Genomic DNA, 55,456 nt, shown 5'->3' with positions numbered 1-55,456 from the left:
ACGAGCAGGGTCACCGCGGCCAGCGCCAGCACGACGACCTGCCAGCCGACGTCACGCGCCGACAGCGGGCCGAGCTCGGCCAGGGCCGTGGAGACGTTGAGGAAGACCGCTGCGGTCACCCAGCCGGCGTACAGGCCGACCGCTGCGCGGCTGAGCAGCCGCAGCCACTCGGGCCCGCCCTGGGTGGCGACGGTGAGGACGGCGACGGTGGCGGCCACCGCCATCACGACCAGCACGGCGGCGGTGGCCAGGGTGCTGTCGACGCCCGCGACCGCGATCCACACCGCCCCGCCGACGTACAGCACCAGCTGGGAGACCTGGAGGCGCCGGGAGGTGTGCTCGGCCCCGGCGGCGAGCACCCCGACCGCCTGGGCGATCGCCAGGGCGTAGATGACGCCCCAGATCGAGAAGGCCCACCCGGCGGGGGTGATCAGCAGCTCCGGCCCCGAACCGGCGTCGGGGGAGGAGCCGGGCCCGTTGAGGGTGATCGCCGGCGCCACGACCTCGAGGACGGAGGCCGCCAGCACCGCCCAGGCCAACGGCCGGGTCCCCGGCGTGCGTGCGGTGGTCGGGGCGAGGGGGTGCTGCGCTGTGCCGGTCATGGTCTGACGGTAGGTGGCATCAAGCACTTGTCTCACCACCCGTTCGGTGGGGCTCGGCGTCGCGCAGGCCGTGCCCGGGAGGGCAGAAAACTTCGAACAAGTGTTCGACAAGCGGGCTTCGGCGTGGGAGAATGGTGGGCATGAGGCTGCTCCAGCACCCCACCAGCGCCCGGGCCCCCGGCCCGGGTGCTGGGGTGCCCGCCAGCCTCTCCCCTGCGCCTGAGGCGGGGCCTGTCGCGACGGCGGTCGCGACCGCGCGTGCGGCGATGGCCGCGGCACGCGACGGGGACCTGCGACGGCAGCCGGTCGAGGACCTCGCCGTGCTGGTCCAAGCGCTCTCGGCGCTCGAGGCGGAGGCGTCCGCGCTGCTGGGTGAGGTGCTCGGGGAGGCCGAACGACGCCAGGTCGCCGATGCCGAGGCCGCCACCGGCACCGACGCGTGGGCCGCCGCCCTGACCGGCCAGTCCCGTGAGGTCCTCGCCGGTGGCGCGCGGGTCGCGGAGCTGCTCCGCAGCAAGTACCACCACGCCCGTCAGGCGTACGCGACCGGGGCGATCACCACCCGCCAGGTCCGCATCATCGTCGCCGCCGCCGAACAAGCACCCCTCGAGACCACCCCCGAGCAGCTCGCCGCCGCCGAGGAGGTGCTGGTGAACAAGGCCACCGGCATCGGCACCCGCACCGGGCGCCCGATGAACCCCAAACGGCTCCGCCAAGCCGCCCGGCGGATGCTCGACGTCGTCGACCGCGACCTCGCCGACCAGCACGAAGCGATCATGCTCGGCCGCGAGTCACGGCGAGCCAAGCACGAGACCTACCTCGCGCTGCACGACAACGGCGACGGCACCTACTCCGGCAAGTTCACCATCCCCGAGCTCCACGGCTCCCTGCTCCGCACCGCCCTCGAGACCCTCTCCGCTCCCCGTCGCCTCAACAAAGCCAAAACCGGGCCCGAGGGAGAACAGGTCTCCGGCTACGACGAGTCCGCCCCCACCGGGCCGGACCACGGCCTGTCCGGCTGGGAGATCGCGGGCAACGCCCTGTGCGAGCTCATCGAGCACCTGCCCACCGACGGCTGGAACGGCGCCAACGCCCTCACGCTCCTGGTCACCATGACCGCCGAAGACCTGGCTCGTGACCTCGCCGCCACCGGTGACCTCGACCCGGCCACCTGGCCCGACTGGCACGGCCCCCACGAGACCGGCACCGCCCGCCTCGACACCGGCATCCGCACCGCCGCCGGGGACCTGCGCCGCCTGGCCTGCGAAGCGGGACTCGTCCCCGCCGTCCTCGGCGCCCCGCCCGGCACCAACGACTCAGTCCCGCTCGACCTCGGCCGCACCCGACGACTCCACACCCACCACCAACGAAAAGCGCTGTTCCTGCTCTACGACACCTGCGCCATCGGCACCTGCGAGAGACCCTTCGCCTGGACCGAGACCCACCACCTCACTCCTTGGGCCCACCACGGCGACACCGACCTGGACGACGCACTCCCCCTCTGCACCTGGCACCACCACCGAGCCCACGACCCCAGGTGGCACCTCACCCAGCACCCACTCCGAGGCTGGGAGCTGAAGGCACGCCGCAGCGCCCTGGTCTGAGCCGAGACGCAGAAGGCCCCCGCCGGTGAACCGGCGGGGGCCTCGTGCTGCAGGTCAGAGCCCTGCGGTGCTCGTGGGCAGGGGCGGGGTCGAACCGCCGACCTTCCACTTTTCAGGCGGACGCTCGTACCAACTGAGCTACCTGCCCGAGCGCGGTCACCTTACCGCAGCGCCGCGGGACGTCACGAATCGGCCTGCGCGCGAGCCGGGCGCACCTGCGCGGGTGGGGGCGCGGTGCTGTCGCGCACCACCAGCGAGGTCGCCATCACCGTGCGCGGGGCGGTGCTCGTCGAGGCCGCGCTCGTCGAGGCCGGGCTGGTCGAGCCGTCGGCGGCGCGGGCGGCGGTCACCTCGAGCAGCCTGGTGACCGCGAGCCGGCCCTTCTCGGTGACGTCCTGGGCGACCGTCGTGAGGGCGGGGCTCAGCGAGGCGGCCAGCGGCCCGTCGTCGAAGCCGACCACCGACACGTCGTCGGGCACCCGCAGACCCAGCGACTCGGCCGCCCGCAGCGCCTGCGCGGCGTACGCGTCGGAGTAGCAGAGGACCGCCGTGGGCCGGTCCGGGCTGCTGAGCAGGCGCACGGCAGCGGCGTAGGCCGCCTCGGGCGGCCGGAAGGGGGCGACCTCCTCGACCAACTCGACCTCGGTGGTGGCGAAGGCCTGGGCCCAGCCCCGGGCGCGCTCGAGGGAGGGTGGGCTGGCCGGGTCGAGGTTCAGGGTGCCGATGCGCCGGTGACCCAGGTCGAGCAGGTGCTGCGCGGCGGCTCGGGCCCCGGCCAGGTCGTCCACGTTGATGCTGGGCACCCCGGGCAGCGGGTCCTGGTCGATCGTCACCAGCGGCAGCTCGCGTTTGCGCAGCCACTCGACGTCGGGGGAGCCCGGTTCGCTGACGTAGACCAGCGCGCCGTCCATCGGCACGTCCCGGGCGGGGACCACGTCGCTGCCGACGCCGGCCACGATCAGCGTCAGGGCGAGCCCGTGGTCGGAGAGGGCGTCGGCGACCGCCACCAGGAACTGGGTGCCGACCGCGTCGCGCACGTTGTCGCCGAGCCGCCCGGTCACCAGCAGGCCCACGGTGCCGGTGCGGCCCCGGGCCAGTGCCCTCGCCGCCGGGTCGGGCCCGGCGTAGCCCTGCTTCTCGGCCACGGCCAGGATGCGGGTGCGCAGGTCGGCGCTGAGCTTCTCGGGGCGCGAGAAGGCGTTGGAGATCGTCATCCGGCTGACGCCGACCTCGTCGGCGATCGACTGGAGGGTGGCCCTGCCCATCGCTGACCCTCTCCTCGTCGTCGGTGCCGCACGTGCCTGCCGGTGGTGGCACCCAGCCTGCCAGCCGCCCCCACCGGTCGCGAGCCGACGCACGCGGGCGTCCGCGGCTCACGTTATGATCTGGCGCGTCCTGCCCCCATCGTCTAGCGGCCCAGGACCCCGCCCTTTCACGGCGGTAGCACGGGTTCGAATCCCGTTGGGGGTGCTGCTCGGCCCGTGCCGGACCCCCTCGTGGGGGGCGGCGCGAGCGCGATCCGGCCTCGAATTGGGTCCGGTCGCGGTCGTGGGTTAGAGTTCCGACGCTTCGCCGGTGAGGTTTGACCGGCACTAGCGATGGCCCCGTAGCGCAGTTGGTTAGCGCGCCGCCCTGTCACGGCGGAGGCCGCGGGTTCGAGTCCCGTCGGGGTCGCCAGCACGAAGCAGAGGAGCTCCGGACCGTCACGGTTCGGAGCTCTTCTGCATCTCGGGCACGATGGGGTCGTGCCCCTGGACCCGCTCGACCCGCTCGTCACCGACCCCGCGCGCTTCGACGCCCTGGTCGAGACGGCGCTCGACGAGATCCCCGAGGAGCTCGCCACGCTGGTGCGCAACCTGGTGGTGCTCGTCGAGGAGGAGCCGCCGCCCGAGGAGCCCGACGACCTGCTCGGCCTCTACGACGGGGTCGCGCTGACCCACCGCGACTCGTGGGGGCCCGCCGGGCTGCCCGACCGCATCTTCCTCTTCCGCGGTCCGCTGCTCGACTTCTGCGACACCCCCGAGCAGCTGGCCCACGAGGTGCGGGTCACCGTCGTCCACGAGGTCGCGCACCACTTCGGCATCGACGACGCCCGGCTGCACGACCTCGGCTACGCCTGAGGCCCCGCAGCCGCCGCCCTCACACCTGGGCGCCGACGACGAAGCCGAGCGCGCACAGGGCCAGCGAGCCGCCCAGCGTCACCATGACGTACGTCGCCGCGCGGCGCCCGCGGTCGTGGGCCTGCACCGCGAACGACGAGTAGGTGGTCAGCGCGCCGCAGAAGCCGGTGCCCAGCAGGGCCAGGGCGTGCCCGCGCAGCGCCAGGCCCACCAGCACCCCGAGCAGCAGCGACCCGGCCAGGTTCGCCAGCAGGGTGCCGCGCGGGAACCTCGCGGAGTCCAGGCGCACCCCCAGCCACCACCGCAGCGCCGCGCCCCCGGCGCCGCCCAGGGCCACCAGCAGCGGCGTCACCGCGCGGGCCCCGGCTCGACCCGGACCGGCGGCCAGCGCCGTCGCGCCAGCGCCGCGGCCCCCAGCGACGCCGCCAGCGTCAGCGCGACCAGCGCGGCGGCGCTGACCACCCGCCCCGCGTCGAGCAGCGAGCGGGTCTGCTCCGAGGCGGCGGACAGCGTGGTGAACCCGCCGAGCAGACCGGGGCCGAGGCCCACCAGCAGCAGCGGCCGGCGGCGTACGGCGGGCAGGGCCGGCAGGGCGGCGAGGGCGAACGACCCGGTGACGTTGACGACCAGCGTCGCCGCCACGAGCCAGTCGCCGCTCGGCACGCTCGCCCCGACCGACCAGCGCAGCACTGCGCCGACCGCACCGCCGAGGGCCACGGCGGCGAGCGCCGGGGCACCCGAGGCCGGGCCGGGCGGGGGGTGCGGGCTCACGCGCCGACCCTAGTGGCCGGTCGCGGGGCCGTCAGGCCGGTGGTGCCGCCTCAGCAGACGCCGCTGTGCCGGTCGGCGCCGACCCAGCGGGTGGGCTCGTCGCCCCGGGCCTGGCGGACGAACTCGCCGAGGTACCACTGCTGGAAGCGTCGCTGCTCCTCGGAGCGCGCCAGGGAGAGCAGGCGCTGCTCGCGGCAGAACTGGTCGGCCATGTCGAGCAGCTCGACGAACTTCTGCGTGGTGTCCGCGCTCGAGCGGGACACCACGACCTCGACGTCGGTGGTGCTCTCGCCCCGCTGCTCGGCCACCGCGATCTCCTCGGTGCCCACGGCCTGGCGCAGCTCGCGGTCGATGTCGCCGAAGAGGTCGGAGAGGTCCTTGGCGATCGGGTAGTCGGACTCGTGGGCCAGGGCCAGCAGCCGCACCTCGCGCCGCAGCTCGCTGAAGTGCCGCTCGAAGGCCTGGTAGAGCTCGACGGGGACGCCGGGGACGTGCACGGTGACGGGGTCGGCGGGCGCGGCGCCGGGCACCTCGTCGAGGCCGGTGATGACGCCCTGCACGCCGTCGTCGGTGGCGAACTGCGCAGCGGGGGCGAACCAGACCACCTTGCCGTCGGCCTCGATCTCGGCGCCCCAGGCGTCGGAGGAGCGGGCCACGATGCTCAGGCCCCGCCCGAAGGTCAGCAGCAGGTCGTCCTCGTCGCCGGGCTCGGCGGGGGTGGGCAGCACCGGCCGCTCGCGCGAGGCGTCGCGCACCTCGACCCGGGGGTGCTCCCGGGTGCCGCGCACGCGCACCCGGATCGGGCCCTCACCGTGCAGGAGCGCGTTGGTCACCAGCTCGGAGACGCCCAGCTCGGCGCACTCGGCGAGCTCGGGCCGGTCGATGTCGCGGCAGGTGTCGACGACCCAGCGCCTCGCGTCCTGGACGCTGCGAGGTCCTGCGCCCAGCAAGAGGGCGGGCCGGTTCAGCGGCACTGGCGAACTCCCACGGTGGACATCAGGACGGGCGGCATCAACTGCACTGGTGCCCGCATACCCCGGCGGGCTCGGGGGCAAACCGCGGGTCGTCGAATTTTCACCCGTCGTGACGGTGTGACGGACCATACGGATGGTGGGCGCCCGCCCCGAGGTTGAGACAGTGGTGGCCGGGGCATCGGCGACAATGGGTGCCCGAGGCACCCGTGCCGGCACCGATCCGCCGACCACGACGTACGACCACCCGGGGCGCCGGCCCCGGACACGAGAGGTGAGCACCCATGACCGCGACCCAGGACGCCACGCCCGAGGCCGCCCGACGCCACCGGGTGGTGGTCATCGGCTCCGGCTTCGGCGGGCTCTTCGGCACCAAGCACCTGCGGCGCTCCGACGTCGAGGTGACGATGATCGCCAAGACGACCCACCACCTCTTCCAGCCCCTGCTCTACCAGGTGGCGACCGGCATCCTCTCCGAGGGCGAGATCGCGCCCCCGACCCGCGAGGTGCTCAGCGGCCAGGACAACGCGACCGTGCTGCTCGGCGAGGTCACCGACATCGACCTGGAGGAGCGCCGCGTCAGCTTCCACGTGCTGGGGCGCGAGACCGTCGCCGAGTACGACTCGCTGATCGTCGCCGCCGGCGCGGGCCAGTCCTACTTCGGCAACGACCACTTCGCCGAGTTCGCTCCCGGCATGAAGAGCATCGACGACGCCCTCGAGCTGCGCGGCCGCATCTTCGGCGCCTTCGAGATGGCCGAGCTGGCCGCCCGCCGCGGCGAGGAGGTCGACCACCTGCTCACCTTCGTCGTCGTCGGCGCCGGGCCCACCGGCGTCGAGATGGCCGGGCAGATCGCCGAGCTCGCGCACCGCACCCTGCGCCGCGACTTCCGCCACATCAACACCCGCCAGGCCCGCGTGCTGCTCGTCGACGCGGCGCCCCAGGTGCTGCCGCCCTTCGGCGCCAAGCTGGGCGAGAAGACCAAGAAGGAGCTCGAGGACCTCGGCGTCGAGGTGATGCTCGGCGCCATGGTCACCGACGTCGACGAGCGCGGCCTCGAGATGTCGTACAAGGACGGGCGCACCGTCCGGGTCGAGGCGATCACCAAGATCTGGGCCGCCGGCGTGCAGGGCAGCCCGCTGGGCAAGACCCTCTCCGAGCAGACCGGGGCGCCCCTCGACCGGGCCGGACGCATCAGCGTCAACCCCGACCTGACCCTGCCCGGGCACCCCGAGGTGTTCGTCGTCGGCGACATGATCGCCCTCGACAACCTGCCCGGCGTGGCCCAGGTGGCCATCCAGGGCGCCAAGTACGCCGCCAAGGAGATCGACGGACGGCTCAAGGGCAAGCCCGCGCAGAAGCCCTTCAAGTACTTCGACAAGGGTTCGATGGCGACCATCAGCCGCTTCCGCGCGGTGGCGATGGTCGGCAAGCTGCGCCTGACCGGCTTCATCGCCTGGCTGATGTGGCTGGCGGTGCACCTCTTCTACATCACCGGCTTCAAGAACCGCGTCACGGCGGTGCTGCACTGGTTCGTCTCCTTCCTGGGTCGTGGGCGCTCCGAGCGCACCGCCACCGAGCAGCAGATCTTCGGGCGCAGCGCGCTCGCTCGGCTGCAACGCGGGGCCAGCGACCTGGTCTCCGAGCCGGGTGAGTACGACGACCTGCGCCGCAGCGCCGACTCCCAGCGGCGCGAGGAGCTGGAGGCCCAGGCCGCCGAGGAGGCCCGCCTCACCGACGCCGGAGAGCGCGGCACCAAGGTCGGCGACCGCGCCTGACCCCCTTCGTCGGTCGAGCAGGCGCGGTCACTCGAAGTAGCGCGGGGTCTGCTGGTCCGAGGCGTCCTGCTCGGCCAGGGCACGGCGGGCCCACCGCGGCAGGATGAAGACGCCCTCGGCCTCGACCGTGACGCCCTCGGGGCCCAGGATGTGCCCGCGCGCCCAGGTCTTGATCCCCTCGCTCCGCTCGATCCACGCCTCGGCGCGCAACGGGCCGAGCGGGGTGCCCTGGCGGTAGACGAGCGTCAGCGTGCCGGTCATCCCGGGCCGCCGTCCGGCTCCCGCGGCCTGGCCCAGCACCTGGTCGAGGATGAGCGCGGCGACGCCGCCGTGCACCAGCGTGGGCGGCCCCTCGTAGGCGGCGCCGAGGTGGAAGTCCGACCACACCCGGCCGCTGTCGCCCTCCTGCTCGACCACGAGCGGGGGCGCGACCGCGTTGCGCAGCCCCACCACGGCGTTGCCCCAGGCCCGGCCCTGTCCTCCCTCGCCCATGCGCACCCCGTAGGCCCCGTCGATCTGGCGGGCCCGCAGGCGGGCGGTGAGCGCCTCGACCTCCGCCTGGACCGCACGGACCTCGTCGTCGTCGACCTCGGTGCGGATGCCCGCGTCGACGAGTCCGCGCAGGGCGTCGGTGAACGGTCCGTAGAGAGCGCGCTGGCGCTCGCGCTCCTCGGTTGAGACGTCGTCCTTCGTGTATCCGACCACGAGGTCAGACTAGAACACGTTTCACCGATGCGGTCGGGCGTCGTCCGGTGGCGCCAGGTCGGGGCGGTGGTGGAGCAGGACCTCGGTGAAGGCGACCGGGTCGACCATCGAGGGGTCGACCACGAACGGGGCCATGGCGCGGCGGTGGAAGAGCACCTTCCAGCCTCGGGACCCGGGGCGGCCGCGCACCTCGATCGCCGTGTGCGGGTTGCCCAGGTCGAAGAGGTGCCGGCCGGCGGCGCTGCGGATCTCCAGGCGGCCCTGCTGGAACGTCATGTGCGTCGGGCTGGCGCTCGCGCGCACCGCCCAGATCACGGCGCTGAGCAGGGCCAGGACACCCGTGACGCCCAGGGCGGTCTCGGTCGGGTCGCCGTAGGCGACGTAGCCGGCCACCCCCGTGGCCGCCAGGCCCAGCAGGAGCAGCAGGCCGGTCGCCGCTCGTACGCCGCCGGGTGAGTGCAGCTCGGTGGGCAGCGGCGTGGCCGCCGGAGCGGGCAGGGGCGCCGGGCGTTCTGGGCGTGCGGGGCGCGCTGGTCGTGCCGGTGGGATCGGTGGGACCGGTGCCTCCGCGCGCGCCGGGGCGGGCTGCGCCGGCTGTCCGCCGGAGACGGCCCGGTCGAGCTGGGAGCGCAGCGACGACGCTGCCGCTCCGAGGTGGGCGAGACGGGCGGGGTGGCGCCGGGCAGCCGGGCGAGCCGGGGTCGGCGCGGCCTCGGGCTCCGGCTCACGCACCGGCGCGGGCTCCGGCTCGGGCTCGGGCTCGCGCACCGGCTCCGGCTCACGCACCGGCTCGGGCTCCGGCTCAGGCGTGGGCTCGGGCGCAGGCGTGGGCTCTGGCGCGGGCTCCGGCTTCGGTGGCGCGTCGGCCTCCTCCTCCGTGTCCGCGTCCGGCTCCGGCGCGACCTCCTCGGCGGGATCGAGAGCGGGATCGGCGTCGGTCGGGGCCGTCCCCCGACCGGGCCGGGTGCGGGCGCGCCACCCCCGGCGCTGCTCGGGCTGCTCGAGCGCGCGGCGCGCGGAGGCGGTGAGCACCGGCTCGAAGCCGTCGAGGTCGAGGCCCACCTCCGAGGCGACCTCGCGGGCGACCGGGGTCGCCTCCTCGACGGGCGCGGCAGGAGCGGGGGCAGGGACGGGATCAGGGATGGCAGCAGGCGGGGGAGCAGGGGCGGCTGGCCGGGCGGTCGGCCGCTCGCGCGGCTGGGTGCGCGCGATGCCGTACGTGCGGGGACGGGTCGCGGGGTCCTCGGCGGTGCGCTCGCGGTGCGCGAGCCACCGGTCGACGAGGTCGTCGCCCGGCTGCGCGTCCTGGTCCTCGGTGCTCATGGTGCTCCGATGGTCCCATCCGGGGCGGCTCGTGGGGCCGGAATCGGGGTGCGCTCAGCGCGGCGGCTCGGCGAGCGCCCGGCGCAGCGCCGGCAGCACCGCGTCGACGTCGCGCGGGGTGCGCAGCACCACCACCGACGTCCCCAGGTGGTTGAGCGACGGCCCGGCGCCGGGGGAGGGGTGGTCCAGCGCCTGCTCCAGGGCCGCGCCCAGCTCCTCGACGGCGCCGGCGTCGTCGACCGTGCCGCGCAGCCAGCGGCGCAGCACGTGGTTGTGAGCGGTCACCACCGCGGCCGCGACCAGCTCGGCGCGCAGGTCGCTGCCGGCCTCCTCGCCGGTCCACGAGCGCAGCGCGTCGCGGTAGACCCGGTGGTACTGCAGGGTGCTGGCCAGCTCGCGGTCGCGCAGCGTGGCCACGGTGCGGGTCAGCCGGTAGCGGGCCCGGGCCACGTCGCCCTCCTGCAGGTAGTGCTCCAGCACCAGCCGGGTCGCCTCGGCGATCCCGATCAGGGTGGCCGCGCCCGGCGCGGTCGCGGTCTCCAGCCGGCCCCGCACCCGCTCGATCAGGGCTGCGTGCTCGGGGAAGATCACGTCCTCCTTGGAGCCGAACGCCCGGAAGAACGTGGTGCGCCCGACCCCCGCGGCCTCGGCGATGTCGCCGACCGTCGTGGCGTCGTACCCGCGCTCCTCGAAGAGGGCGAAGGCGGCGGCTCGCAGCCGGTCGCGGACCTCGCCCGCGCCGGGCCGGCTCGACTGCCTGCTCGATTCGGGCACGGGACCTCCCAAGGTTGGTGAGACTCGATGCCGAGAGTACGGTACTGAGTACCGAAACCAACGGATGGAGCGCGCGTGACGAGTGTCGAGAACGTCGGAGTGGTCGGCTGTGGCCTGATGGGGGCCGGCATCGCGGAGGTCTCCGCGAGGGCCGGGCTCGACGTGGTCGTGGTCGAGTCGAGCCAGGCGGCCGCCGAGGCCGGCCGGGCCCGCCTGGAGGGGTCGCTGCGGCGCGCGGAGTCGCGCGGCAAGCTCGACTCCGCCGACGAGGTCCTGGCGCGCATCCGGGTCGAGACCGAGCTGGAGGCGCTCGCGGACCGCGGGCTGGTCGTCGAGGCGATCGTGGAGGACGAGGCGGTCAAGGTCGACCTCTTCAAGCGCCTCGACCAGGTCGTCAGCGCGCCCGACGCGATCCTGGCGAGCAACACCTCCTCGATCCCGATCATGAAGCTCGGCGTCGTGACCTCGCGGCCCCAGCAGGTGCTCGGCATCCACTTCTTCAACCCGGTCCCGGTGCTCAAGCTCGTCGAGCTGGTGCCGAGCCTGCTGACCTCGGAGGAGACCACCACGACCGCGCGCTCCTTCGTCGAGGACCTGCTCGGCAAGCGCTCGATCCTCTGCCAGGACCGCGCCGGCTTCGTCGTCAACGCGCTGCTGGTGCCCTTCATCCTCTCCGGAATCCGGATGATGGAGTCGGGCTTCGCCTCGGCCGAGGACATCGACCAGGGCCTGGTGCTCGGCGCCGCCCACCCGCAGGGCCCGCTGGCCCTCGCCGACCTGATCGGCCTCGACACGACCAAGGCCGTGGCCGAGTCGTTGTACGAGGAGTTCAAGGAGCCCCTCTACGCCCCGCCGCCGCTGCTGGCCCGGATGGTCGACGCCGGCCTCCTGGGCCGCAAGTCCGGCCGCGGCTTCTACACCTACGACAAGAAGTGAGTGCCCCCGTGAGCGAGACGACCGACCTCTACGCCCTGCCCGAGGAGCACCGCGCGATCCGTGGCGCCGTGCGCGACCTGGTCGAGGCCAAGGTGGCGCCGTACGCCGCCGCCGTCGACGAGGAGGCCCGCTTCCCGCACGAGGCGGCCGCCGCGCTGCAGGCCGCGGACTTCCACGCCCCGCACGTGCCGGAGGAGTTCGGCGGTGCCGGCGCCGACGCGCTGGCCACCGTGCTGGTCATCGAGGAGATCGCCCGCGCCTGCGTGTCGTCCTCGCTGATCCCGGCCGTCAACAAGCTCGGCTCGCTGCCGGTGCAGATCGCGGGCTCGCAGGAGCTGAAGGCGACGTACCTCGGCGCGCTCGCCCGCGGCGAGGGCGGGTTCTCCTACTGCCTCTCCGAGCCCGAGGCCGGCTCGGACGCGCTGTCGATGAAGACCCGCGCGGTGCGCGACGGCGACCACTGGGTGCTCAACGGCACCAAGCGCTGGATCACCAACGCCGGCGAGTCGGAGTACTACACCGTCATCGCCGTCACCGACCCCGAGAAGCGCTCCAAGGGCATCTCGGCCTTCGTGGTCGAGAAGTCCGACGAGGGCGTCTCCTTCGGTGCCCCCGAGAAGAAGCTCGGGATCAAGGGCTCCCCGACCCGGGAGGTCTACCTCGACAACGTGCGCATCCCCGCCGACCGGATGATCGGCGAGGAGGGCACCGGCTTCGAGACCGCGATGAAGACCCTCGACCACACCCGCGTCACCATCGCCGCGCAGGCCGTCGGCGTCGCGCAGGGCGCGCTCGACTACGCGCTGGAGTACGCCCAGGAGCGCCAGCAGTTCGGCAAGAACATCGCCGACTTCCAGGGCCTGCAGTTCATGCTCGCCGACATGGGCATGAAGGTGGAGGCCGCGCGCCAGATGACGTACGCCGCCGCCGGCCGCTCCGAGCGCGGCGACAGCGACCTGACCTTCTTCGGTGCCGCGGCCAAGTGCTTCGCCTCCGACGTGGCCATGGAGGTCACCGTCAACGCCGTCCAGGTGCTCGGCGGCTACGGCTTCACCCGCGACTACCCGGTCGAGCGGATGATGCGCGACGCCAAGATCACCCAGATCTACGAGGGCACCAACCAGGTGCAGCGGATCGTGATGGCGCGCCAGCTGCTGGCGGGGGTCCAGAGCGAGCTCTGACCGGTACCGCCTGCTGTGCGGCCGCGGGCCTGTCGTGGTGGCAGCGCCAGCGGTCCTCGCCGGGGCGCCTGGGTCGTCGGTGACCCAGCAACCGTCCGTCGCCGACACCTGGTTGCTGGCGCACCGCCCCGGCGGCGCGGGCGATGATTCGCCCGCGTCGCGCCGGTCCACCTCCACATGACCAACGCGAGGATGTACCCGTGCCTGTGGTTCGACGGCGTGGCCGAGCAGGCGGCCGAGCACTACGTGGGGATCTTCCCCGACAGCCGTGTCGACAAGGTGTGGCGCTCGCCCGCCGACACCCCTGCCGGGCCGGCAGGGCAGGTGCTGGTGGTCGACCTCACGATCGCCGGGCAGCGGGTCCAGGCGCTCAACGGCGGCCCCGAGTTCAGCTTCAGCGAGGCCGTCTCGCTGGTCTACGAGTGCGAGGACCAGGCCGAGGTCGACCGGCTGTGGGCGGCGCTGGGCGCCGACGGCGGTGAGCCCGGGCCGTGCGGCTGGATCAAGGACCGCTTCGGCCTCTCGTGGCAGGTCGTCCCGACGCGGCTCAACGAGCTGCTCGACGACCCCGACCCCGACCGGGCCCGGCGCACGATGGAGGCCATGCTCACGATGGGCAGGCTCGACGTCGCCGAGCTCGAGCGGGCGGCCGCCGGCGGCTGAGCGCCACCGGCGGGCCGCCGGGCTCAGGCGTCGACGACGACGGGGATGATCAGCGGGCTGCGGCGGAAGGTCTTGTGCGCCCACCGGCTGACGTCGCGGCTGATCATCTGCTCCAGCTGGTGGGCGTCGCCGATGCCCTCGGAGGCGGCCCGGGCCAGGGTCTTCTCGATGACCTGCACCGCCGGGTCGAAGGCCTTCGGCTCGTGCACGAAGCCGCGCACCAGGAAGTCCGGGCGGTCGGCCAGCTTGCCGGTGTCGGCGTCGACGATGGCCAGCACCGTCACCACGCCCTCCTCGGCCAGCGTGCGGCGGTCCTTGAGCGTGGCCTCGGTGGCCCCGCCGACCTGCTGGGCGTCGACGAAGACCAGCCCGGCGGGCACCTTGCCGGTCACCTTGGCGCGGCCCTTGACCAGGTCGACGACCACGCCGTCCTCGGCGAGCACGACGTTGGCGGCGTCCATGCCGGTGGAGATCGCCAGGTCGGCGTTGGCCCGCAGGTGGCGGTACTCGCCGTGCACCGGCATCACGTTGCGCGGCTTGATGATGTTGTAGCAGTAGACGAGCTCGCCGGCGCTCGCGTGGCCCGAGACGTGCACCTTGGCGTTGCCCTTGTGCACGACGTTGGCGCCCCAGCGGGTCAGCCCGTTGATGACGTTGGAGATGGCGTTCTCGTTGCCCGGGATGACCGAGCTGGCCATCAGGATCGTGTCGCCCTCGCCGACGCGGATCTTGTGGTCGCGCGAGGCCATCCGCGACAGCGCGGCCAGCGGCTCGCCCTGCGAGCCGGTGCAGATCAGGGTGGCCTTGTTGGCGGGCAGCCGCTCGAGCTGGTCGAGCGGCACGATCAGGCCCTCGGGCACCTTGAGGTAGCCCAGGTCGCCCGCGACGCCCATGTTGCGCACCATCGAGCGGCCCACGAAGGCGACCTTGCGCCCGTGCGCGTGGGCGGTGTCGAGCACCTGCTGGATGCGGTGCACGTGGCTGGCGAAGCTGGAGACGATCACGCGGCGCGGCGCGGTGCGGAAGACGTGCTCGATCGCCGGGGTCAGGTCGCGCTCGGAGGTCGTGAACCCGGGCACCTCGGCGTTGGTGGAGTCGGTCATGAACAGGTCGACCCCCTCCTCGCCGAGGCGCGCGAAGGCGCGCAGGTCGGTGATGCGCCGGTCGAGGGGGAACTGGTCCATCTTGAAGTCGCCGGTGTGCAGCACCATGCCGGCGCGGGTGCGGATGGCGACCGCGAGACCGTCGGGGATCGAGTGGTTGACCGCGACGAACTCGCAGTCGAAGGGCGCCAGGTCGATCCGGTCGCCCTCCTTGACCTCGCGCAGCACCGGGCGGATGCGGTGCTCCTTGAGCTTCTCCTTGATCAGCGCCAGCGTCAGGCGCGAGCCGATCAGCGGGATGTCGGGGCGCTCGCGCAGCAGGTAGGGCACGCCGCCGATGTGGTCCTCGTGGCCGTGGGTCAGCACCACGCCGACGATCTTGTCGAGGCGGTCCCGGATCCAGGTGAAGTCGGGCAGGATCACGTCGACGCCGGGCTGGTGCTCCTCGGGGAAGAGCACGCCGCAGTCGACGATCAGCAGCTTGCCGGCGTGCTCGAAGACCGCCATGTTGCGGCCGATCTCGCCGAGGCCGCCGAGCGCCACGATCCGCAGGGCACCGGAGGGAAGCTTGGGGGGCGCCTGCAGCTCGGGGTGGGGGTGGCTCACTCGGTGTCCTCACGTACGTCGGGAAATGCGGACGGTCGACCCCTCCGCCCCGTCAGGGTAGTGGTCGCGGGCCGCCACGTAGAGTCGACGGGTGGATGAAGCAGACCTCCGACCGCGCCGCACCTTCGCCGTCATCAGTCACCCCGACGCCGGCAAGTCGACGCTGACCGAGGCGCTGGCCCTGCACGCCGCCGTCATCTCCGAGGCCGGAGCGGTGCACGGCAAGGGCGGGCGCAAGGGCACCGTGTCCGACTGGATGGAGATGGAGAAGGCCCGCGGCATCTCGATCACCTCCGCCGCGCTGCAGTTCGCGTACGGCGACCACGTGGTCAACCTGGTCGACACCCCCGGCCACGCCGACTTCTCCGAGGACACCTACCGGGTGCTCTCGGCGGTCGACTCCGCGGTGATGCTGGTCGACGCCGCCAAGGGCCTCGAGCCGCAGACGCTCAAGCTCTTCCAGGTGTGCGCCCACCGGGGCATCCCGGTCATCACGGTCATCAACAAGTGGGACCGCCCGGGCCTCGACCCGCTCGAGCTGCTCGACTCGATCGAGAAGCAGATCGGTCTGCGCCCGACCCCGCTGACCTGGCCGGTCGGCGTCGCCGGCGACTTCCGCGGCGTCCTGGACCGGCGTACGGGCGGGTTCGTGCGCTACACCCGCACCGCCGGCGGCAGCACCCGCGCGCCCGAGGAGCACCTCGACGCCGCCGCGGCGGCCGCCGCCGAGCCGGAGCGCTGGGAGGAGGCGCAGGAGGGCCACGAGCTGCTCAGCGCCGACGGCGCCGACCACGACCAGGAGAGCTTCCTGGCCGGGCGCACCACGCCGGTGCTCTTCGCCTCGGCGCTGTCGAACTTCGGCGTCGCGCAGATCCTCGAGGTGCTGATCGAGCTCGCCCCGCCGCCGGGGCCCACCGTCGCGGTCGACGAGACCGAGCGCCAGCCCGACGACGACTTCAGCGCCTTCGTCTTCAAGGTGCAGTCGGGCATGGACACCGCCCACCGCGACCGCCTCGCCTACGCCCGCGTCTGCTCGGGCACCTTCGAGCGCGGCATGGTCGTCACCCACGCCACCACGGGGCGCCCCTTCACCACCAAGTACGCCCAGGCCGTCTTCGGCCGCGAGCGCACCTCGGTCGAGCGGGCCCGCCCCGGCGACATCATCGGCCTGGTCAACGCCTCGGCGCTGCGGGTCGGCGACACCATCCACGCCGGGCCGCCGGTGCGCTACCCGCCGATCGCCAGCTTCGCCCCCGAGTACTTCAGCACCGTCAGCGTCACCGACACCGGCCGCTGGAAGCAGTTCCGCAAGGGCATCGAGCAGCTCGACCAGGAGGGCGTGATCCAGGTGCTGCGCTCGGAGTTCCGGGGCGAGCACGCCCCCGTGCTGGCCGCCGTGGGGCCGATGCAGTTCGAGGTCGTCAGCGCCCGCATGGAGTCGGAGTACCGCGCCCCGGTGCGCCTGGAGAGCCTCGACTACTCGATCGCGCGCCGCGTCGACCCCGAGCAGCGCGACGAGGTGGCCGCCCTGCGCGGGGTCGAGGTGATGGAGCGCACCGACGGGGCGCTGCTGGCGCTCTTCTCCGACCGGTGGCGCCTCGAGGCGATCGAGCGGATGAACCCGCACCTCAACCTCGAGCCGCTGGTGGCCGGGCGGGGCTGAGGCCTACCTGGCGGCGGGCACGCCGACCAGCTCCGGGCCGGCGGGGGAGCAGCAGCCGCCCCCGCCCGGGGCGCCCCCGGCGTCCTGGGCGTCGTACGTCGGCGCCGCGCCGCACACGCCGGTTTCCGGCAGCACCAGCTCGACCCGGTCGGCGGCCTCCTGGTCGCCGGCGATCTCGGCGACCACCGAGCGGACCTGCTCGCAGCCGGTCATGGTCAGGAACGACGGGGCACGCCCGAAGGACTTCATCCCGACGATGTAGAGGCCCTGCTCGGGCTGGCGCAGCACCGAGGCGCCGTGCGGCGAGACCGAGCCGCAGGAGTGGTGCTCCGGGTGGATCTCGGGGGCCAGCAGCCGTGGCGCGCCCAGCTCAAGGTCGAGGTCGAGGTGCACCTCGCTGAGCCAGGAGTGGTCGGGCCGGAAGCCGGTCACCGCCACCACCTCGTCGACGTCGCCGACCTCGCGGCCGTCGAGCGAGGTCAGCACGAGGCGCCCGGTGCGCTCGTCGCGCCGCACCGCGCTGGTGCGGAACCCGGTCACGGTCTCCACCCGCCCGGACTCCGCGACCGCGCGGGCGTGGTCGCCCAGCGCGCCCCGGGCCTCGAGCTCGTCGGCGTCGCCGCCGCCGAAGGCGTGGCCCACGTCGCCGCGGCGCAGCAGCCAGGTGATCCGGGTGGCCGGCTCCTGCTCGGCCAGGCGGCCCAGCGCCACCAGCGCGTTCTGGGCCGAGGCGCCGGCGCCGGCGACCACTACGTGGCGACCGGCGAGCCGGGCGCGCACCGCAGGGTCGTCGACGTCGGGGACGGCGTACGTCACGTGCTCGGCGTGCTCGCGCTCGCCGGGCGCGGGGTAGCCGTCGGTGCCCAGCGGGCCGGGCCGCCCCCAGGTGCCGGAGGCGTCGACGACGGCGGCCGCCGTGAGCACCTCGTGCCCGCCGGGGGACTCCACGTGCACCGCGAACGGCACCCGGTCGCGCTCGCCGGCGACGAGCAGGTCGCGGCCCCGGCGCGCCACCCCGGTGACACGGTGGCCGGTGCGGACCTCGACCCCGGCGGCGACCAGGGCCGCCGCGAGCGGACGCAGGTAGCCCTCGACCCACTCGGCGCCGGTCGGCGGTGCGGCGTCGGCCGGCCGGGTCCACCCGGTCGGCGCGAGCAGCCGTGCCGCGGCGTCGTCGACCAGCTCCGACCACGGCGAGAACAGCCGCACGTGGCCCCACTCGGCCACCGCCGCGCCCGCCGCCGCCCCGGCCTCGAGCACCACGACGGGGAGGCCGCGCTCGTGGGCGTGGGCGGCGGCGGCCAGGCCGACCGGTCCGGCGCCGACGACCACCAGGGGCTCGGCGGTGGTGGGCTGCAGGTGCGGGGTGGGCATGGGTGCTCCTCGGGAACGATCGATGGCGGTCGATGGAGACTGTATCGACAGATGTCGATATGTTCAACCATCGATCTGGATCGATCGACGGCTAGCCTGGGCGCATGACGCTCCTCGACGCGACCACCGCGACGACGTACGCCGAGTGGTTCGCGACGCTGGCCGACCCGACCCGGGTGCGGCTGCTGCACGCGGTCGCCTCGGCCCCCGCCGGCGCGCTGCGGGTCGGCGACCTGGCCGGTGCCCTGGGCATCAGCCAGGCCACCTGCTCCCACCACGTGCGCCGGCTGGCCGAGCTCGGCTTCGTCGTGGTCGACAAGGTCGGCACCGCCAGCCTGGTCTCGGTCAACGCGGCCTGCTGCACCGGGCTCCCGCACGCCGCCGACGTGGTGATGGGCACCCTGGCCGCGCGGCCGTGCTGCCCCGAGGACCTGCCCGGTGACGTGCGCACCCGGGCGATGACCGAGGACGACCTGCCACGGGTGCAGGAGATCTACGCCGAGGGCATCGCGGGGCGCCAGGCCACCTTCGAGACCGAGGTGCCCGCGCTCGACGCGCTGCGCGAGCGCTGGCTGCCGGGGCACCGCTGGGTCGCGGAGCTGGTCGGGGACGACCCGCACGACGACGTTGAGCCGGGCCGGGTGGTCGGCTGGACCGGGGTCTCGCCGGTCTCGGCGCGCGCCTGCTACGCCGGCGTCGGCGAGACCACCGTCTACGTCGCCGCCGACGCCGGCGGGCGCGGCGTGGGCCGCGCGCTGCTGCACCGCCAGGTCACCGAGGCCGACGCGGGCGGGCTGTGGACGCTGCAGGCGGTCGTCTTCCCCGAGAACCGCGCCAGCCTCGCGCTGCACCGCAGCGCCGGCTACCAGGTGCTCGCCGTGCGCTCGCGCATCGCGCGCCTCGACGGGCGGTGGCGCGACACGGTGCTGCTCGAGCGACGCCGGGCCGACGACCCCGACGAGCCCCACGAGCCTGCCGACGGGCCCACCGACGCCTGAGCGACCGCCCGGGCGGGTGGGGGAGCGGCTGGTTGGGTGGGACCCATGTCGACATCTGCGCTCCCCACCGGTGCCGAGCACGTCCAGCAGGTCGCACCGGTCGCCGCCGGCGCCCCCGAGGTGGCCGTCGTCGGCGCCGGCATCGTCGGCCTCAGCACCGCCTACGCCCTGCTGGAGCGCGGCGTCGAGGTGCGGGTCTACGAGCACGGCGAGCCCGGCAACGGCCAGTCCGGCGGGGTGTCGCGGATCTTCCGGCACGCCCACGACGACCCGCGGCTGGTGGCGGCCGCGCGCGCCAGCCGCGCGGCCTACCGCGAGTGGGGCGAGCGGCTGGGCGTCGAGATGGTCTCGCCCGACGGGGCGGTGGCGATCGGCCCGGCCGTCGACGACCACCTCCCGCTGCTGCAGGAGGCCGGCGTCGCCGCCCGACGCCTCGACGCCGACGAGCTGGCCCGCCGGGTGCCGCTGCTGACCGGCTTCGACGGCCCGGCGATGTGCGACGAGGAGGGCGGGTCGATCCGCACCACCGCGACGGTCGCGGCGCTCAGCGCCGCCCTGGGCGACCGGGTGGTGCGCGACGAGGTGCTGTCGGTGCGACCCCTCGGCGGCGGGCCCGCCGGGCAGCGGGTCGAGGTCCGCAGCGGCGGCCGCACCGACACCTACCGGCGGGTCGTCGTCTGCGCCGGGCGCGGCACCCCCGCCCTGGCCCGCACCCTGGGCCTCTCGCTGCCGGTGACCCAGGCGGCGCACGTGCGGCTGACCTTCGCGGTGCGCGGCGAGGCGCCCGCGGTGCTCTCGACGCTGCAGGACTCCAGCGGCGTCTTCGGCGAGACCGGCGTGTACGCCGCCGCTGCGCCCGGCAACGCGTCGTACGGCGTGGGGCTGAGCCAGACCACCCCGGCCCGCGACGACGCCAGCCTGCCGGTGCCGGGCGGGCTCGACGAGCTCGCGACCCGGGCCCGCGACTACGTCGCCCGGGCCCTGCCGGGCCTCGACCCCGACCCCGTCGACGTGCGGCACTGCTGGGTGACCACGCTGCCGTGGAGCGACGACGCGATGGCGGTGTGGGAGGCCGACGGGGTGCTGCTGCCGGTGGGCCACAACCTCTACAAGCAGGCGCCCGGGCTCGGGCGGCGCCTGGCCGCCGCGGCGGACGGGGAGGGGCTGGAGGACTGGCTGCGCCCGGAGGCCCGGCTCGGACTCCCGGGATGAGCGGGCGGTCTGCGAGGCTGGGGCCATGACCTCGTGGCGTGACGACGTGAGCAAGACCGTGCTCGGCGAGATGGACGGGCTGCTCGACACCGCCCTGCGGTCCGCGAAGGACCGCCTCGACGCCGACGACGTGCTGGTCCCCTTCGTGCAGGTCGTCGAGGACGACGGCACCGAGAGCGCCCGCCTGGTCGAGATCGTCGAGGACGTGCGCCCCGACCAGCTGCTCGAGGAGCTCTTCGAGAAGCTGCGCGCCGAGCGTGACCAGGTGCGCTGCGTCGCGGTCGTCTTCGACGCCATCGTCGGCGGCGCCCGCGCGGTGCAGGTGCTGCTCGAGCACCGCAGCCCGAAGACGCCGGCGCTGGTGCTCGCCGTGCCCTACAAGGCCCAGAAGCGCCGCCACCAGCTCGGCGAGGTGCGGGCCGCGGAGGGCGAGCGGCGGATCTGGCCCTGACGACCCTGACCCCACTGCTGGGCCCGCGCTACCGGGGTGCCACCGCCGGCTCGGTCGCCCTGGTCTTCCTGGCCGCCTTCGAGGCGCTGGCGGTCGCGACGGTGATGCCGAGCGTCACCCGCGACCTCGACGGGCGGGCCTGGTTCTCGGTCGCGTTCTCAGCGACCCTGGCCGCCAGCGTCGTGGGCATGGTCGCGGTGGGCCAGTGGTCCGACCGCCGCGGGGCGGTGCGCCCGCTGCTGGTCTCGGTCGCGCTCTTCGGGCTCGGCCTGCTGGCCGCGGGCCTGGCCCCGACGATGCTGCTGCTGGTCGTCGGCCGGTTCCTGCAGGGCCTGGGCCTCGGCGGGATGGTGGTCGCGCTCTACGTGCTGGTCGCGCAGGTCTTCGACCCCGTCGACCGGCCCCGCATCCTGGGGCTCTTCGCCGCCGCCTGGGTGCTGCCGGGGCTGGTCGGCCCGTTCCTGGCCGGCGTCGTGGCCGACACCCTCGGCTGGCGCTGGGTCTTCCTGGGCGTCGTGGTGATCGCCGTGGCCGCGCTGGCGCTGCTGGTGCCGACGCTGCGGGCCGTCGAACCGCCCGAGGCCGCGCCCGCGCGCCGCGGCGGCGGCGTACGACGCCTCGGGCTGGCGGTCGCGGTCGCGGCGGCCGTGGTGGCGCTCAACCTGACCGGTGCCCTGCCCGGGCCCGCCCGCGCCGGCGTGGCCGCGGTCGCGGTCGGCCTCGCGCTGGTGGCGGTGCGGCCGCTGCTGCCGCGCGGCACCCTGCGCGCCGGGCGCGGCGTACCGGCCGTCATCGCGCAGCGTGGCCTGGTCGGCGGCACGTTCTTCGCCGCCGAGGCCTACCTGCCCTTCCTGCTCCAGGAGCAGTACGCCGCCGCCACCTGGGTCAGCGGCCTGGTGCTGACCGTCGCCACGCTGGGCTGGGCCGGGGCCTCGCACGTGCAGGGGCGCCTGGGCGAGCGGCTGCCCGACGAGGCGGCGCTGCGCCTGGGCGCCGCGGTGCTGGCCGCCGGCATCGTGGTGGTGCTGGTGGTCGCGGCGCTGGCGCTGCCCGGCGTCCTGGTCGGCGCCGGCTGGCTGGTCGCGGCCGCGGGCATGGGCCTGATGTACCCGCGGATCACCTCCACCGTCCTGGCCCGCACCGCGGTGCACGAGCGCGGCACCGCCTCCTCGGCGGTCACGATCAGCGACTCGGTGGGCGCGGCCGTCGCGGTCGCCGTCGCGGGACTGGTCTTCACCGCCGTCGGCACCGCCGCCGACCGGTCGGCCTTCATGGCGGTGCTGGCGCTCTCGGCCGGGCTCGCCGCGGTGTCGGTCGCGGTCTCGCGGCGGGCCTAGACTCCCCGCCGTGGCCGCACACATGCAGATCGGCGAGGTCGCCGCGCTCACCGGGCTGAGCCTGCGCACGCTGCGCTACTACGAGGAGGTCGGGCTGGTCGCGCCGTCGGCGCGCTCGGCCGGCGGCTTCCGGCTCTACACCGCCCTCGACGTGGACCGCTTCGAGCTCATCAAGCGGATGAAGCCGCTGGACTTCTCCCTCGAGGACATGCGCGGGCTGCTCGGGGTCGTCGACGCGCTCGACGCGGACCCCGACGAGGACGAGCGGGCCCGGCTGCTGGGCGAGCTGGAGTCGCTGCGGACCGCCGCCGAGCAGCGGGTCGACGCCCTGCGCACCCGGCTGGCCTGGGCCGAGGAGTTCGCCGCGGGGCTCGACGAGCGGGTGCGCGCCCACCGCGAGCGGTGAGCCGTCTCACCGCCCGAGCGCTGGTCGCGGATGCCCACTCTCCCGTCACGTCAGGGTAGAGTCGCCGCGTCGGTCGACGCGTCACGCACGCCCACGGGCCGCCACCGCTCGCCCGTCGAGCACCCACCGACCTCCCCGCGGCCAGTCGCAGCGCAGCTCCCGGCCGTCGTACCGCCACCACCGCCCAGGAGTCCTGAGTGAGCAACGACCCGTCCGACCAGTCCTCGCTGCTGCAGCCGTCCGTGGCGCTGCCGCCGGCCGAGACGCACACCGTGCGCGGCGCCCTGCGCCGCCCCTCCGTCCTGCGCCGCGAGGTCGTGGCCGGCCTGGTGGTGGCGCTCGCGCTGATCCCCGAGGCGATCTCGTTCTCGATCATCGCCGGCGTCGACCCGCGCCTGGGTCTCTTCGCCTCGTTCACGATGGCCGTCTCGATCGCCTTCCTCGGCGGTCGTCCCGCGATGATCTCGGCCGCGACCGGCGCCATCGCGCTGGTGATCGCGCCGGTGGCGCGCGACTACGGCGTGGACTACCTGATCGCCACCGTGATCCTCGGTGGCGCCATCCAGATCGTGCTCGGCGTGCTCGGCGTGGCCAGGATGATGCGCTTCATCCCGCGCTCGGTGATGGTCGGCTTCGTCAACGCCCTGGCGATCCTCATCGCGATGGCCCAGATCCCCTACCTGGTCGACGTGCCGTGGCTGGTCTACCCGCTGGTGGCCTTCGGCGTCGCGGTCATCGTGCTGCTGCCGCGCGTGACCACCGCGGTGCCCTCGCCGCTGGTCGTCATCGTCGCCGTCACCGCCGCCGCGCTGGCCGCCGGCTGGGCGCTGCCCGACGTGGGCGACGAGGGCGAGCTGCCCGAGACGCTGCCCGCGCTGCTGGTCCCCGACGTGCCCTTCACCCTGACCACCCTGGAGATCATCGCGCCGTACGCGCTGGCGATGGCGCTGGTGGGCCTGCTCGAGTCGCTGCTGACCGCCAAGCTGGTCGACGACATCACCGACACCCACTCCCCGAAGACCCGCGAGGCCTGGGGCCAGGGCGCGGCCAACATGATCACCGGCTTCTTCGGCGGCATGGGCGGCTGCGCCATGATCGGCCAGACGATGATCAACGTGAAGGCCTCGGGGGCCCGCACCCGGATCTCCACCTTCTCCGCCGGTGTGCTGCTGCTGGTGCTGGTCGTCGGCTTCGGCGACCTGGTCGCGCAGATCCCGATGGCCGCCCTGGTCGCGGTGATGATCATGGTCGCCGTCGGCACCTTCGACTGGCACTCGATCTCGCCGCGCACGCTGCGCCGGATGCCCAAGAGCGAGACCACCGTGATGGTCTCGACCGTCGTGGTCACCGTGACCACCCACAACCTGGCCATTGGCGTCGGGGTCGGCGTGCTGGTCGCGATGACCCTCTTCGCCCGCCGGGTGGCCCACCTGGCCACCGTGGAGCGCGAGCTGGTCGAGGTCGGGGGGCGCCCGCAGGCGCGCTACACCGTCACCGGCGAGCTGTTCTTCGCCTCCTCCAACGACCTCTACACCCAGTTCGAGTACGCCGACGACCCCGAGCACGTGGTCATCGACATGGCGGCCTCGCACGTGTGGGACGCCTCGACCGTCGCCGCGCTCGACTCGATCACCTACAAGTACGAGCGCAAGGGCAAGACCGTGGAGATCCACGGGCTCAACGAGCAGTCGCTGCACATGCACGGCCGGCTGAGCGGCAACCTCGCCGCGCACTGACGTGCACCCGGTGCTGCGGCGAGGCCGCGACCGCTCGGTCGCGCTGGTGCGGGTGCTCGGCCACGAGGTCGCCAAGGACCGGGTGGCCGGGCTGGCCGCCGAGATCGCGTTCTTCGCGGTCCTGAGCATCTTCCCGGCGCTGCTGATCGCGGCCGGGCTGCTGTCCTACCTCGAGGCGCTGGTGGGTGCCGAGGTCGCCGCGCGCACCGAGGCCCGCGTCACCGACGCGCTGGCGCTGGTGCTCACCGACCGCGGGGCGCCGGTGCTCGACTCGGTGCAGGCCGTCTTCTCCGGCGAGTACGGCGGCCTGCTCACCGTCGCCTCGCTCGGTGCGCTCGTCACGCTCTCGGGCGCCTGGGCGGTCGTCGTCCAGGCGCTCAACCTGGCCTACGACAGCGAGGAGCACCGCCCCTGGCTGCGCCGCCGGCTGCTGGGCCTGGGGCTGGGGCTGATGACGGTCGTGGTCGTGGTGGTCGCCCTGGCCGTCGTCGTGGTCGGCCCGCTGCTGGGCCGCGGCTCCGACGTCGCCGACGTCGTGGGGCTGGGCGGCGCCTTCGAGGCCTTCTGGGACCTGGCCCGCCTGCCGCTGCTGTTCCTGGTGCTGGTCGGCTGGCTGGCGCTGGTCTTCCACCTCGCGCCCAACCGGCGTACGCCCTGGCGCGCGGCGCTGCCCGGCGCCGTGGCCACCACCCTGCTGTGGCTGGGCGCCAGCGCCGCCTTCGGCCTCTACCTGCGCACCCTCGGCGAGGGCAACCCGCTCCTGGGCGTCTTCGGCGGCGGGGTCGTGGTGCTGACCTGGATGTACCTGCTCGCCCTGGCCCTGCTCCTCGGCGGCGAGCTCAACGCGCTGCTCCACGACGGCAAGCACCGCCCCCGTGAAGTTTCATCGGGTACCCGATGAACCTGGTGCCGCCTGGCTGAACCTTCAGCCAGGTGCCGCGAGCTCCATCGGGTACCCGATGAAACTCCCGCGGGGCGGCTCAGACGTAGCGCTCGAGGATGGTGGACTCGGCGAGGCGGGAGAGGCCCTCGCGGACGCTGCGGGCGCGCAGCTCGCCGACGCCCTCGACGGCCTGCAGGTCGTCGATGCCGGCGGAGAGCAGCTTCTGCAGGGTGCCGAAGTGGTCGACGAGGCGGTCCACGACGGTGGGGGGCAGGCGCGGGACCTTGGCCAGCAGGCGGTAGCCGCGGGGGGCGACGGCGCCGTCGAGGTGCTCGCCGTTGCCCAGGCCCAGGACCTTGGCGGTGGCGGCAGGGTCGACCAGGGCGGTGGGGGAGAGTGCCTCGAGCTGCTGGAGCAGCTCCTCGGGCGTCGAGGCCTTGCGCCCGGCGGGCAGGTAGTCGCGCACCACCAGCTCGCGCTCGGTGTCGACACCGGTGATGAGCTCCTCCAGCTGCAGCGACAGCAGCCGGCCGTCGGTGCCGAGCTCGAGCACGTAGTCCTCGATCTCGCGGGCGATGCGGGTGACCATCTCGAGGCGCTGGGCCACCACGGCCACGTCGCGCACGGTGACCAGGTCCTCGATCTCGAGGGCCGACAGGGTGCTGGAGACCTCGTCGAGGCGCAGCTTGTAGCGCTCCAGGGTCGCCAGCGCCTGGTTGGCGCGCGAGAGGATCTGGCCGACGTCCTCGAGCACGTGGCGCGTGGAGCCGACGTACGCCGCGATGATCTGCATCGACTGCGACACCGAGATCACCGGGAAGCCGGTCTGGCGGGCCACCCGGTCGGCGGTGCGGTGCCGGGTGCCGGTCTCCTCGGAGGGGATCGTGTGGTCGGGCATCAGGTGCACCGCGGCGCGCACGATGCGGGTCAGGCCCGCGTCGACGATGATCGCGCCGTCCATCTTGGCCAGCTCGCGCAGGCCGGTGGCGGTGAAGGGCACGTCGAGGTCGAAGCCGCCGGTGCTGATCTCGTCGACCCGCTCGTCCTGGCCGATCACGATGAGGGCACCGGTACGCCCGCGCAGGATGCGCTCGAGACCGTCGCGCAGCGAGGTGCCCGGCGCGATCGAGGCCAGCGTCTCGCGCAGGCGCAGCAGGTCGTCCGAGCGTTCGGCGGGCACGCGTTCCTCCAGGGGGGAGCGGGGCGGTGATTCCACCCCTACCCGGCGAGTCTAGAGCGGTGCGCCGGGGTGCGCGTCATCATTCCGGCCGGGGTCGCTCGCCGGTGGCTCAGCCCGGCCGGTCGGTCAGGCGCAGCACCTCGAGGGCGCTGGCGATGCCCGGCACCTCGAGGACCCGCATGCCCTCGATCTCGCGGGGCGCGCCCACCCCCTGGCCGCGGCGCCCGGGCTCGGTGGGCACCACCGCGTGGCGGAAGCCCAGCCGCGCCGCCTCGGCGACGCGCTGGGGCAGGTCGCGCACCCGGCGCAGCTCGCCGGCCAGGCCGAGCTCGCCGATCGCCACCACGCCGGTGGGCGGGGCGATGCCCAGGTGGGAGGAGACGAGCGCGATCGCCACCGCCAGGTCGCTGGCCGGCTCGTGCAGCCGCGCCCCGCCGACGGTGGAGGCGAAGACGTCCTGGGCGGAGAGCCGCAGCCCGCAGTGCCGCTCGAGCACGGCGAGCACCATCGCGACCCGGGAGCCGTCGAGCCCCGAGGTCGTACGCCGCGGCCGGTCGAGCGGCGAGGTGGTCACCAGGCCCTGCACCTCGGCCAGCATGGGGCGGCGGCCCTCCATGGTGACGGCCACGCAGGTGCCGGGCACCCGGCCGTGGTGCTGCTCGACGAACAGCCCGGTCGGGTCGGCCACGGCGCTGATGCCGTCGGGCCCGAGGTCGAAGCAGCCGACCTCGTCCACCGGCCCGAAGCGGTTCTTCATGGCGCGCACCATGCGGAAGCGGGAGTTGCGGTCGCCCTCGAAGTGCAGGACCACGTCGACGAGGTGCTCGAGGACCCGCGGCCCGGCGATCGCGCCGTCCTTGGTGACGTGGCCGACCAGCACGGTGGTGATCCCGCGGGTCTTGGCGACCCGGATCAGCGCGGCGGCGACCTCCTTGACCTGGGTGACGCCGCCGGGGACCCCGTCGACGCCGGAGGCGCCGATGGTCTGCACCGAGTCGACGACGATGAGCTCGGGGCGGGTCTCCTCGATGTGGGTCAGCACCGCGCCGAGGTCGGTCTCGGCGGCCAGGTAGAGCTCGTCGTGCACCCCACCGGTGCGGTCGGCGCGCAGGCGCACCTGGGAGGCCGACTCCTCCCCGGTGACGTAGAGGGTGCGGCGCTGGTAGCGCGCGGTCTGGGCGGCCACCTCGAGCAGCAGGGTGCTCTTGCCGACGCCGGGCTCGCCGGCCAGCAGGATCGCGGCGCCGGGCACCAGCCCGCCGCCCAGCACCCGGTCGAGCTCGGGCACCCCGCTGGTGCGGAAGCCGGCCTCCTCGACCGAGACCTGCCCGATCGGCACCGCCTTGGTGGTGACCGGGGAGGCGGCGGTGCGCAGCGCGGGCGCGGCGGCGGCCTCGGCGACCGAGCCCCACGCCTGGCACTCGCCGCAGCGGCCCACCCACTTGCCGGTCTCCCAGCCGCACTCGGAGCAGCGGTAGGTGGGCCGGGCGGCACGTGCGGGGGACTTCGCCATGGGGCGCACGCTAGGCCAGGGCACCGACAGCGCCGGGCGCCCGTCGTGGTTACAGTGCTCCTGTCGGACTTGGAACGATCAAGAAGTCGCACGAGGGGGTGGCCGTGTCCCGCACCAGCGCTCGTACGTCGGCGCTGCCGCCCACCCTGGCCGACGTCGCCGAGCGCGCCGGGGTCTCGCGGCAGACCGTCTCCAACGCGGTCAACAATCCCGACCTGCTGCGCGCCGACACCCTGCTGCGGGTCCAGCAGGCCATCGCCGACCTCGGCTACCTGCCCAACCGCGCAGCCCGCAACCTGCGCACCCGGGCCTCCCACCTGATCGGCCTGCGCATCCAGGCCGTCCAGGAGGGCACCGCCAACGCCACGATGGACCGCTTCGTGCACTCGCTGGTCGAGACCTCGCGCGAGGCCGGCTACCACGTGCTGCTCTTCACCGGCGACCCCACCGACCCGCTCTCGGGCTACGACGACCTGCTGCGCTCGACCGCGGTCGACGCCTTCGTCGTCACCGACACCTACCTCGGCAACCCGCAGGCCGAGTGGCTCGACAGCCGGCGGGCCCCGTTCGTCGCCTTCGGCCGCCCGTGGGAGAACCCCGAGTCCACCCACGCCTGGGTCGACGTCGACGGCGCGGCGGGCTGCGAGAGCGCCGCCCGCCACCTGCTCGACAAGGGCCACGAGCGGATCGCCTGGATCGGCTGGCGCAAGGACTCCCGCATCGGCGAGGACCGCCGCGCCGGCTGGCACCGCGCGATGAAGCAGGCCGGGCTGCCGACCTCGGGCCTGGCCTCCCGGGTCGAGGACACCGTGGCCAGCGGTGCCGAGGCCAGCGAGGTGCTGCTCGACGAGGCCGCGCCGACCGCGTTCGTGTGCGCCTCCGACACCCTGGCGATGGGGGTGCTGCAGACCCTCGACCTGCGCGGGCTGCGGGTCGGTGACGACGTCGCCGTCGTGGGCTTCGACGACTCCCAGGTCGCCCAGGTGGTGCGCCCCGGGCTCAGCTCGGTGCGCCAGCCGCTCGAGGACGTCGCGATCGAGGTCGTCACCGCGCTCGAGGGCCTGCTCGGCCGCCCCCGGGTGGCCCAGCAGGGGGTGCTGCTCACCCCGTCGCTGGTGGTCCGCGACTCCTCCGGACCCGACCGCCGCTGAGCGAGGGCTGTCGGCGGCCTGTGCCACCGTGGCGCCATGACCGGGTGGCGGATGGGCTGGGGCGACGACGAGAGCGGCGACCGGGGTGACGCGTCCTCAGGCGTCGACCTCGAGCCGCGACCGGTCCCGCCCGGCGCGGTCCGGCTGGTGCGCGTCGTCCTGCAGGGCTTCCACGCCCTGCCCGCCGACCCGCTGCTGGTGATGTGGGACGACCACCGCTGCGCGGTGCGGCTCCCCGACGGCCGGCTGCGCTGGTACGCCGACCCCGAGCGGCAGGCCCACCCCCGCGACCGCTCGATCGTGGTCGAGGAGAGCGGCGTCTTCCCCCGCGGCAACCGCGCCATGGACGCACTCGTCGTGCGGTCCCTGCTCGACCTGGTGGAACGGGTGAACGCCGACGAGGTCGTCGCGGTCGACCACGACGGGCTGGTCCGCCTCCGTGGCGAGCACGACGACAGCAGCGCCGAGGTCGTGACCTGCCCGGGGACCGGGGTCGTGCTGCGGGCCTCCGGCCGGCAGGGGCGGGCCGCCCCGTGGCGCTTGGAGGTCCTCGACAACCGGCTGGTCGAGGGGCACCCCGAGCTGCTCGAGCCCGTCGACGTCAGCCCGATGCCCCGCTGAGCGTCCGGCTCAGAAGCGGCGCCACCACACGTCGACGGCGTACTCCACCTCGGTGCCGCCACCGGCGGCCCGGTGCTCGGCCAGCGCCTGCTCGGCCGCGGGGCCGGGCAGCTCGATGCGCACCACCGCCTCGAGGTCGGCAGGGGAGTCGAAGGACCAGCGGGTCAGCACCGGCTCGCGCCGCCAGCCGTGCGCGGCCCAGAACTCCCGCTTCACCTCGGGCGCGGGGTGCTCGGGGAAGCCGCGGGCGAACCACGCCCCGAAGGTCGAGCGGCTCGCGTCGTTGTCGATCACGTACGCCGCCGCCCCGGGGCGGGCGACCCGGGCGAGCTCGGCCAGACCGGGCTCGCAGCCGGGGCCGAAGAAGTAGGCCCAGCGCGCGTGCACCACGTCGATGCTCGCGTCGGGCAGCGGCAGGGCCTGCGCGGTGCCGCCGAGCACCGTGACCCCCGCCGTCCGGCGGGTGCGCCGCGTGGCGATGGCGCGCAGGTCGGGGTGCGGCTCGACCCCGGTCACCGACGCGGCGGTGCGGGCGAGGCGACCCAGGTGGAAGCCGGTGCCGCAGCCGAGGTCGAGCACGTCGCGCCCGGCCCAGCCGCCGAGCCGCTCGATGGCGGCCTCGACCAGCCCGTCGGGGTCGAAGGCGTGGTTCTCGACCTCGTAGGTGTCGGTGTGGTGCCAGATGTTGGGGCTCGGGCGGGTGCCCTCGGGCAGCCCGGGGTGCGCCGGGGGCCCAGGGGTCGTGCTCAGAGCCGGACCAGGCCGCCGGGGGTCTGGATCTGCACGGCGATCACGCCGGGGGTGCCGTGCGGGGCGACCCACTCGACCTTGACGTCCTCGAGAGGCGCCTCGACCGGCTCGCCGAGCCACTCGCTGACCCGCAGCGGGTCACCGGCGATCTCGAGGCAGGCCAGCGCGTAGGAGTCGTCGGCGCCGTGGCTGGGGTGCAGCTCGGCGGGCACCTCCCACTGCAGGAAGAACGGCAGCTGCGGGTCGGCCATCAGCCCGTTGATGCCGATCTGCTTCCAGCGCAGCTCGGTGCCGTCGGGGCGGTGCCGGCTGCCCTGCGCGGCCTCGCGGCCCAGGCGCTGCTCGGCGACCGAGATGTCGTCGACCGCGACGGCCCAGCCCAGCCAGCCGCCGCCGAGCGCCGAGCGGGCGCGCACGGCCTGGCCGAAGGGGGCCTTGTCGGAGGCGGGGTGGTCGAGGACCTCGACGATCTCGAGGTAGGTGTCGCCCGCGAGCGGCAGCACCATGTTGCGGGTGCCGAAGCGGGGGTGGATGCCGCCGTCGGTGAAGTCGCGGCCCAGCAGCCCGCCGATGCGCTGCGCGGTGCTGGCGAGTCCGTCGGGTCCGGCGGCGTAGGAGAGGTGGTCCAGGCGCATACCCACGATTGTGAACTCCGCAAAGACGTGCCTCGACGGCGGGGTCGGTTCTCTCGACGTCGAGAGTCCGGTGCCGCCCGGGGTCAGCGCGGGTCGGCGGGGTGCAGCGCCAGCGCCGAGCGGGAGCGCAGGTGGGCCTCGCAGTGGCGCACCAGCTCGTCGTACGCCGCCGCGCCCATCAGCTCGCGCAGCTCGGCCTCGTTGGTGACGTAGACCGGCTCGATGGACACGTGGGCCTCGGTGTTGCCCGAGCAGTACCAGTCGAGGTCGTGGCCGCCGGGGCCCCAGCCGCGGCGGTCGTACTCGCCGATGCTGACCTCGGTGTACTCGGTGCCGTCGGTGCGCTCGACCTCGCGGAAGGTGCGGCGGATCGGCAGCTGCCAGCACACGTCGGGCTTGGTCTCGAGCGGGTGCAGGTCGAGGTCGAGGGCCAGGCCGTGCAGCGCGCACCCGGCGCCGCCGGGGCCGGCCTCGGGGTCCTCGGGCGCGAAGCCGGGACGGTTCTGGAAGATGCAGGCCTGCTGGCCGTCGACCTCGGTGACCCGGGTCTTGCGGGCGCCCTCGTCGTCGAGCTCGACCCAGTCGTCGCGGCCCACCGCGCGCCCGGGGTGCTGCTGCCACTGGTGCGGGGAGAGCTGCTCGACGAAGCCGGCCACCCGCTCCTCGTCGGCGTCGTCGGCGAAGTGGGCGCCGAGCGTGCAGCACCCCACGTCGGGGGCGTCGGCGAAGATGCCGGGGCAGCCCTGGCCGAAGATGCAGGTGTAGGAGGACGTCAGCCAGGTGAGGTCGCAGCGCAGCACCTCGTCGTGGTCGTCGGGGTTGACGAACTCGACCCAGGCGCGGGGGAAGACGAGGTCCACTTCGGGCACCGGCACACCCTACGTTCCCGGGCGGGCCGGGGGAGTACGTTGGTCCCATGCGGCTGGGCGTCCTCGACATCGGCTCGAACACCGGGCACCTGCTGGTGGTCGACGCCCACGGTGGCGCGGCGCCGCTGCCGGCGTACTCCTACAAGGAGCCGCTGCGCCTGGCCGAGCACCTCGTGGTCGAGGGGCCCGACGAGGGCGCGGTCTCCGAGGCGGGTGTCGAGGCGCTGACCGCCTTCACCGCCCAGGCCCTCGCCGTGGCCGAGGACAAGGGCTGCGAGGACATGCTGGCCTTCGCGACCTCCGCGGTGCGCGACTCGGCCAACGCCGACGAGGTGCTCGACCACGTCCACGCGAGCACCGGGGTGCGGATCGCGGTGCTCTCGGGCGAGGACGAGGCGCGCCTGACCTTCCTGGCCGTACGCCGCTGGTTCGGCTGGTCGGCCGGCCGGCTGGCCGTCTTCGACATCGGCGGCGGCTCCCTCGAGATCGCCGGCGGGCCCGACGAGGCGCCCGACGTGGCCTGGTCGCTGCCGCTGGGTGCGGCGCGCCTGGCCCGGGCCCACTTCGGGGACGGGGCGCCCGACGAGGAGGCGATCCGCGAGCTGCGCCGCCGCATCCGCGCCGAGATCGCCCGCGACGCCGGCCACCTGCTGCGGGCCGGCTCGCCCGACACCGCCGCCGCCACCTCCAAGACCTTCCGGTCCCTGGCCCGCATCTGCGGGGCCGCCTCCTCCTCCGAGGGGCCGCTGGTGCCGCGCGCGCTGCCGCTCGAGGCGCTCGCGGAGTGGATCCCCAAGCTGGTCGCGATGGACCACGACGAGCTGGCCTCGCTGCCGGGCGTGTCGGCCAGCCGCGCCCACCAGGTGGTGCCCGGCGCGCTGGTGGCCGAGGCCTGCATGGACATCTTCGACCTCGACGAGCTCGAGATCTGCCCGTGGGCGCTGCGTGAGGGCGTCATCCTCGAGCGGCTCGACCAGCTCAGCGTCCTGGGCTGAGCCGTGAGCAGCGCCCGCACCCGCATCGGCCTGTCCACCTCCTCGGTCTACCCCGAGTCGACCGCCCACGGCTTCGCCTACGCCGCCCAGCTGGGCTACGACGCCGTCGAGGTGATGGTCGGCATCGACGCGCTGAGCCAGCAGACCGCGGCGGTCCGGCAGCTCTCCGAGCACCACGAGATGCCGGTCTGCGCGGTGCACGCCCCGTGCCTGCTCTTCACCCAGCGGGTCTGGGGCACCGAGCCCTGGGGCAAGCTCGAGCGCTCCGCCGAGATGGCGCACGCCGTGGGGGCGCGCACCGTCGTGGTGCACCCGCCGTTCCGCTGGCAGAAGGAGTACGCCCGCGGCTTCGTCGACGGCATCGCCGCCCTGGAGGAGTCGACGGGGCTGGCGTTCGCGGTCGAGAACATGTACCCCTGGCGGGCCCAGGTGACCTCGCGCGCCGGCGCCGGCATGGAGATGTACCTGCCGGGTTGGGACCCCTCCGCCGAGACCTACGCCTCCACCACCATCGACCTCTCGCACGCCGCGATCGCCGAGGACGACCCGGTCGAGATGGCCCGGCGGCTCGGCGACCGGCTGCGCCACGTGCACCTCACCGACGGCACCGGCTCGCCCAAGGACGAGCACCTGGTGCCCGGCCGCGGCGGCATGGACGCCGCGGGCTTCCTGCGCCACCTCGCCGGCAACGGCTTCGACGGCGACATCGTGCTAGAGATCAACACCCGCCGCTGCGACACCCGCGAGGAGCGCGAGGCCGACCTGCGCGAGTCCCTGGAGTTCGCCCGTGAGCACTTCGCGGTCCCTGCCCTCTGAGCCGCCGGTCGCGGAGGTCGCCGGCCTCGTCGTACGACGAGGTGGGCGCGCGGTGCTGCAGGGCCTCGACCTGCGGGTGGGCCACGGGGTCACCGGCCTCCTGGGCCCCTCGGGCAGCGGGAAGTCGACGCTGATGCGCGCCCTGGTCGGCAGCCAGCTCGTCAGCGCCGGCACCGTCACGGTGCTCGGCCACCCGGCCGGGAGCCCGGCGGTGCGCGGCCGCGTCGGCTACGCCACCCAGTCGGCGGGGGTCTACGACGACCTCAGCGTCGCCGAGAACCTCGGCTTCTTCGCCCGGGTGCTGGGCGTCGGCGGCACCGAGGTCGAGCGGGTGCTCGAGGTCGTCGACCTGGCCGAGCAGCGCGACGCGGTGGTCGGACGGCTCAGCGGCGGGCAGCGGGGCCGGGTCGGGCTGGCGGTGGCGCTGCTGGGCAGCCCCGAGCTGCTGGTGCTCGACGAGCCGACGGTGGGCCTGGACCCGGTGCTGCGGGCCCGGCTGTGGGGCCGCTTCCACGAGCTGGCGGCGGCGGGCGCGGCGGTGCTCGTCTCGAGCCACGTGATGGACGAGGCCGAGCGCTGCGACCGGCTGCTGCTGGTGCGCGAGGGGCGCCTGCTCGCCGAGGACACCCCGGCGGGCCTGCGCGAGCGCACCGGGGCCGGCACCGTCGAGGACGCCTTCCTGGCGCTGGTGGAGGAGGGGCGGTGAGGGCGCGCGTCACGGTCGCGGTCGCGGCCCGGGTGCTGACCCAGCTGCGCCGCGACCACCGCACGATGGCGATGCTGCTCCTGCTGCCGACCCTGCTCGTGGTGCTGCTGTGGTGGATGTTCTCCGACGTCGACCCCGAGGTCTTCGACCGCGTCGGGCCGGCGCTGCTGGCGATCTTCCCCTTCACCGTGATGTTCCTGGTCACCAGCGTCACCACGCTGCGCGAGCGCACCGGCGGCACCCTGGAGCGGCTGATGGTGGCGCCCACCGCCCGCCTCGACCTGCTCGGCGGCTACGCCCTGGCCTTCGGGCTGGTCGCGGTGGTGCAGTCGCTGGTCACGGTGCTGGTCAGCGCCGGCCCGCTCGGACTGGAGATCGCCGGCCCGGTGTGGATGCTGGTGCTCGTCGCGGTCGTCGACGCCCTGCTCGGCACCTCGCTCGGGCTGTTCGTCAGCGCCTTCGCCCGCAGCGAGTTCCAGGCCGTGCAGTTCATGCCGGCCGTGGTGATCCCCCAGCTGCTGCTCTGCGGGCTCTTCGTGCCCCGCGACGCGCTGCCGCCGGTGCTCGCCACCGTCTCCGACGTGCTGCCGCTGTCCTACGCCGTGGACGCGATGAGCACCCTGTCGACCTCGAGCGGCACCGGCGCGGCGTGGCGCGACCTGGCGGTGGTCGCCGGGTTCGCCGTGGCGGCCGTGCTGCTCGGGGCGGCGACGCTGCGGCGTCGTACCGCCTGAGACGGGGGCTGGGGCGCCGACGTAGCCTGCTGCCCATGGCCCTTCTCCGGCAGCCGCTGCTCCTGCTCGCCCGCAGCCAGCAGGTCAAGAACCTCGTCAGCACCCTGCCGGTCTCGGCCGGCATCGTTCGCGGCTACGTGCCGGGGGAGGCCACCGCCGACGCGGTGCGCGCCGCCGGCGAGCTCGCCGCCGACGGGCTGGCCTCGACCCTCGACTTCCTCGGCGAGGACACCGAGGACCGCGCGCAGGCCGACGCCACGGTGGCGGCGTACCTCGACGTGCTCGGCGCGCTGGGCTCCGAGGGCCTGGCCGGCGGCAGCGAGGTCTCGCTCAAGCTGAGCGCGATCGGCCAGTTCCTCCCCGCCGACGTCGCGCCCGAGGGCGGGCACCGCGTGGCGCTGGAGAACGCGCGCACCATCTGCCGCGCCGCGCGCAACGCCGGCACCACGGTCACCCTCGACATGGAGGACTACACCACCACCGACTCGACGCTGGCGATCCTGCGCGAGCTGCGCAAGGACTTCCCCGAGACCGGCGCGGTGCTGCAGTCCTACCTGCACCGCACCGAGGACGACTGCCGCCAGCTGGCCTACGAGGGCTCGCGGGTGCGGCTGTGCAAGGGCGCCTACGCGCAGCCCGAGTCGGTCGCCTACCAGGACCCGCTCGAGGTCGACCGCTCGTACGTGCGCTGCCTCAAGGTGCTGATGGAGGGCCAGGGCTACCCCATGGTCGCCACCCACGACCCGCGCCTCGTCGAGATCGCGACCTCGCTGGCCGGCCGCTCCGCGCGGCCCCAGGGCAGCTACGAGTTCCAGATGCTCTACGGCGTGCGGCCCGACGAGCAGCGCCGGCTCGCGGCCAGCGGCGAGACGGTGCGGGTCTACGTGCCCTACGGCCAGGAGTGGTACGGCTACCTGATGCGCCGCCTGGCCGAGCGCCCGCAGAACCTGGCCTTCTTCGCGCGGTCGCTGGTCTCCAAGAAGTGACTCCTCCCCGCGCCGGGGGCCGCGGGCTGGGAGGATGGGCGCCATGACCTCTCAGACCGCGATCATCGGTGCCGGCGTGATGGGTGAGGCCCTGCTCTCGGGCCTGGTGCGGGCGGGGCGCCGCGTCGACCGGCTGATGGTCGGCGAGAAGCGCGCCGAGCGCGCCCACGAGCTCGAGGAGCGCTACGGCGTCGCCGTGCTCGACAACCGCAGCGCCGCCGAGAAGGCCGACACCGTGGCACTGGTCGTCAAGCCGCAGGACATGGGCGACCTGCTCGACGAGATCGCCCCGGTGCTGCGGCCCGGCGTCCTGGTCGTCAGCCTCGCCGCCGGCATCACCACCGCCTTCATCGAGGCGCGGGTCCCCGAGGGCGTCGCGGTGGTGCGGGTGATGCCCAACACCCCCGCGCTCGTCGACGAGGGGATGACCGCGATCTCGCCGGGCTCGCACTGCACCGAGGCCGACCTCGCCGAGGTCGAGACCCTGATGTCGTCGGTCGGCAAGGTGCTGCGCATCCCCGAGCGCCAGCAGGACGCCGTCACGGCGATCAGCGGCTCCGGGCCGGCGTACATCTTCTTCGTCGTGGAGTCGATGATCGAGGCCGGCGTCCACCTCGGGCTGCCCCGCAGCACCGCCACCGACCTGGTGATCCAGACCCTCGTGGGCAGCGGCCGGATGCTGCAGGAGACCGGCACCCACCCCACGGTGCTGCGCGAGCAGGTCACCTCCCCGGGCGGCACCACCGCCTCGGCCCTGCGCGAGCTCGAGGTGCACCGGGTCCGCGCCGCGTTCCTGGCCGCCATGGAGGCCGCCCGCGACCGCTCCCGCGCCCTGGCCCAGGGCAGCTGACCGGCTGCTGGCTGCCCTGCATGAGTCCCCGGCCGACCGGGTACTCATGCACTTGTCAGGTGTTGCAACACCCACCAAGTGCAGGAGTCACCGGCTGACCGGTGACTCATGCAGCCGCCCCTGGACAGGTGGTGGTGGGGCCGACTGGGGTGCTGGCAGGGTGGAGGCATGACTGACACCGCGGCGCAGCCGCACGTCCGGTTCTGGTTCGACCCCGTGTGCCCCTTCGCCTGGATGACCAGCAAGTGGGTCCGGATGGTCGCCGAGCAGCGCGAGCACGAGGTGGAGTGGCGCTTCATCTCGCTGCGCCTGCTGAACTCCCACATCGACTACGACTCCCACTTCCCCGCGGAGTACGAGGCCGGCCACACCTCGGGGCTGCGCCTGCTGCGGGTCTGCGCGCGGGCGCGCGACGAGCACGGCCCCGACGCGGTGGCGCGGCTCTACCCCGCGATCACCTCGCGGATCTTCGACGTCGACCCCGCGACCTCCAGCGGCGGGATGCCCGACGGCGAGCGGGCCCAGGAGCTGCTGCACGCCGCCCTCGAGGAGGCCGGGCTGCCGGCCGAGCTCGCCACGGCCTTCGACGACGAGTCGTACGACGCGCAGCTGCAGGCCGAGACCGACGAGGCGCTCGCGCTGACCGGCAAGGACGTCGGCACCCCCATCCTGCACATCGCCCCGCCCGAGGGGGCCGCGTTCTTCGGTCCCGTGATCAGCCGCCTGCCCGGCGAGGAGGAGGCGGGTGCGCTGTGGGACCACGTGGTCGGGCTGGCCACCTTCCCCGGCTTCGCCGAGCTCAAGCGCAGCCTGCGCGAGCTGCCCCAGCTGCGCGCCCTCGGCGTCGACGAGGACGAGGCCGGCGTCCAGGAGGACTGGCACGGCGGCTCGCGCCGCCAGAAGAAGTAGCACCCGCCCCGCCCGCACCCGCCTCGAGGAGACCCGTGAAGACCCTGCGCACCCCCGACGACCGCTTCGCCGACCTGCCCGACTTCCCGTGGCACCCGTCGTACGCCGAGCTCACCGACCCCGACGGCGGCGACGAGCCGGTGCGGATGGCCTACCTCGACGTCGGCCCCGAGGAGGGCTTCGACGACGCCCCGGTCGCGCTGCTCCTGCACGGCGAGCCGACCTGGTCCTACCTCTACCGCCACGTGGTCGGGGTGCTGGCCTCGGCCGGGGTGCGCTGCATCGTCCCCGACCTGATCGGCTTCGGTCGGTCCGACAAGCCCACCCGCACCGAGGACCACAGCTACGCCCGCCACGTCGAGTGGGTGCGCGAGCTGGTCGTCGACGACCTCGACCTGCGCGACGTGACGCTGGTCGGGCAGGACTGGGGCGGGCTGATCGGGCTGCGCCTGGTCGCCGAGCACCCCGACCGGTTCGCCCGCGTCGTGGCCGCCAACACCGGCATGCCGACCGGTGACTTCGACATGCCGGAGATCTGGTGGCAGTTCCGCCGCGCGGTCGAGAACGCCCCCACCCTCGACGTGGGCCGCTTCGTGGAGTCCGGGTGCGTGCGCGGGATGAGCGCGCAGGTGCGCGCGGCGTACGACGCGCCGTTCCCCAGCCAGGACCTCGTCGCCGGCCCGCGGGCGATGCCCGGGCTCGTGCCGACCAGCACCGACGACCCGGCCACCGAGGCCAACCGGGCCGCCTGGGAGGTGCTGGGGCGCTGGGAGAAGCCGTTCCTGGTCGCCTTCTCCGACTCCGACCCGATCACCGGGGCGATGGGGCCGCTGATGAAGAAGCTGGTGCCCGGCACCCGCGAGGTCGAGCACCCGGTGATTGAGCGCGCCGGCCACTTCCTGCAGGAGGACGCCGGCGCCGAGCTCGGCCACGCCGTGGCCGACTTCATCGCCGCGACCTGAGCCGGGCCCCGGCCCGGGTCACAGCCCCATCGCTGCCTCGGCCGCCGCGAGCACCGGGGCGGTGACCCGGCGGCAGCGTGCCTCCCCGTCGGCGTACGCCGCCTCGAGGGGGCCGGGGTCGGCGGCCAGCTCGGCGTGGCGGCGCTGCAGCGGCTCGAGGACGCCGACGACGGCGTCGGTGACGGCGCGCTTGAGCGCGCCGTAGGTGCTGATGCCGTCGGCGGAGCCGCCGCAGGCCGCCAGCACCTCGAGCAGGTTGGTGACCCCGGGCTTGGTGTCGCGGTCGGCGCGCACCGCGTCGGGCCCGGTCTCGGCATCGGTGACGGCGCGGGCCACCTTGCGGCGCACGACGTCCGGCGGGTCCAGCAGGGCGACGACCCCGGACAGCTCGGTGCTCGACTTGCTCATCTTCTCGGTGGGGCGCTGCAGGTCCATCACCCGTGCCCCCGTCGGCGCCACGACGACCTCGGGCACCGTGAAGACCTCGCCGTAGGTGCGGTTGAAGCGCAGGGCGAGGTCGCGTGCGAGCTCGACGTGCTGGCGCTGGTCGTCGCCCACCGGCACCTGGGCGGGCCGGTAGAGCAGGATGTCGGCGGCCATCAGCACCGGGTAGGTGAGCAGTGCGGCCCTGCTGGACCCGTTGGCCCGACGCCGCTGCTTGAACTGGATCATCCGGCCCAGCTCGCCGCTGGAGGCGACGCACTCGAGCAGGAACGCCAGCTGGCGGTGCGCGGGCACCCGGCTCTGCACGAACAGGGTGCTGCGCTCGAGACCGACCGCGAGCAGCAGCCGCGCGAGGTCGCTGCTGCGCTCGCGCAGCAGCCGCGGGTCGTGGCCGTCGGTCATCGCGTGCAGGTCGGAGACCCCGACGAAGCAGTCGTGGGCGTCCTGGCCGGCGACGAGCGGCCGCATCGCGCCCAGCAGGTTGCCGAGGGTCGGGGTCCCGGACGGGGTGAGCAGCGAGAGCCGCCGCGCGGTGGAGGTCGTGGCGATGGTGGCCGTGGTCGTGCTGGTGGTGGTCGTGGACATGTCTGCTCCTGGAGGTGGGTGTGCCCACGCGCGGTGCAGGTCCGGAGATGACGAACGGCCGCCCGTGGGCGGCCGTGGGATGAGGGTGTGCTCGATCGGTGGTCCGCCGTCAGGCGGCCCACCACTGCGACGAGGTCGTGGAGGTGATCAGCACGTGAGCACGGTAGCGCCTGCGCGTGTCCGACGTCACCCGGGCGGTAGCGTCGCGGTCGTGCTCGCCTGTTCCGGACCCTCCAGCGTCGTCTTCGACGCCCGCCTCACGGAGTACGACTTCGGCGCGGGCCACCCCATGTCACCGGTGCGCGTGGACCTGACCATGCGCCTGGCCCAGGGGCTCGGCGTGGTGGGCGGCCCGCAGGGGTTGCGGACCGTGCCGGCGCCGGTCGCGGACGACGACCTGCTGGCCACCGTGCACGAGGCGTCGCTGCTCGAGGCCGTGCAGGACGCCGGTCGCCACGTCCGGCCGCGCCTCGACGTCGGGCTGGGCACCGAGGACAACCCGGTCTTCGCCGGCATGCACGAGGCCGGCGCCCACGTGGTGGGCGCCACGGTCGAGGCCTGTCGCCAGGTCTGGAGCGGGGAGTCGCTGCACTCGGCCAACATCACCGGCGGGCTGCACCACGCCATGCCCGACCGGGTCAGCGGGTTCTGCGTCTACAACGACATCGCGGTCGGCATCCGCTGGCTGCTCGACCAGGGCGTGGAGCGGGTGGCCTACGTCGACATCGACGTCCACCACGGCGACGGCGTCGAGAAGATCTTCTGGGACGACCCGCGGGTGCTGACGGTCTCCCTGCACGAGACCGGCCAGATCCTCTTCCCGGGCACCGGGTCGGCGCAGGACCTGGGCGGACCCGGCGCCGAGGGCAGCGCCGTCAACGTCGCGCTTCCTCCCGGCACCTCCGACTCCGGGTGGCTGCGCGCCTTCCACGCCATCGTGCCCCCGCTGCTGCGGGAGTTCTCCCCGCAGGTCCTGGTCACCCAGCACGGGTGCGACTCCCACGCCGACGACCCGCTGGCCCACCTGATGCTCTCGGTCGACGGTCAGCGGATGGCCCACCACGCCCTGCACGACCTGGCCCACGAGGTGGCCGACGGCCGGTGGGTCGCGCTGGGCGGCGGCGGCTACGAGCTGGTCTCGGTGGTGCCGCGCTCGTGGACCCACCTCCTGGCAGCCGTGCGCGGCACGCCGCTCGACCCGGACACCGCCACCCCCGACGCCTGGCGCGAGCACGTGCAGCGGCTCCTGGGCCAGGTGGCGCCGCGGCGGATGACCGACGGCGTCACCCCCACCTACCAGGACTGGTCCGAGGGCTACGACCCCGACACCTGGCTCGACCGCGCGGTGCAGGCCACCCGGGTGGCCGCCTTCCCCCTGCACGGGCTGGACCCGCAGGCCTGGTGAGGCCAGCGTGGCGTGCCCCATCTGGGTGACATGCAAGCCGACACGCCGACAAAACTCAGGTCACTTCAGGTTTCCTCTTCCCCACGAGTCACTCCAGGCCCTATTCTCACCACTGCGTGGCCGTGGAGTCGCCGGCGGGGAAGCCGGCGGACGTGCCGCCCAGGAAGTCGGTGCAAGCTCATGGTGACCAGCTCCTCCGGAGACATCTCCGAGGCCAAGTTCCTGACCGTTGCCGAGGTGGCCGCGATGATGCGGGTCTCGAAGATGACGGTCTACCGCCTCGTGCACAACGGAGAGCTGCCCGCCGTCCGGGTCGGCCGCTCGTTCCGCGTGCGCGAGGAGGACGCGAACGAGTACATCCGCAAGTCCTTCTACGACGCCGGCTGAGCCACCGCACGCGCCCCGCGCCCGCTCCGCGGGCCGCCGGGGAGGACGCGATTCTCCGAGCCCGGCACCGGCCCAGTAGGCTGTCGGCGTCCTTCGCGCCTCTGCGCGGGACCACCAGCTGGGAAAGGAACAACCTGTGGGTTCGGTCATCAAGAAGCGGCGCAAGCGCATGGCCAAGAAGAAGCACCGCAAGCTGCTGAAGAAGACGCGCGTCCAGCGTCGCAAGCTCGGCAAGTAGTCGCGGGCCACCGCGCGGGCCACGGGTCCGCGCCGGTGGCGCACCACCTCCTACGTCGTCGGTAGTTCTCGAGGGAATCGGGCGCGAGCATGGGCAAGGTCGTCCTGGTCACCGGGGTCTCACGTGACCTCGGGCGCCGTTTCGCGCGCTCCCTCGCCGCCGACCCCGCCGTCTCGCGGGTGATCGGCGTCGACGTCGTGCCGCCCCGCGGCGACATCGGCGAGGTCTCCTTCGTGCGGGCCGACATCCGCACCCCGGTGATCGCCAAGGTGATCGCCAAGGAGGACGTCGACACCGTCGTCCACATGAGCGTCATCGCCACCCCCGGCAGCGCCGGGGGTCGGGGCACGATGAAGGAGCTCAACGTCATCGGGACGATGCAGCTGCTGGCGGCCTGCCAGCGCGCGCCCGGCGTGCGCGACCTCGTCGTGAAGTCGACGACCACCGTCTACGGCGCCAGCTCGCGCGACCCCGCGATGTTCACCGAGGAGATGGAGCCGCGCCGCGCCCCGCGCGCCGGCTACGCCAAGGACGTCGCCGAGGTCGAGGCCTACGTGCGCGGCTTCGCACGTCGCCGCGGCGACGTGCGGGTCACCCTGCTGCGCTGCGCCAACGTGGTGGGTCCCCACGTCGAGAGCCCGCTGACCTCCTACCTGCGCCTGCCGGTGGTGCCCACGGTCGCCGGCTACGACCCGCGGCTGCAGCTGCTGCACGAGGACGACCTCTTCGCCGTCCTCCAGCACGCCGTGACCCACGAGGTCGCCGGCACCTTCAACGTCGCCGGCGACGGGGTGCTGATGCTCTCGCAGGCCCTGCGCCGCCTGCGCCGCCCGACCCTGGCGCTGCCCGGCTTCGCCGTCGGCTCGCTCGGCTCGGCCCTGCGCTCGGCCCGGGTCGCCGACTTCTCGCCCGAGCAGGTCGCCTTCCTGACCTACGGCCGCGGCGTCGACACCACCCGGATGCGCAGCGAGCTGGGCTTCCACCCCGCCCGCTCCACCGCCGAGGCGCTCACCGACTTCGGCGCGACGCTGCCGCGCACCGGCGGGCGGGCCGAGCGGCTGCTCGACGGGCTGGCCTCGGCCTTCCCCGACCCCGGCGCGGCCGACGCGAGCCGGGTCGAGCCCCTGCAGGCGATCGACGGCGACGACGTACGACGAGCACCGGGAGGCCAGCACCATGGGTGACGCCGAGATCATCCCCATCGGCACCCGCGGCCGTCCCGGGCGCGGCACGGGCAAGCAGCCGTCGTCGGCGGCCCGCGGCCTGGCCGGCCCCGGCGCCCGCCCCGCGAAGCCCGGGGCGGCGCCCGAGCAGCCCCCCGAGGTGCCGACGGCGGCCGAGGAGCCCCAGGGCCGCGACGACCGGTCCGAGCAGCAGCCCGTGGAGCCGGCGGCGGCCGAGCAGGTCACGCCGCCCCGACCGGCGACCACCACCGAGGAGCGCCACCCCTCGGCGGGCATCCCCGTCGGCGACTGGCTCTCGGCCTTCCAGCACGCCGCCCGCGAGCTCTTCGGCGAGGAGTGGGAGGGCCAGCTGGCCCGGTTCCTGGCGTTCCTGCGCCGTCGGGTGACCGGCGACTACGTGGTCGACGAGTACGGCTTCGACGCCGAGGTCACCCAGCGCTTCTTCATGGCCGCCCTGCGCCCGATCGCGCAGAAGTGGTTCCGCATCGAGGTCCGCGGCATCGAGAACATCCCGGCCGAGGGCGGCGCCCTGGTGGTCTCGAACCACTCCGGCACGGTGCCGCTCGACGGCCTGATGACGATGGTGTCCATCCACGACCACGCCGACCGGTTCCTGCGTCCGCTGGGTGCCGACCTGGTCTTCCGGCTGCCGCTGGTCAACGCGCTGGCCCGCAAGGGCGGCGCCACCCTGGCCTGCTCGGAGGACGCCGAGCGGATGCTGCGCGGGGGCGAGCTCGTGGGCGTGTGGCCCGAGGGCTTCAAGGGCATCGGCAAGCCGTACGCCGAGCGGTACAAGCTGCAGCGCTTCGGGCGCGGCGGCTTCGTCTCGGCCGCGCTGCGCACCGGGGTGCCGATCGTGCCGCTGTCGGTCGTGGGTGCCGAGGAGATCTACCCGCTGGTCGGCAACGTGCCCTCGCTGGCGCGGCTGCTGGGGGTGCCCTACATCCCCATCACCCCGCTCTTCCCGCTGCTGGGGCCGCTGGGCCTGGTGCCGCTGCCCTCGAAGTGGCTGCTGGAGTTCGGCGAGCCGGTGCGCACCGACGAGTTCGAGGACGGCGCCGCCGACGACCCGATGCTGGTCTTCAACGTCACCGACCAGGTGCGCGAGACGATCCAGCAGACGCTCTACTCGCTGCTGCGCCAGCGCGAGTCCGTCTTCCGCTGAGCCGGGGTCCCGGAAGTCCCGGAGGTCCCGGGCTCCCCGGGAACCGGAGCAGGCCCCGGAGCAGGCCTCGGGGGTGCCCCGGGGGACCGGTCAGGGCAGGAGCGGGTCGGTGATGCCCTCGACGAGGCCGTTGACCCCGTCGACGATGTCCTCGACCGGGCCGCTGAGCGCACCCGACCCGCCGTTGCCGCCGGCGCCGCCCGTGGGCGTCCCGGTGCCGGGCACGTTGTCGGTGATCGGGCCCAGCGGGCCCTGGTTGGAACCGGTGGTGCCGCCCTGCTGGGAGCCGTTGCCGGCGCCCGGCGCGGGGCTCGGGGGCGGCGTCGGCAGGGCGACGGTGCCCGGGGTGCTGGTCGAGGGGGCGCTGCCGGAGCCGTTGGCGCCGTTGGCGCCCTTGCCGGGCTGGCGCCCGCCCTTGCCCGGGTCGCGCTGCGAGCCGGCCGCCTCGGGGGCGGGGGTGGGCGTCACCAGGTCGCCCAGCAGCGCCTCGGCGGCGTTGACCAGGAAGGCCGGCACCTGGCCGATGGTGGTGCCGGGGCAGGTGGGGCACAGCTGCTGGGTCGTCTGGTCGATCTCGGCGAGCAGGGTGCCGGCCGTGACCAGCACCTCCTGGGCGGTGGCCGGCAGGACCGCGGAGAGGTCCTCGAGGGCGCCCATGCTCTCGACGGTGAACTGCTGCAGCTCCACGATCGAGGTCTCGTCGCCGGTCTCGGCGTAGTCGCCGATCAGCACCTGGCTGGCCTCGGAGGTCTGGTCGGTGAAGGCGATCAGGGTGTTCTCGATGGCGACGAGGTCCTGGCCCTGCTCGTCGCGCGAGAGGGCGTCGACCTCGGCCAGGCGACCGGCCGCGTGGGAGAGCAGGCTCTCGCCGCGACGCTCGTCGCTGGTGCTGACGCCGGTCGAGATGTTCTCCATCGCCCGCTTGAGCGGGTAGAGGACGTCGCCGGGCAGCGCCGACTGGGAGGCGACCGCCATGGTGCTCGAGGCGCCCACGATGGCCAGGCCGCCGACGGCGGCGGCCAGGCGCCGGTCGCGGCGGGTGCGCTGGGGGGCCACGGTCAGGCGGGCCGCGGTCGCCGGGGACGCGGCGGTCGCCGGTCGCAGCTCGGTGGCGGCGGCGGTCATCAGCCGCTCGCGCAGGTCGGCCACGAACTCGGGGCGGGCCTGGGGCTGCGGGCTGGTGCGCAGTGCGCCCACGACGTCGAGCAGGGCGTCGAACCGCGCGTCATCGACCGGTCGACCCGCAGCGCGGGCCTCGACCAGTGCGTCGAACTCCTCGGCGCGTCGTCGCGCCGCGAACACGGGGCTCATCGGTGGCGTCCTTCTCCGGAGTCGGGGTGGGTCGGCGAGTCGCCGTGGTGACGTCTCGACACCACGCTCAACGACCGGTCGCGACGGTTGGTTACGGGCTGTGACGCAGGCGTCACCGGGCTCGTCACCGCAACCCCTCCGGCATCAGCTTGGCCAGGTTGCGCACCCCGCGCAGCTGCAGCTGCTTGATGGCGCCGTCGCTGCGACCCAGGACCGCGGCGGTCTCGGCGATGCTCATGCCCTGGAGGAAGCGCATCACCAGGCAGTCGCGCTGCTCGTCGGGCAGCTCGGTCAGCGCCTGGAGCAGGATCTCGTTGGTCAGCCCGGCCAGCACGAGGGCCTCGGGGCCCTCGGTGGCGTCGTCGTGCTGGCCCATGTCCTCGGTGGTCATCTCGAGGCGGGTGCGCCCGGCCTTGAAGTGGTCGGTGGCCAGGTTGCGGGCGATGGTCATCAGCCAGGCGCCGAAGTCCTTGCCCTGCCAGCGGAACCCCTGCATCGAGCGCAGCGCCCGGAAGAAGGTCTCGGAGGTGAGGTCCTCGGCCAGCGTCGCCGAGCGGGTGCGGTGGAAGAGGAAGCGGTAGACCGAGCCCTGGTAGTGGTCGTAGAGCAGCCCGAAGGCGTCGACGTCGCCCTGGCGGGCGAGCTCGACCAGCGCGATCAGCCGCGTGCGGTCGTCGGCGGACTCCTCCGAGGACGTGGCGAGGGCGCTGTCGTCGTAGCCGCCCGGCGGGGGCACCCCGGTGCCCGGGTCGGCCTCGATGTGCAGGCTGTCGTCGGCCACGGTCTGCAGCAGCAGGTCAACCAGCCGCGCCGGGGGAGCCCCGGGCAGGGCCGCGGCGGCCAGGGCCGGTGTCGGGGCGAGGGGCGAGAGGGCGTCGTCGAGGGCGCGGAGCACGAGGCGTCGCAGGGCGTCGAAGCCGTGCGTCACGTCGGCGTGCGGCGCCATCAGGTGTTCCCTCCCATGCACGCTCTCTCCCAGAGCGACTCCGAGGGTACGACGGATCGGGGTCGCTGGGAACCGAAACAGTCGTATACCGAAAAAGTTTCTCCCGATGCGGGAGGCGCGCGCCGCCGGCCGGTCCAGACCAGCGGCGGGGGTGGAGGAGGCAGGCCGCCCGGTCAGTGGCGACGCGAGCGCAGCGCCACCCCGGCCGCCACGGTGCCGCTGACCGCACCGGCCGCGGCGCCCAGCACCAGCCCGGCCCGGGCCGCCTTGCGCCCGGTGCGGTAGTCGCGGATCCGCCAGCCCGCCTCGCGCGCGTGGGCGCGCAGCCGCGCGTCGGGGTTGATGGCGCACGGGTCGCCCACCATGCTCAGCATCGGCAGGTCGTTGAAGGAGTCGGAGTAGGCCGAGCACGCGGCGAGGTCGAGCTGCTCGCGCTCGGCCAGCGCGCGCACCGCCTCCGCCTTGGCCGGGCCGTGCAGCATGTCGCCGACCAGCCGGCCGGTGTAGACGCCGTCGTGGTGCTCGGCGACCGTGCCCATCGCCCCGGTCAGCCCGAGCCGGCGGGCGATCACCTGGGCGATCTCGATGGGGGCCGCGGTCACCAGCCACACCCGCTGGCCCTGGTCGAGGTGGAGCTGGGCCTGCGCGCGCGTGCCGGGCCAGATCCGGTGCGCCATGGCCTCGTCGAAGATCTCCTCGGTGAGCTCCTGCAGCTCGGCGACGGTGTGGCCGGCGATGAAGCCGAGCGCGGAGTTGCGGGCGTCGGCGACGTGCTCGGGGTCCTCGACCCCCACGACGCGGAAGTAGGCCTGCTTCCAGGCGGCGCCCGCGATCTCGCGCGTGGTGAAGAACTTGCGCCGGTGCAGGCCGCGGGCGAGGTGGAAGATGCTCGCGCCCTGCATGATCGTGTTGTCGACGTCGAAGAACGCCGCCGAGGTGGGGTCGCTGGGGGTCACCAGCGCCGACTCGACCTCCGCCGCGGCGGCCGCGGCCTCGCCCGCCAGCGTGGAGCGTTGCTGGAGGTTCGGCAGGGTCCGGCGCTCGGCGGGCGGGGTCACGCCGCCACCCTAGGAGAATGTGGCCGCCGCTCCCAGGGCCCGCGCCGTCGCGATGTGGGAGCATCGCCGGATGGACCAGGGCACCACGCAGGGGCGTCCCGTCGACGACGAGCACGCCGCCCCTCCACCGGGGGACCTCAGCGACCTCGTCGTCGTCGCGGCGGCCGAGTCGCCCGACAAGCTGGCGCTGGTCGAGGCCGACGGGCGCAGCGTGACCTGGGCCGGCCTCGAGGACGAGGTGGCGCGGCTGGCCCACGGCTTCTCCGAGGTGGGCGTGGTCGCCGGCTACCGCGTGGTGCTGGCGCTGGAGAACACCATCGAGTTCGTCACGACCTACCTGGCGGTCCTGCGCGTGCACGCGGTCGCGGTGCCGGTGAACCCCCGCTCGACCGTCGACGAGCTGACCCGGGTGCTGGCCGACTCCGGCAGCCGGCTCGTGGTCGCGGGCCCCGCCGCCCTCGACGTCGTACGCCGCGCGGTCGCCGGGCTGGCGTCCGCCGACCTGCCCGCCGACCTGCGGGCGCGCGCCGCCGACCCGCGGGTGGTCGTGGCGGGTGCCGACCCCGAGCCGGGGGAGTGGGCCCACGCGGCCCTGCGCGAGGACCCGGCCCCGGTGCCGGTGCCCCGGGTGCGCGACCCCGAGCGGCTCGCGGTGCTGCTCTACACCTCCGGCACCTCGGGGCACCCCCGGGCCGCGATGCTCAGCCACCGGGCCCTGCTGGCCGACATCGACCAGCTGGGGGCCGTCGAGCCGCCGATGATGCACGGAGACGACGTCGTGCTGGGGGTGCTGCCCCTCTTCCACGTCTACGGGCTCAACGCCGTGCTGGGCAGCGTCCTGCGCCACCGCGCCAAGCTGGTGCTGGTGCGTGGGTACGACCCCCAGACGATCCTCGACGTCGTCGACGACGAGGCCTGCAGCGTGCTGCCCCTGGCTCCGCCGGTCTTCCGGCACTGGCGCGACGACGACTCCCTCGCCGAGCGGCTCGGCCCGGTGCGGCTGGTCCTCTCGGGCTCGGCGCCGCTCGACCCCGCGTCGGTCGCGCTGTTCACTGCCGCCACCGGGCTGGCGGTGCACCAGGGCTACGGGCTCACCGAGGCGGCGCCCGTGGTGACCAGCACCCTGTGCTCGCTGCCCGACGCCCCGGTCCCGGGCTCGGTGGGCCGGGCGCTGCCCGGCGTCGAGGTGCGCCTGGTCGACGAGGCCGGGCGCCCCAGCGAGCCCGGTGACCCCGGTGAGGTCCAGGTGCGCGGCGAGAACCTGTTCAGCGGCTACTGGCCCGACGGCGCCGACGGGCCCGACGCCGAGGGCTGGTTCGCGACCGGCGACGTCGGGCTGCTCGACCCGCACGGAGAGCTGTTCCTCGTCGACCGGCTCGCGGAGCTGGTCATCGTCTCGGGCTTCAACGTCTACCCCACCGAGGTCGAGGAGGTCGTCCGGGAGGTCGAGGGGGTGCGCGAGGCCGCGGTCATCGGCGTCGAGGACGCCGCGACGGGCGAGGCGGTGGTGGCCTACGTCGTCGCCCCCGGCGCCGAGCCCGGGGCGGTCGTCGCCGCGGTGCGCGAGCGCTGCGAGGAGCGGCTGGCGCGCTTCAAGGTGCCCAGCCGCGTCGAGGTCGTCGACTCGCTGCCGGTCACGGTGACCGGCAAGGTCCGCAAGGGCTCGCTGCGGGCCGAGGAGCGGCGCCGCCACCTGGAGCTGCTCGGATGAGCGCCCCGCAGCCGCGGGTGCGCCTGCTGACCCGACCGGGGTGCCACCTGTGCGACGAGGCCCGGGCCGTGGTGGAGGCGGTCTGCGCCGAGCTCGGCGAGGGCTACGACGAGCTGTCGATCGACGGCGACGCCGAGCTGACCCGCCGCTACGGCGAGGAGATCCCGGTGACCTTCGTCGACGGTCGTCAGCACGACTACTGGCGCGTGGACCCCGCGCGGCTGCGTCGCGCGCTGGGTGCCTGATCCGACCCGTCGCAGCGCCGGGGCGCCCCGGTGGGCGTGGGGGTTCTCACATGTGCTAGCCCACCCTCCGGACGCTCGCCCGCTCGGTTTGTTCTCGCGTTCACAAACTCCTACAGTGGCGAGGTCGCTCGGACGATCAGGGGCTCCTCGGTCCCCGTCCCGCGGCTGGGCATGGAGAGCACTGAAGTGACCGAACGGACCCCTTCCGAGGCGTCGCGGGACATCCCCGAGGCGACCGTCGCGCGGCTGCCGGTCTACCTGCGAGCCCTCACCGGGCTCTCCGAGGCAGGGACCGCCACCTGCTCCAGCGAGGACCTCGCGACCGCGGCCGGGGTCAACAGCGCCAAGCTGCGCAAGGACCTGTCCTACCTGGGCAGCTACGGCACCCGCGGGGTCGGCTACGACGTCGAGTACCTGCTCTACCAGATCGCCCGCGAGATCGGCGTGACCCAGGACTGGCCCGTGGTCATCGTCGGCATCGGCAACCTCGGTCACGCCCTGGCCAGCTTCTCCGGCTTCCGCAGCCGCGGCTTCCGGGTCGTCGCGCTGCTCGACGCCGACCCGCGCCGCCACTCCGAGGTCGTGGCCGGCGTCGACGTGCGCCCCTTCTCCGACCTCGAGGCGATCGTGCACGAGCACGGCGTCGCCATCGGCGTCATCTCCACCCCCGCGCCCGCCGCCCAGGACGTCGCCGACCACATGGTCGCCGCCGGCATCCGCAGCATCCTCAACTTCGCCCCGACCGTGCTCGCCGTCCCCGACGGGGTCGACGTGCGCAAGGTCGACCTGTCCATCGAGCTGCAGATCCTCGCCTACCACGAGCAGCGCAAGGCCCTGGGTGCCGCGGGCGTCGCCCGCGGCGCCGGTGGCGAGCTGGAAGGAAGGCCCGCATGAGCGTCCTGGTCGTGGGCATCTCCCACAACTCCGCCCCCGTCTCGCTGCTCGAGCGGGTGGCCGGCACCGACGACGACAGCGTCGCCAAGCTGGTCGCCGCCGCCTCGGCGGCCGCGCACGTCTCCGAGGCCGCGGTCATCTCGACCTGCAACCGCCTCGAGGTCTACGCCGACGTCGACCGCTTCCACGGCTCGGTCGAGGAGCTCTCGACGCTGCTGGTCGACCGGGCCGGCGAGAGCACCGAGACGATGCTGCCGCACCTCTACGTCCACTACGACGACGGCGCGGTCTCCCACCTCTTCCAGGTCGCGGCCGGGCTCGACTCGATGGCCGTCGGCGAGGGCCAGATCCTCGGCCAGACCCGCGAGGCGCTGCGGCTGGGCCAGGAGCTCGGCACCGTCGGCCCCGCGCTCAACAGCCTCTTCCAGCAGGCCCTGCGGGTGGGCAAGCGCTCGCGCGCCGAGACCGACATCGACCGGGCCGCGCCCTCGCTGATCACCTCCGCGCTGCGCCGCGCCAGCGACAGCCTCGGCGACGTCGCCGGGCGGCGGGTCGCCGTCCTCGGCGCCGGCTCGATGGCCGGCCTCGCGACCGCGACGATGGCCCGCCACGGCGCCGCCGACATCGTGGTGCTCAACCGCACCGCCGAGCGCGCCGACCGGCTGGCCCGCGAGTACGGCGCCCGCACCGCCCCCGTCTCCGACCTCGGCGCGGCCGTGGCCGAGGCCGACCTGCTGGTCACCTGCACCGGCGCCACCGGCGTCCAGGTCGGGGTCGACCTGCTGGAGCAGGCGCTCCAGGGAGGTCGCCGGCTCACCGTCATCGACCTCGCGCTGCCCCACGACGTCGACCCGGCCGCGGCCGAGCTCGACGGCCTGAGCCTGATCAACCTCGCCAGCCTCGCCAGCGAGGTCGACGACACCGAGGCCGGCACCGAGGTGCGGGCGGTGCGCGACATCGTCACCGAGGAGGTCGCGGCGTTCCTCACCGCGCGCCGCCAGGCCAGCGTGACCCCCACCGTCGTCGCGCTCCGCTCGATGGCCACCGGCGTCGTCGACGCCGAGATGTCGCGCCTCGAGAGCCGCCTGCCCGAGCTCGACCCCGCCGCGCGCGCCGAGGTGCTGCACACCGTGCGGCGGGTGGCCGACAAGCTGCTGCACGAGCCCACGGTCCGGGTGCGCGAGCTGGCCAACGAGACCGGCGCGGTCTCCTACGCCGCCGCGCTGGCCGAGCTCTTCGCCCTCGACCCCGAGGCGGTCTCCGCCGTGACCCGACCGGGAGGGCTGTCGTCGTGACCACCGACCACCCCACCCAGCAGCCGCCGGTGCGGGTCGGCACCCGCCGCTCGCTGCTCGCGACCACCCAGTCGGGCCACGTCGCCGCGATGATCCGCGAGCGGCTGGGCCGCGAGACCGTGCTGGTCGAGGTGACCACCGACGGCGACCGCAGCCAGGCCGCGGGCACGCCGCTGGTCGGCGCGTCGTCCACCGGCGTCTTCGTCAGCGCCCTGCGCGACGCGCTGCTGCGCGGCGACGTCGACGTGGCCGTGCACTCGCTCAAGGACGTGCCCACCTACCCCGCGGAGGGCATCGTGCTCGCGGCGGTGCCGCAGCGCGAGGACCCCCGCGACGCCGTGGTCGCCCGCGACGGGCTGACCATCGGCGAGCTGCCCGTCGGCTCGGTCGTCGGCACCGGCTCGCCGCGCCGCGCCGCCCAGCTGCACGCCCTCGGGCTCGGTTTGGAGGTGCGTGGCGTTCGTGGGAACGTCGACACCCGGATCGGCAAGGTCCGCAGCGGCGACTACGACGCCGTCGTGCTGGCTCGGGCCGGCCTGTCCCGCATCGATCGGCTCGCGGAGGTCACCGAGGTGCTCGACCCCCTCCAGGTGCTGCCCGCCCCCGGGCAGGGCGCGCTGGCGGTCGAGTGCCGCGCCGACGACGAGCTGGTCGAGGCGCTGCGGGCGCTCGACGACGCGCCCACCCGCGCGGCGGTCGACGCCGAGCGTGCGGTGCTGTCGACGCTCGAGGGCGGCTGCTCGGCCCCGATCGGGGCGCTGGCGGAGGTCGTCGAGGGTGAGGACGGCGAAGAGCTGTGGGTGAGGGCCGTGGCGCTCTCGCCCGACGGGACGCTCTCGGTGCGGATGTCCGCGACCGGGACGCCCTCCGACGCCGTGGGCGTCGGGACCCGGTTGGGAGCAGAGATGCTCGCCGACGGGGCAGGACAGCTGGGCCAGCCAGGTCCAGCAGCCACCACTGAAGCAGACAAGGTGCGAGACGCATGACGCGAGGCAAGACCACGACCGACCCGACCGAGCGGACCCGCGGCTGGGTGTCGTTCGTCGGCAGCGGCCCCGGCGACCCCGACCTGATGACCCTGCGCGCGGTCGAGCTGCTGCGCCAGGCCGAGGTGGTCGTCACCGAGTCACCCGAGCACGCGGAGCTGGTCTCCCGGCTGCTGGGCCTGCCCGCCCCCGACGCGGAGGCGCCCGAGCAGGACGCCGGCCCCGAGGTCGTCGACGGCGGCTTCGGCGAGGACGGCCAGCCGCTGACCCACGCCGCGCGCGCCAAGGTGGTGGTCAAGCACGCCAAGAAGGGCCGGCGCGTGGTCCGGCTGATGACTGGCGACCCCTTCCTCTACGCCTCCGGCCCCGAGGAGGCGCAGGCCTGCGCCAAGGCCGGCATCGGCTTCGAGATCGTCCCCGGCGTCTCCTCGGTCTCGGCGGTCCCGGCCTACGCCGGCATCCCGCTGACCACCAAGGACCACCGCGAGGTCGCGGTCGTGACCTGCGACGGCAGCGTCGACTGGAGCCAGTACGCCGACGACCGCACCCTGGTGCTGCTCTCCGGCGTCGGCCAGGTCGCCGACATCGCCAAGGCGCTGGTCTCGGCCGGCCGCTCGCCCTCGACCCCGGTCGCGATGACCCGGGTGGGCACCACCACCGAGCAGTCCACCCTCACCTCGACGCTGGCCGACGTGGGCGCCGACGCCCGCGCCGCCCGGATGTCGCCGCCGGCGGTCATCGTCATCGGCAAGGTCGTCGACCTGCGCGAGACCCTGTCGTGGTTCGAGACCAAGCCGCTCTTCGGCTGGCGGGTCCTGGTGCCGCGCACCAAGGACCAGGCCGGTCCGCTGACCACCCGCCTGCGCGGCTACGGCGCCGTGCCCGAGGAGGTCCCCACGATCTCCGTCGAGCCGCCCCGCAACCCCCAGCAGATGGACAAGGCCGTGCGCGGCCTGGTCGAGGGCCGCTACGAGTGGATCGCCTTCACCTCGGTCAACGCCGTCAAGGCGGTGCGCGAGAAGTTCGAGGAGTACGGCCTCGACGCGCGTGCGTTCTCGGGCCTGAAGATCGCCGCCGTCGGCGACAAGACCGCCGGCGCCATCGCCGACTGGGGCCTGCGCGCCGACCTGGTGCCCTCGGGCGAGCAGTCCGCGGCCGGCCTGCTGGCCGACTGGCCCGAGTACGACGACGTGCTCGACCCGATCAACCGGGTCTTCCTGCCCCGCGCCGACATCGCCACCGAGAACCTCGTCGCCGGCCTGGTCGACCTGGGCTGGGAGTGCGACGACGTCACCGCCTACCGCACCGTGCGGGCCACCCCGCCGCCGGCGCCCACGCGGGACGCCATCAAGTCGGGCAAGTTCGACGCGGTCGTCTTCACCTCCTCCTCCACGGTGCGCAACCTGGTCGGGATCGCGGGCAAGCCGCACCCCTCCACCGTCATCGCGGTGATCGGTCCGGCCACGGCCAAGACCGCCGAGGAGCACGGGCTGCGCGTCGACGTGCTCTCGCCCAAGCCCGACGTCGAGGTGCTCACCGACGCGCTCGCCGACTTCGGCGCCGCCCGCCGGCTGGCGCTGGTCGAGGAGGGCCAGCCGGTCACCAAGCCGTCGGAGCGCAAGCCCGCGGCCCGGCGTCGCGCGACCTCGCGGTCCTGAGCGGGGCGGGGCAGCCACGGTGAGCAACGAGCCGGTCGAGCCCGCGGCGCTGCGCGGACCCGTGGTGCGCCCGCGGCGCCTGCGCACCACCCCGGCGCTGCGCCGGATGGTGGCGGAGACCCAGGTGGCCCCGCGCCAGCTGGTGCTGCCGCTGTTCGTGCGCGAGGGCATCAGCGAGCCGCAGCCGATCTCCTCGATGCCCGGCGTCGTGCAGCACACCCGCTCCAGCCTGCTGGCCGCGGTCGCCGAGGCGGCCGAGCTCGGGCTGGGCGGGGTGATGCTCTTCGGCATCCCCGAGACCCGCGACGCCACCGGCTCCGGCGGCGTCGACCCCGCGGGCATCCTCAACCTCGCCATCACCGACGTCGTCGGCGAGGTCGGCGACGCGCTGACGGTGATGAGCGACCTGTGCCTCGACGAGTTCACCGACCACGGGCACTGCGGCCTGCTCACCCCCGACGGGCGCGTCGACAACGACCGCACGCTCGCGGCGTACGCCGAGATGGCGCGGGCGCAGGCGCACGCCGGGGTCGACATGGTCGGGCCCAGCGGGATGATGGACGGCCAGGTCGCGGTGGTGCGCGAGGCGCTCGACGCCGCCGAGCACACCGACGTCTCGATCCTGGCCTACTCCGCGAAGTACGCCTCGGCGTTCTACGGCCCCTTCCGCGAGGCCGTCGACTCGTGCCTCGAGGGCGACCGTCGCACCTACCAGCAGGACCCCGCCAACGCGGTCGAGGGCGTGCGTGAGGCGCTCCTCGACGTCGCCGAGGGCGCCGACCTGGTGATGGTCAAGCCGGCCCTGGCCTACCTCGACGTGCTGCGCCGGGTGCGCGACGCCGTCGACGTGCCGGTGGCCGCGTACAACATCTCCGGCGAGTACGCCATGGTCGAGGCCGCGGCCGCCAACGGCTGGATCGACCGCGAGCCGGCGATCCTCGAGACGCTCGGCTCGATCCACCGCGCCGGCGCCGACGTGATCCTGACCTACTGGGCGGCCGAGGCCGCCCGCCTGCTGCGCGCCTGAGCGCCACGTGCGAGGAGCCCCGACCGGTGACCGGTCGGGGCTC

At 74.3% G+C, this 55,456-nt stretch carries 55 protein-coding genes and 3 tRNA genes (1 of these 58 cut by a window edge); 38 read left to right on the top strand and 20 right to left on the bottom strand.

Going from position 1 to position 55,456, the window contains the following annotated elements; translation table 11 throughout:
- On the bottom strand, positions 1-602 hold the 5' portion of the coding sequence (locus OCU29_RS09505; protein WP_261819705.1) for a hypothetical protein. It extends 193 nt beyond the left edge of the window; 602 of the gene's 795 nt are visible here — the first part of the coding sequence; the start codon lies at positions 600-602; its stop codon lies off the left edge, out of view.
- Positions 603-742: 140 nt separating this feature from the next.
- Here OCU29_RS09505 and OCU29_RS09500 point away from each other — a divergent pair, with 140 nt between their 5' ends.
- The gene (locus OCU29_RS09500) at positions 743-2,206 is read left to right on the top strand and encodes an HNH endonuclease signature motif containing protein (RefSeq protein ID WP_261819704.1); all 1,464 of its coding nucleotides are present in this window, start codon (positions 743-745) and stop codon (positions 2,204-2,206) included.
- 74 nt (positions 2,207-2,280) lie between these two features.
- Here the strand turns inward: OCU29_RS09500 and OCU29_RS09495 are convergent.
- A tRNA-Phe gene (locus OCU29_RS09495) sits at positions 2,281-2,354 on the bottom strand.
- Between the two features lie 34 nt (positions 2,355-2,388).
- Positions 2,389-3,471, bottom strand: a complete 1,083-nt coding sequence (locus OCU29_RS09490; protein ID WP_261819703.1) for a LacI family DNA-binding transcriptional regulator — start codon at positions 3,469-3,471, stop codon at positions 2,389-2,391.
- A gap of 132 nt (positions 3,472-3,603) precedes the next feature.
- On the opposite strand from OCU29_RS09490, the gene OCU29_RS09485 reads away from it, so the two are divergent.
- The 3 genes from OCU29_RS09485 (at position 3,604) to OCU29_RS09475 (ending at position 4,326) form a co-directional block, all read left to right on the top strand.
- Positions 3,604-3,676, top strand: a tRNA-Glu gene (locus OCU29_RS09485).
- 130 nt (positions 3,677-3,806) lie between these two features.
- Positions 3,807-3,883 (top strand) — tRNA-Asp (locus OCU29_RS09480).
- A 68-nt stretch (positions 3,884-3,951) separates the two neighbouring features.
- Positions 3,952-4,326: a metallopeptidase family protein gene (locus OCU29_RS09475; RefSeq protein WP_179614497.1), complete on the top strand. Its 375-nt coding sequence runs from the start codon at positions 3,952-3,954 to the stop codon at positions 4,324-4,326.
- 19 nt (positions 4,327-4,345) lie between these two features.
- On the opposite strand, the gene OCU29_RS09470 is transcribed toward OCU29_RS09475, so the two are convergent.
- The 3 genes from OCU29_RS09470 to OCU29_RS09460 are packed head-to-tail and all read right to left on the bottom strand — an operon-like array spanning position 4,346 to position 6,071.
- Positions 4,346-4,678 (bottom strand): CrcB family protein, encoded by a 333-nt coding sequence (locus OCU29_RS09470; protein ID WP_261819702.1) that lies wholly within the window; start codon positions 4,676-4,678, stop codon positions 4,346-4,348.
- On the bottom strand, positions 4,675-5,097 hold the full coding sequence (locus OCU29_RS09465; protein WP_261819701.1) for a CrcB family protein: 423 nt from the start codon (positions 5,095-5,097) through the stop codon (positions 4,675-4,677). Before OCU29_RS09465 ends, OCU29_RS09470 begins: the two co-directional genes overlap by 4 nt.
- A gap of 50 nt (positions 5,098-5,147) precedes the next feature.
- Entirely contained in the window at positions 5,148-6,071 is a 924-nt protein-coding gene (locus OCU29_RS09460) for an ATP-binding protein (protein WP_179614494.1), read from the bottom strand.
- Between the two features lie 281 nt (positions 6,072-6,352).
- Here OCU29_RS09460 and OCU29_RS09455 point away from each other — a divergent pair, with 281 nt between their 5' ends.
- Complete coding sequence (locus tag OCU29_RS09455) at positions 6,353-7,846, top strand: NAD(P)/FAD-dependent oxidoreductase (protein WP_179614493.1); 1,494 nt, start codon at positions 6,353-6,355, stop codon at positions 7,844-7,846.
- A gap of 27 nt (positions 7,847-7,873) precedes the next feature.
- Here the strand turns inward: OCU29_RS09455 and OCU29_RS09450 are convergent, their stop codons facing one another.
- From OCU29_RS09450 to OCU29_RS09440, 3 genes are read right to left on the bottom strand one after another with little or no spacing between them, the layout of a single operon-like run.
- Entirely contained in the window at positions 7,874-8,551 is a 678-nt protein-coding gene (locus tag OCU29_RS09450) for a PaaI family thioesterase (RefSeq protein ID WP_261819700.1), read from the bottom strand.
- A 21-nt stretch (positions 8,552-8,572) separates the two neighbouring features.
- Complete coding sequence (locus tag OCU29_RS09445) at positions 8,573-9,874, bottom strand: hypothetical protein (RefSeq protein ID WP_261819699.1); 1,302 nt, start codon at positions 9,872-9,874, stop codon at positions 8,573-8,575.
- A 54-nt stretch (positions 9,875-9,928) separates the two neighbouring features.
- Positions 9,929-10,648 (bottom strand): TetR/AcrR family transcriptional regulator, encoded by a 720-nt coding sequence (locus tag OCU29_RS09440; protein ID WP_261819698.1) that lies wholly within the window; start codon positions 10,646-10,648, stop codon positions 9,929-9,931.
- A 75-nt stretch (positions 10,649-10,723) separates the two neighbouring features.
- Here OCU29_RS09440 and OCU29_RS09435 point away from each other — a divergent pair, with 75 nt between their 5' ends.
- The 3 genes from OCU29_RS09435 to OCU29_RS09425 all read left to right on the top strand — a co-directional run bounded on the left by OCU29_RS09435 (position 10,724) and on the right by OCU29_RS09425 (position 13,428).
- Positions 10,724-11,584 (top strand): 3-hydroxybutyryl-CoA dehydrogenase, encoded by an 861-nt coding sequence (locus OCU29_RS09435; protein ID WP_261819697.1) that lies wholly within the window; start codon positions 10,724-10,726, stop codon positions 11,582-11,584.
- An 8-nt stretch (positions 11,585-11,592) separates the two neighbouring features.
- Positions 11,593-12,765, top strand: coding sequence for an acyl-CoA dehydrogenase family protein (locus tag OCU29_RS09430; RefSeq protein WP_179614488.1), 1,173 nt, complete (start codon positions 11,593-11,595; stop codon positions 12,763-12,765).
- Positions 12,766-12,942: 177 nt separating this feature from the next.
- Positions 12,943-13,428 carry a VOC family protein gene (locus OCU29_RS09425; protein ID WP_261819696.1) on the top strand — a complete coding sequence of 162 codons (486 nt, stop codon included), beginning with the start codon at positions 12,943-12,945 and terminating at the stop codon, positions 13,426-13,428.
- A 23-nt stretch (positions 13,429-13,451) separates the two neighbouring features.
- On the opposite strand, the gene OCU29_RS09420 is transcribed toward OCU29_RS09425, so the two are convergent.
- Complete coding sequence (locus OCU29_RS09420) at positions 13,452-15,137, bottom strand: ribonuclease J (RefSeq protein WP_179614485.1); 1,686 nt, start codon at positions 15,135-15,137, stop codon at positions 13,452-13,454.
- Positions 15,138-15,228: 91 nt separating this feature from the next.
- Between OCU29_RS09420 and OCU29_RS09415 the strand changes: the two genes are divergently transcribed.
- The gene (locus tag OCU29_RS09415; RefSeq protein ID WP_179614484.1) at positions 15,229-16,800 is read left to right on the top strand and encodes a peptide chain release factor 3; all 1,572 of its coding nucleotides are present in this window, start codon (positions 15,229-15,231) and stop codon (positions 16,798-16,800) included.
- A gap of 3 nt (positions 16,801-16,803) precedes the next feature.
- Here the strand turns inward: OCU29_RS09415 and OCU29_RS09410 are convergent, their stop codons facing one another.
- Positions 16,804-18,174: an NAD(P)/FAD-dependent oxidoreductase gene (locus OCU29_RS09410; protein WP_261819695.1), complete on the bottom strand. Its 1,371-nt coding sequence runs from the start codon at positions 18,172-18,174 to the stop codon at positions 16,804-16,806.
- Between the two features lie 104 nt (positions 18,175-18,278).
- Between OCU29_RS09410 and OCU29_RS09405 the strand changes: the two genes are divergently transcribed.
- From OCU29_RS09405 to OCU29_RS09375, 7 genes are all read left to right on the top strand, one after another.
- Positions 18,279-19,172 (top strand): GNAT family N-acetyltransferase, encoded by an 894-nt coding sequence (locus tag OCU29_RS09405; RefSeq protein WP_261819694.1) that lies wholly within the window; start codon positions 18,279-18,281, stop codon positions 19,170-19,172.
- Positions 19,173-19,217: 45 nt separating this feature from the next.
- The gene (locus tag OCU29_RS09400; RefSeq protein WP_261819693.1) at positions 19,218-20,384 is read left to right on the top strand and encodes an FAD-binding oxidoreductase; all 1,167 of its coding nucleotides are present in this window, start codon (positions 19,218-19,220) and stop codon (positions 20,382-20,384) included.
- A gap of 25 nt (positions 20,385-20,409) precedes the next feature.
- Complete coding sequence (locus tag OCU29_RS09395; RefSeq protein WP_179614480.1) at positions 20,410-20,835, top strand: hypothetical protein; 426 nt, start codon at positions 20,410-20,412, stop codon at positions 20,833-20,835.
- Positions 20,826-22,172 carry an MFS transporter gene (locus tag OCU29_RS09390; RefSeq protein ID WP_306799018.1) on the top strand — a complete coding sequence of 449 codons (1,347 nt, stop codon included), beginning with the start codon at positions 20,826-20,828 and terminating at the stop codon, positions 22,170-22,172. The genes OCU29_RS09395 and OCU29_RS09390 overlap by 10 nt, the downstream gene beginning before the upstream one ends.
- Positions 22,173-22,182: 10 nt before the next feature.
- Positions 22,183-22,578 carry a MerR family transcriptional regulator gene (locus OCU29_RS09385; RefSeq protein WP_218876227.1) on the top strand — a complete coding sequence of 132 codons (396 nt, stop codon included), beginning with the start codon at positions 22,183-22,185 and terminating at the stop codon, positions 22,576-22,578.
- A 272-nt stretch (positions 22,579-22,850) separates the two neighbouring features.
- Entirely contained in the window at positions 22,851-24,314 is a 1,464-nt protein-coding gene (locus tag OCU29_RS09380) for a SulP family inorganic anion transporter (RefSeq protein WP_370463667.1), read from the top strand.
- A 10-nt stretch (positions 24,315-24,324) separates the two neighbouring features.
- Positions 24,325-25,215, top strand: coding sequence for a YihY/virulence factor BrkB family protein (locus OCU29_RS09375; protein WP_179614479.1), 891 nt, complete (start codon positions 24,325-24,327; stop codon positions 25,213-25,215).
- Between the two features lie 79 nt (positions 25,216-25,294).
- Here OCU29_RS09375 and disA read toward each other — a convergent pair whose 3' ends face one another.
- Together disA and radA are read right to left on the bottom strand one after the other, a co-directional pair.
- A complete protein-coding gene (disA, locus tag OCU29_RS09370) occupies positions 25,295-26,377 on the bottom strand; it encodes a DNA integrity scanning diadenylate cyclase DisA (protein WP_179614478.1) in 1,083 nt (360 codons plus the stop codon).
- A gap of 109 nt (positions 26,378-26,486) precedes the next feature.
- Entirely contained in the window at positions 26,487-27,890 is a 1,404-nt protein-coding gene (radA, locus tag OCU29_RS09365; protein WP_261819691.1) for a DNA repair protein RadA, read from the bottom strand.
- Positions 27,891-27,994: 104 nt separating this feature from the next.
- On the opposite strand from radA, the gene OCU29_RS09360 reads away from it, so the two are divergent.
- Positions 27,995-29,041 carry a LacI family DNA-binding transcriptional regulator gene (locus OCU29_RS09360; RefSeq protein ID WP_261819690.1) on the top strand — a complete coding sequence of 349 codons (1,047 nt, stop codon included), beginning with the start codon at positions 27,995-27,997 and terminating at the stop codon, positions 29,039-29,041.
- A gap of 36 nt (positions 29,042-29,077) precedes the next feature.
- Positions 29,078-29,662 carry a hypothetical protein gene (locus tag OCU29_RS09355; protein ID WP_261819689.1) on the top strand — a complete coding sequence of 195 codons (585 nt, stop codon included), beginning with the start codon at positions 29,078-29,080 and terminating at the stop codon, positions 29,660-29,662.
- Between the two features lie 9 nt (positions 29,663-29,671).
- Here the strand turns inward: OCU29_RS09355 and OCU29_RS09350 are convergent, their stop codons facing one another.
- From OCU29_RS09350 to OCU29_RS09340, 3 genes are all read right to left on the bottom strand, one after another.
- On the bottom strand, positions 29,672-30,484 hold the full coding sequence (locus OCU29_RS09350; RefSeq protein WP_261819688.1) for a class I SAM-dependent methyltransferase: 813 nt from the start codon (positions 30,482-30,484) through the stop codon (positions 29,672-29,674).
- Positions 30,409-31,047, bottom strand: coding sequence for a VOC family protein (locus OCU29_RS09345; protein WP_179614474.1), 639 nt, complete (start codon positions 31,045-31,047; stop codon positions 30,409-30,411). Before OCU29_RS09345 ends, OCU29_RS09350 begins: the two co-directional genes overlap by 76 nt.
- 83 nt (positions 31,048-31,130) lie before the next feature.
- Complete coding sequence (locus OCU29_RS09340) at positions 31,131-31,916, bottom strand: hypothetical protein (protein WP_179614473.1); 786 nt, start codon at positions 31,914-31,916, stop codon at positions 31,131-31,133.
- A 47-nt stretch (positions 31,917-31,963) separates the two neighbouring features.
- Here OCU29_RS09340 and OCU29_RS09335 point away from each other — a divergent pair, with 47 nt between their 5' ends.
- From OCU29_RS09335 to OCU29_RS09300, 8 genes are all read left to right on the top strand, one after another.
- Positions 31,964-32,911, top strand: a complete 948-nt coding sequence (locus OCU29_RS09335; protein ID WP_179614472.1) for a Ppx/GppA family phosphatase — start codon at positions 31,964-31,966, stop codon at positions 32,909-32,911.
- A gap of 3 nt (positions 32,912-32,914) precedes the next feature.
- Complete coding sequence (locus tag OCU29_RS09330; RefSeq protein WP_179614471.1) at positions 32,915-33,727, top strand: sugar phosphate isomerase/epimerase; 813 nt, start codon at positions 32,915-32,917, stop codon at positions 33,725-33,727.
- On the top strand, positions 33,699-34,433 hold the full coding sequence (locus OCU29_RS09325; protein ID WP_261819687.1) for an ABC transporter ATP-binding protein: 735 nt from the start codon (positions 33,699-33,701) through the stop codon (positions 34,431-34,433). The genes OCU29_RS09330 and OCU29_RS09325 overlap by 29 nt, the downstream gene beginning before the upstream one ends.
- A complete protein-coding gene (locus OCU29_RS09320) occupies positions 34,430-35,167 on the top strand; it encodes an ABC transporter permease (protein WP_261819686.1) in 738 nt (245 codons plus the stop codon). The genes OCU29_RS09325 and OCU29_RS09320 overlap by 4 nt, the downstream gene beginning before the upstream one ends.
- A gap of 35 nt (positions 35,168-35,202) precedes the next feature.
- Positions 35,203-36,153, top strand: coding sequence for a proline dehydrogenase family protein (locus tag OCU29_RS09315; protein WP_261819685.1), 951 nt, complete (start codon positions 35,203-35,205; stop codon positions 36,151-36,153).
- A 43-nt stretch (positions 36,154-36,196) separates the two neighbouring features.
- Positions 36,197-37,003, top strand: coding sequence for a pyrroline-5-carboxylate reductase (gene proC / locus OCU29_RS09310; protein ID WP_179614468.1), 807 nt, complete (start codon positions 36,197-36,199; stop codon positions 37,001-37,003).
- A 168-nt stretch (positions 37,004-37,171) separates the two neighbouring features.
- Positions 37,172-37,912: a hypothetical protein gene (locus tag OCU29_RS09305; protein WP_179614467.1), complete on the top strand. Its 741-nt coding sequence runs from the start codon at positions 37,172-37,174 to the stop codon at positions 37,910-37,912.
- A 35-nt stretch (positions 37,913-37,947) separates the two neighbouring features.
- Positions 37,948-38,874 (top strand): haloalkane dehalogenase, encoded by a 927-nt coding sequence (locus OCU29_RS09300; RefSeq protein WP_261819684.1) that lies wholly within the window; start codon positions 37,948-37,950, stop codon positions 38,872-38,874.
- 18 nt (positions 38,875-38,892) lie between these two features.
- On the opposite strand, the gene trpS is transcribed toward OCU29_RS09300, so the two are convergent.
- Positions 38,893-39,903, bottom strand: coding sequence for a tryptophan--tRNA ligase (gene trpS, locus OCU29_RS09295; protein ID WP_261819683.1), 1,011 nt, complete (start codon positions 39,901-39,903; stop codon positions 38,893-38,895).
- Positions 39,904-40,114: 211 nt separating this feature from the next.
- On the opposite strand from trpS, the gene OCU29_RS09290 reads away from it, so the two are divergent.
- The 5 genes from OCU29_RS09290 to OCU29_RS09270 all read left to right on the top strand — a co-directional run bounded on the left by OCU29_RS09290 (position 40,115) and on the right by OCU29_RS09270 (position 44,282).
- A complete protein-coding gene (locus OCU29_RS09290) occupies positions 40,115-41,308 on the top strand; it encodes an acetoin utilization protein AcuC (protein WP_261819682.1) in 1,194 nt (397 codons plus the stop codon).
- A gap of 180 nt (positions 41,309-41,488) precedes the next feature.
- Entirely contained in the window at positions 41,489-41,695 is a 207-nt protein-coding gene (locus OCU29_RS09285; protein ID WP_179614463.1) for a helix-turn-helix domain-containing protein, read from the top strand.
- A gap of 136 nt (positions 41,696-41,831) precedes the next feature.
- On the top strand, positions 41,832-41,933 hold the full coding sequence (locus tag OCU29_RS09280; RefSeq protein ID WP_008356322.1) for a 30S ribosomal protein bS22: 102 nt from the start codon (positions 41,832-41,834) through the stop codon (positions 41,931-41,933).
- An 89-nt stretch (positions 41,934-42,022) separates the two neighbouring features.
- Complete coding sequence (locus OCU29_RS09275; RefSeq protein WP_179614462.1) at positions 42,023-43,117, top strand: NAD-dependent epimerase/dehydratase family protein; 1,095 nt, start codon at positions 42,023-42,025, stop codon at positions 43,115-43,117.
- Positions 43,110-44,282 carry a lysophospholipid acyltransferase family protein gene (locus OCU29_RS09270; RefSeq protein WP_261819681.1) on the top strand — a complete coding sequence of 391 codons (1,173 nt, stop codon included), beginning with the start codon at positions 43,110-43,112 and terminating at the stop codon, positions 44,280-44,282. Before OCU29_RS09275 ends, OCU29_RS09270 begins: the two co-directional genes overlap by 8 nt.
- Positions 44,283-44,372: 90 nt before the next feature.
- Here OCU29_RS09270 and OCU29_RS09265 read toward each other — a convergent pair whose 3' ends face one another.
- The 3 genes from OCU29_RS09265 to OCU29_RS09255 all read right to left on the bottom strand — a co-directional run bounded on the left by OCU29_RS09265 (position 44,373) and on the right by OCU29_RS09255 (position 47,597).
- Entirely contained in the window at positions 44,373-45,593 is a 1,221-nt protein-coding gene (locus tag OCU29_RS09265) for a DUF5667 domain-containing protein (RefSeq protein WP_261819680.1), read from the bottom strand.
- A 124-nt stretch (positions 45,594-45,717) separates the two neighbouring features.
- Positions 45,718-46,539: a sigma-70 family RNA polymerase sigma factor gene (locus OCU29_RS09260; protein WP_246305112.1), complete on the bottom strand. Its 822-nt coding sequence runs from the start codon at positions 46,537-46,539 to the stop codon at positions 45,718-45,720.
- Positions 46,540-46,712: 173 nt separating this feature from the next.
- On the bottom strand, positions 46,713-47,597 hold the full coding sequence (locus OCU29_RS09255; RefSeq protein ID WP_179614459.1) for an HAD family phosphatase: 885 nt from the start codon (positions 47,595-47,597) through the stop codon (positions 46,713-46,715).
- Between the two features lie 70 nt (positions 47,598-47,667).
- Here OCU29_RS09255 and OCU29_RS09250 point away from each other — a divergent pair, with 70 nt between their 5' ends.
- The 7 genes from OCU29_RS09250 to hemB all read left to right on the top strand — a co-directional run bounded on the left by OCU29_RS09250 (position 47,668) and on the right by hemB (position 55,413).
- Positions 47,668-49,308: a class I adenylate-forming enzyme family protein gene (locus tag OCU29_RS09250; protein ID WP_261819679.1), complete on the top strand. Its 1,641-nt coding sequence runs from the start codon at positions 47,668-47,670 to the stop codon at positions 49,306-49,308.
- On the top strand, positions 49,305-49,553 hold the full coding sequence (locus tag OCU29_RS09245) for a glutaredoxin family protein (RefSeq protein WP_261819678.1): 249 nt from the start codon (positions 49,305-49,307) through the stop codon (positions 49,551-49,553). Before OCU29_RS09250 ends, OCU29_RS09245 begins: the two co-directional genes overlap by 4 nt.
- A 186-nt stretch (positions 49,554-49,739) precedes the next feature.
- A complete protein-coding gene (locus tag OCU29_RS09240) occupies positions 49,740-50,447 on the top strand; it encodes a redox-sensing transcriptional repressor Rex (protein ID WP_370463665.1) in 708 nt (235 codons plus the stop codon).
- Complete coding sequence (locus tag OCU29_RS09235; protein WP_179614455.1) at positions 50,444-51,742, top strand: glutamyl-tRNA reductase; 1,299 nt, start codon at positions 50,444-50,446, stop codon at positions 51,740-51,742. Before OCU29_RS09240 ends, OCU29_RS09235 begins: the two co-directional genes overlap by 4 nt.
- On the top strand, positions 51,739-52,728 hold the full coding sequence (gene hemC, locus OCU29_RS09230) for a hydroxymethylbilane synthase (RefSeq protein ID WP_261819677.1): 990 nt from the start codon (positions 51,739-51,741) through the stop codon (positions 52,726-52,728). Before OCU29_RS09235 ends, hemC begins: the two co-directional genes overlap by 4 nt.
- Positions 52,725-54,386 (top strand): uroporphyrinogen-III synthase, encoded by a 1,662-nt coding sequence (locus tag OCU29_RS09225; protein WP_179614454.1) that lies wholly within the window; start codon positions 52,725-52,727, stop codon positions 54,384-54,386. The genes hemC and OCU29_RS09225 overlap by 4 nt, the downstream gene beginning before the upstream one ends.
- Before the next feature lie 19 nt (positions 54,387-54,405).
- On the top strand, positions 54,406-55,413 hold the full coding sequence (gene hemB, locus OCU29_RS09220) for a porphobilinogen synthase (RefSeq protein ID WP_261819676.1): 1,008 nt from the start codon (positions 54,406-54,408) through the stop codon (positions 55,411-55,413).
- Positions 55,414-55,456: the final 43 nt, after the last annotated feature.

Origin of the sequence: Nocardioides sp. OK12 (assembly GCF_024341885.1) — a bacterium.
GTDB classification, from domain to species: Bacteria; Actinomycetota; Actinomycetes; order Propionibacteriales; family Nocardioidaceae; genus Nocardioides; species Nocardioides marinisabuli.
This window is presented reverse-complemented; position numbering and strand designations above follow the sequence as displayed.

Excerpts from the sequence above, each read along its gene's own strand:
- OCU29_RS09500 (WP_261819704.1), top strand. The coding sequence starts at position 743 with ATGAGGCTGCTCCAGCACCCCACCAGCGCCCGGGCCCCCGGCCCGGGT.
- OCU29_RS09490 (WP_261819703.1), bottom strand. The coding sequence starts at position 3,471 with ATGGGCAGGGCCACCCTCCAGTCGATCGCCGACGAGGTCGGCGTCAGC.
- OCU29_RS09455 (WP_179614493.1), top strand. The coding sequence starts at position 6,353 with ATGACCGCGACCCAGGACGCCACGCCCGAGGCCGCCCGACGCCACCGG.
- OCU29_RS09445 (WP_261819699.1), bottom strand. The coding sequence starts at position 9,874 with ATGAGCACCGAGGACCAGGACGCGCAGCCGGGCGACGACCTCGTCGAC.
- OCU29_RS09425 (WP_261819696.1), top strand. The coding sequence starts at position 12,943 with ATGACCAACGCGAGGATGTACCCGTGCCTGTGGTTCGACGGCGTGGCC.
- OCU29_RS09410 (WP_261819695.1), bottom strand. The coding sequence starts at position 18,174 with ATGCCCACCCCGCACCTGCAGCCCACCACCGCCGAGCCCCTGGTGGTC.
- OCU29_RS09405 (WP_261819694.1), top strand. The coding sequence starts at position 18,279 with ATGACGCTCCTCGACGCGACCACCGCGACGACGTACGCCGAGTGGTTC.
- OCU29_RS09400 (WP_261819693.1), top strand. The coding sequence starts at position 19,218 with ATGTCGACATCTGCGCTCCCCACCGGTGCCGAGCACGTCCAGCAGGTC.
- OCU29_RS09395 (WP_179614480.1), top strand. The coding sequence starts at position 20,410 with ATGACCTCGTGGCGTGACGACGTGAGCAAGACCGTGCTCGGCGAGATG.
- radA (WP_261819691.1), bottom strand. The coding sequence starts at position 27,890 with ATGGCGAAGTCCCCCGCACGTGCCGCCCGGCCCACCTACCGCTGCTCC.
- OCU29_RS09355 (WP_261819689.1), top strand. The coding sequence starts at position 29,078 with ATGACCGGGTGGCGGATGGGCTGGGGCGACGACGAGAGCGGCGACCGG.
- OCU29_RS09345 (WP_179614474.1), bottom strand. The coding sequence starts at position 31,047 with ATGCGCCTGGACCACCTCTCCTACGCCGCCGGACCCGACGGACTCGCC.
- OCU29_RS09335 (WP_179614472.1), top strand. The coding sequence starts at position 31,964 with ATGCGGCTGGGCGTCCTCGACATCGGCTCGAACACCGGGCACCTGCTG.
- OCU29_RS09315 (WP_261819685.1), top strand. The coding sequence starts at position 35,203 with ATGGCCCTTCTCCGGCAGCCGCTGCTCCTGCTCGCCCGCAGCCAGCAG.
- proC (WP_179614468.1), top strand. The coding sequence starts at position 36,197 with ATGACCTCTCAGACCGCGATCATCGGTGCCGGCGTGATGGGTGAGGCC.
- OCU29_RS09305 (WP_179614467.1), top strand. The coding sequence starts at position 37,172 with ATGACTGACACCGCGGCGCAGCCGCACGTCCGGTTCTGGTTCGACCCC.
- trpS (WP_261819683.1), bottom strand. The coding sequence starts at position 39,903 with ATGTCCACGACCACCACCAGCACGACCACGGCCACCATCGCCACGACC.
- OCU29_RS09285 (WP_179614463.1), top strand. The coding sequence starts at position 41,489 with ATGGTGACCAGCTCCTCCGGAGACATCTCCGAGGCCAAGTTCCTGACC.
- OCU29_RS09275 (WP_179614462.1), top strand. The coding sequence starts at position 42,023 with ATGGGCAAGGTCGTCCTGGTCACCGGGGTCTCACGTGACCTCGGGCGC.
- OCU29_RS09270 (WP_261819681.1), top strand. The coding sequence starts at position 43,110 with ATGGGTGACGCCGAGATCATCCCCATCGGCACCCGCGGCCGTCCCGGG.
- OCU29_RS09265 (WP_261819680.1), bottom strand. The coding sequence starts at position 45,593 with ATGAGCCCCGTGTTCGCGGCGCGACGACGCGCCGAGGAGTTCGACGCA.
- OCU29_RS09260 (WP_246305112.1), bottom strand. The coding sequence starts at position 46,539 with ATGGCGCCGCACGCCGACGTGACGCACGGCTTCGACGCCCTGCGACGC.
- OCU29_RS09250 (WP_261819679.1), top strand. The coding sequence starts at position 47,668 with ATGGACCAGGGCACCACGCAGGGGCGTCCCGTCGACGACGAGCACGCC.
- OCU29_RS09245 (WP_261819678.1), top strand. The coding sequence starts at position 49,305 with ATGAGCGCCCCGCAGCCGCGGGTGCGCCTGCTGACCCGACCGGGGTGC.
- OCU29_RS09235 (WP_179614455.1), top strand. The coding sequence starts at position 50,444 with ATGAGCGTCCTGGTCGTGGGCATCTCCCACAACTCCGCCCCCGTCTCG.
- OCU29_RS09225 (WP_179614454.1), top strand. The coding sequence starts at position 52,725 with ATGACGCGAGGCAAGACCACGACCGACCCGACCGAGCGGACCCGCGGC.